The organism is Actinomadura chokoriensis (genome assembly GCF_041463665.1).
In the GTDB taxonomy this organism is placed as follows: domain Bacteria; phylum Actinomycetota; class Actinomycetes; order Streptosporangiales; family Streptosporangiaceae; genus Spirillospora; species Spirillospora chokoriensis_A.
In genome coordinates this window covers 1-55,099 of sequence record NZ_JAXCEJ010000027.1, presented here as the reverse complement: position 1 = coordinate 55,099, position 55,099 = coordinate 1, and the positions used below count along the sequence as shown (strand labels likewise).

Sequence of the window (55,099 nt, the reverse complement as noted above, 5' to 3'; positions counted from 1 at the left end):
CGAGGTACCGCGACGCCTCCTCGAACGTGCGCGGGTTCTGCCCGGCGAGGTCGAACAGCGACAGCTGCGTGCGGACACCTAGGCGCAGCGGCAGCGAGCCCAGTTCGGCGTCGGCGTCGGCGGCGAGCACCCGGTCCTGCCGGTGCCGGGCCAGCTCGGTCGCGACCAGCGCCGCCATCGTCGTCTTGCCCGCGCCGCCGCGCACGCTGGCGACCGCGATCTGCCGGGTGCTCGGCACCGGGTGCCGCATCAGTTCAAGGAACGCGGCCATCTCCCGCGCCTCGCGGGACCCGCCGCCGACGGCCTTGCGGACGTTGCGTCCCATACGGCGGCCCAGCGGATCGCCGTGCTGGTTCTTGCGGACCAAGTCCTCGGCGGGGACCGCCGCCGCCGCGTCCGCAGGCCCCTGCGCCACCGGCTGGACCGGTGATTGCGGTATCGCCTGCGGGTCGACGGGCCCTGTGGCGGCCGGGCTCGCGGCGCCCTGGTCGGCGCCCGGCTGGGCCGGGGCGTCCGCGGTGTCCACCCCGATGAGGGGGTTGACCGCCGCCGCCCAGTCGAAGTCGAAATGCGTCGGCGGCGCGACCGGTGGCGGCTGCTCCTCCTGGGGCTGCTCGGGCGGTGCGTCCGCCGGCTGCGGGACGGACTCGTGGACCATCGGGGGCGGAGGAGGCGGTGGTGGCGGCGGCTCGATGTCCTCGTGCGCCGGTTGCGAGAACGCGGGCGGAGGCGGAGGCGGCGGAATCTCGGCGCCCCCCTGCGACGGCGACTCCGCCTGAGGCGGGAACGAGGGCTGCGCCTGCGGCGCGAAGGGGGGCTGCGGGGGCGGCTCGACGGCCGCCTGAACCGGCGCCGGCGGCGGCTGAGTGGCCACCTGAACCGGTTCCGGCATCACGACGGGGGCCGCTGCGGGCTGCTGCTCCGGAATCGGCAGAGGCGGCGCTTCGGCGCCCCAGGCGGGCTGCCCGGTCACGGACGTCACCGCCTCCAGCACCTGCAGTCCCCGCTGCGAAACGCCGAGATCGCGCAGGACGGCCTGCTGCCAACTAGAGTCCGGCACCCAGCCCCCTTTCGTCGCACGACAGCCTACGAGGTCCGGAGCCGACCGTCGCCCGGACAGTCACGGAACGCACGGAACGCACGGAACGCGCCGGACCGCCGCGACTGCGCCACGCGCACCCGGCCGCATCCTCGCCGCACCTCCTTCGCTGCAGCTCCCTCGCCCGTCTCCCGCAATCACCAGGCCGCGGACAGGTACAGCTAGCGGGGCGGCGGCATGGGAGGACCGCCCTCTGGCGGGCGCTGGCCCGGCGGCACGGGCGGCTGCGGCTGGTACTGCGGCTGCCCGCCCTGGGGCGGACCCGGCGGATACTGGCCTCCCGGCGGCGGCTGCTGTCCGAACCCTGGAGGCGCGCCATAACCGGGACCAGGTCCCATCGGAGGCGGCGGCGATCCGCCACGCTTCCGCCGCGTGAAGAAGAACGCGAAGACGCACACCCCCAGCAGGACGACGACGATCGCGCCCCACACGATGAAGACGGACGAAGAGGAGTCGTCCTCCTTCGACGCCGCCGGAGCGCCCGACTTGGCGCCTTCCGGATGATGGGTCTTCATCCACCGGTCGAACTCGTCGAACACCGGATTCGCGCTGCTCTTCGGCGCCGTCCCCGCGAGCGGCCGGTAGGGGCGGATGATCCCGTACCCGGTCTTGTCGTCCTTCCCCTTCTCGTGCACGTCCATCGCCGAAGCGATGAGCTGCCGCACGACCTCGCGGTTCTTCATGTCCGGATGCTTGGCCCGGATGATGGCCACCGCCCCCGACACCAGCGCCGCGGCGGCGCTCGTACCACTGCCGTTATAGAGCTTCCCGTCCTTCAGGACGAGTTGCGTGTTGACGCCGGGAGCCGCCACCTTCACATACGGCTGCCGCTGGGTCTTCTCCCACGGGTTGAACTTCAGATCGACGGCGCCCACAGAAAGGACACCATCACAGTTGGCGGGCGCGTTGCTGGAATTCGCACCGTTCCCGTCGTTACCCGTACTGGCGACAATGACCGCGTCCTTGCCCAGCGCATAGGCAATGGATTCTTGCAAGTCATTCTGGCAAGGCCCAGGCAGCCCCTGCGAAAGGTTGATCACCTGGGCTCCGTGGTCCACCGCATAACGGATGCCCTTGGTGTAGGCGGGGATGCTCTGTGCCACCACAGGCAGGATCTTGGCGTCCGGCGCGACCCCGACCATTCCTGTTCCACGACCCTGAGCGGCGATCAGCGAGGCCATTCCGGTGCCGTGACCGGGCGGCGAGTTCACCTGATCGAGGTCTTGCCGACCGTCGCCGCTTCCGTCCTCCGTGTTCGTACCCGGAAGAACCGCCCCCTGCAATTCCGGCAGGCTCGCCTGGACGCCTGTGTCGATCACCGCGACCGTGACGCCCTTACCCGTGGACAACGGCCAGAGGTGGCTCTGCACACCCCAAGTTTTGAACCACCACTCCTGCGGCAGCGGCTGAGGCGCGGCAGCAGCCGAGCCGGGATGGGCGACTGCGCCCAGGACGAGCAGGGCCAACGTCGTACTGGCCACTCTCCTAGCTCGGTGCAGCATCAGCGCTCCTCAACAACGGTCACGGTTCCACAAGAAGATCGGCAGGCCAGGTGACTCCTGGCCTGCCGATGCTGTCACGTTGACCACCCGACGTCTCTGCGTCAGCCGATCACCGGCGGTGCGGTGTCGTCGTTGCCGCCCCAGACGTCCTCGTCCTCGGTCAGCCACGTGCTGCGCTCGTGCTCCTCGCCGTCGCCGCCTCCGCGGCCCCCGGCGCCCATGGGCATTCCCATGCCGCCCATGCCGCCCATGGCGTTCTTGCCCAGCGCACCGGCGCCCGCGCCGAAGCCGCCGGGACCAGCACCGAGACCGCCGCCCAGACCGCCCGGGCCAGCACCGAGACCGCCGCCGGCGCCACCGCCGCCGAGGCCGGGAGCCCCGCCCGGAAGTCCACCGCCGCCAAGGCCGGGACCACCGCCCGGGCCACCGCCCGGCGGGAGGCTGGCCAGGTCCGTGCCGGGGATGCCACTGCCGCTACCAGGCCCGCCAGGCAGATTCGACCCGCCCGGCCCGCTCGGTCCGTTCGGAATGTCGGGTCCGTTCGGACCGCCAGGGAGATTCGAACCGGGGCCGCCCGGCATGTTGCCGGGGCCGGTCGGGCTGTCAGGGCTCTTGGGCAGATCGCTTGGCCCGGTCGGGCTGCTCGGCAGGTCGCCGGGCTTCGGGGATCCGCTCGGCCCGCCACCTGGCATCTTGGGGGAACCGGGGGGCTTGCCCGTGTTGGTGGGCGGCGGGTCTGTGTCGAAAAGGTTCGGATTCGTCTGGGGCATGTTCTGGATGATGCCCTTGGGGAAGTTGTTATTGGATTCGACGGTGCCGTTGTTGATGTTGTTCATCGCGTCTTCGGCACCGTAGTTGTTCGCGATGAGGCCGCCGATCGCGGCCGGCGCGGTCGCCGGGTTGGCGGCGAGCGCCCGCTCACCCCAGTTGACCGCGTCCTTGACCCAGCTGTCCATGGCGCTGCCGCTGCCGTACGCCTGCTTCCAGCTCCGCTGCGCCTTGGCGTGCGTCGTCAGCGCCTTGCTGGTCGTGTCGGCCTTGGTCTGGATCTCCTGGGCCTGGCGGTAGGCCTTGTTCATCTGGTCCATGGCCTTCTCGGCGTCGTCGCCGCCCCAGGCCTCGACCATCCGCGTCGCCTGGTTGTAGAGCAGGCCTACGGAGTCGTCCATTCTCTTTGCGACATTGCCATAAGTCGTCGCAGCAGTGTCCACCTTTTCGGGGTGCATACTGTCGACGACCTTCTTGACCTTGTCAAAATGGTCTTCCCAGACCTTCAGCTTGTTGAAGAAACCGCCGGTGCCCTCGTCACCGCCCTGGATGTGATCGACTCTGATCTTCTGTTCTTGGCCCACTGGTGATCACTTCTCCCTTCGCGTCTCGATCAGATGGTCGATCAAATGGCGGTGTGCGGGGAACCGGCCGCCTTCACACCCAGCTCGGAAGCGTCATCGGCCTTCTTGTGGTTCTTGCCCGATGCCCGGATGGCCTCGATCACCTGCGCGTACGCGGTCAGGAACTGATCATACGTGCCGCCGATCTGGTCGCGCGCCGCCGTGACGGTGCTGTACAGACCGCGTCCTGCCTGGTAGTCGCCCATCGCGCTTTCGGGCGGCGTGCCGTCCTCGATCTTGTCGCCGTAGCGCTGCGACTTCAGGTCACGCAGATCCTTCTCAAGCTTCTTCACGATGTCGTCGAGCGTGTCGTGATTGATCTTGATCTCTTTGCCGCCGGTCGTGGGCAGGCTCTTCGGGTGACCCATGTGCGCTTACCTCCTGTCAGCCTCTTGCTCTTCGACTGTCCGGGACACAGGACGGCACATGTTTCCCCCGTCGGACCCGGTGCGGCGAAGCAGGCCCTGGCCGAGTGCACGGCCAGGGCCATCTCACCCCGGAACTGCAGGATGAGTCATCGTCGGACGTCCGGTCAGCCCCAGATGCCCTGGTTGCTCCGCTCGGCCTGCTGGTAGTTGTCGTGCGCGTCGCGGATGGCCAGGCCCAGCTGCGCCACGACGTTCTGCATGTCCTTGGCCGCGCCGTCCCACTGCTTCTGAAAGACCCAGTAGGCCTCCTGGGCGGAGCCCTCCCACTGGTTGAGCTTCGTCCGGAGCTTGCCCTCCAGGTCGTTCAGCTCGTCCATCAGGGCACGCGCGGCCTGGCTGAACTGGGCCTCACCCTCGCTGAGGCCACCGAAATTGGCTCTCGTGTAGCTCATGATTCTCCTTCTCCAGCCGTTGTCACCTAATGAGAATTCGGTCAGGTCGTGCCGTTGAGCAGGGACTGAACCTTGTTCACGGCCTGCTCCGACATCTCTTCCTTCGACTCGTAGGTGATCTTCGTCTGGACGAGGCTCTGGTGCATCCCCTCCAGGGCGCGAAGGACCTTGCCGAAGTCCTCGTTGAACCGGTTGAACACCGACTCGAAGGCCATGGAGGCGTTGCCCTCCCAGGCCGAGCGGACCTGCTGCTTGTGTCCCTCAAGCTGCGTCTGCAGCCCCTTGATGATGTTCGCGGATGCGTCGATGTCGTCCGCGGCCTGCTTCATTGCCGCTCTGTCGACGGCAGACTGCTGCCCCATCAGTCACCTCCAGTGACTCGTATAGTCCTGACCCGCGAGGGTGGTCCGGAACAGAGGCGCCGGGCCAACACCAACTGCCCCCGTTTTCGGCAGCGCTTTCAACCCTGTGGCCGTAGAAGGCGGGGGGTCGCACCGCAGAGTGCCTCCACCATAGGATCTTCCTCGCCGGGTGTCCATCCGTTCTTCCGCAGTCACAGACGCATTAGCGCCCATTCTGGTTTCATTGAATGTGAGATCATCCGCGGATCAGTTCACTGCCTGGGCATTCGCGGTCTGGGTGGCGGAGACCGCCGCCGGGTCGAGGACCGGGCCCTGCACGATCAGGTCGAGTACGCCGGCCGGCACCTTGGAGGCGTCCCCCGGCAGCGAGTAGCCGAGCTTCTCCGCCGTCTCCTTGTCCTTGATGGGGAACCGCTTCCCCTCGGCGACGAGGTAATAGGTGTTGACCTGGTCGGCCTGCCCCGGGCTCGGCACCCGGCCGGCCAGGGCCGCGCTGCCCGGCGGGAAGACGAGCTGGTCCGCGCCGCCCGCGCTCGCCGTATCCGGAGGCGCGGGCAGCGAGCCGTTGAGGGTCAGGGTGGCGTCCTCGTTGCCGCTCGGGTCGCTGTAGAGGGCGCACAGCGGGCTCGTCCCGTTGAAGGGGACGATCTCGGGGGCCTTGCCCTCCAGCTTCTGGTCCCGTATCTGCTGCGCGGACCGTCCGATCGCGTTGACCTGGCCCGCGTTGACCTCGATCGCCTGGACCCCGCCCGAACCGTAGGCCTTCCGGATCTCCGGGTCGGCGACCAGCAGGTCCCGCTGGATCGGGGTGATGGGCGCGAGCCCGTCGGCGAGAAGGACGAACGAGGAGGAGGCGCCGGACGCGGTGCTCAGGTTGAAGATCTGCCCGATCCGCGCGTTGCCGCCGCCCGGCCCCCGGACGGCCTGCCCGACGCCCTGGATCTTCGGCGCCGCGAAATCCGAGCCCTGGGTGACGGAGTTCAGCCACTTTCCGGCGATCGGAACGGAAGTCGCGCCGAGCGTCGTCAGCGCGTACTGCGGCAGCCGCATCCGGGAATTGCGCCACAGCAGCCAGTTCTGCCCGTCCGCCTGGACGGCCAGCGCCTGGCCGTCCTTCAGCGGGGTGCCGCCGACCTTGCGCCCGGCGGTGAGCGTGACGAGCGACCGGCGGCCGAGCGAGGTCCCCTCGACCGTCCGGACGCAGACCGCCCACGGGGCCTTCGTCAGGTCGCCGGGGTCGGGAAGCGTGTTCGGCGCCCCCGGAATGCCGATGGCGGGGCCGCGCTGGAAGTCCTTGAGGGACGACGCGGAGACCGTCTTGCGGCTCTTGGCGTCGGCGCCGGCGACCAGCCGCGCCGAGACGTAGTTGCCGACCGGGCAGAGCTTGCCGTTCTCGCACCACACGTAGCGGGCGCCGGTCTCCTTCTCCACGATCAGCATCCCGGCCTTCTCCAGGCCCGTGGCGCCGCCCGGCCGGATGATGCCGTAGATGCCGAACGCCGCCATGCACAGGATGCCGATCATGACGCCGCTGAACGCGGCGATGTTCATCCGCCGCATCGGCAGTTCGGGGTTGTCGGGCTCACCGGAGATGAGCGCGAGCGACGCGCGCTGGCTCATCAGGCGGTGGGCCTGCAGCAGGTCCTTGCGAGTCTGCATGCGGGGCTCCTAACCGGCGAGCCCGCGCATGTACGCGAACAGACCGCACGCTCCGAGGGCCAGCGGGATCAGCGCGATCAGCAGGAACATCTCCAGGATGTCCCCGGCGCGGCTCCAGAACGGCGACGGACGGTGGCCGGGCAGCCAGAGCCCGACGCCGACGAAGGTCCCCGTCACGACGACGAGCGGGAGCAGCGCCCCGCCCACCAGCGCCACCGGTGAGGCGTCCCATGCCTGCCCGACCAGCAGCGCGGCGATGCCGAGCATCCCCGGCACCAGCAGGTTCAGCCGCTGCGCCCGGCTCCGGAACAGCCGCGACCGCAGCAGCATCAGCACCGAGATGACCGCGGCGGTGGTCGGGCCGAGCCAGCCGTCGTCGAACGCGGACGGGACGAGCCCGACGAGCGCGATGACGCCCAGCCCGGCGGTGAACCCGGTGATGAACCGGTTGGCGCGGCCGGTGCGGGTCAGCACCTGCTGGCCGTCCACCATGATCGTGTCGCGGCGCAGGTCCTCGGCGCTCTGCGGGACCGGGGGGAGCGTCACCTTGGAGAACCGGAACGCGAGCGTGGGGGTGAGCGGAGTGAGCATCATCGCGACCACCACCGTGACCGCCGCGATCCCGCCCGCCGACAGGTCCTCGAACAGCAGCGCGACGGCGGAGCCGATCGCGCCGAGCAGCCCGCCGACGACCATCCCCCAGAAGACGGACGTGCCGCCCGCGACGCCGACGAGCAGGATCACGGTGGCCAGCACCAGGGTGCCGAAGCCCGCCAGCGCGTTCAGCGCGTCCAGGCCGGAGAAGGCGGTGTCGCGGGCGGGGGCGAGCAGGCCGGCGAGGAAAGCGTGCGGCAGCGCGGCGAAGCCGAGCACCGTGCCCGCCCGCTCGTCGGACGTGGCGCGCGACACCGACACCGCCGCGGCGATGTACAGCAGGCAGATGACGCCCGACGCCGCGGCCGGGACGATCCAGGACGGGCCGGCCAGCAGCACCACGAGGGCCGCGACCACCGATGCGCCGCCGCCGACCGACAGCGAGAACTGCCGCGTCCACTCCGGCCGCCAGCGGTCGCGCCGGTCATTGACCGCCGTCGCCACCACGTCCGCCACGTCGTCGAACGCCAGCTCGGGCAGCTGCGACATGCCGGGCCGCAGGTAGAGGACCTCACCGTCGCGGAGCCCGGCCTGCGCGGGCGTCATCCCGCCGTCGAAGGGCGCCTCGTCCAGCCGCTGCAGGACCCATCCGCCGTGGGCGAGACCGGCATCGGCCATCTGCGCGCCGGAGTAGTGCAGGATCGCCGGGAAGAACTGGGCGAACGGCACGTGAGCGGGGAGCGAGATATCGATGCGGCGCTTCGGGGCCACGACAGTGACCCTGCACAGCTCCGCCCCGGTGACTGAAGCCACTGTTCTTCCTCACCTGTAAGCATGGCTCCTGGGGAGCGTTGGGACACCGGCGAAACCATAACCGCGATAATCGTTATATCGCGCGCCTACGGGGTCGTTCCACCGTCGAGGACGGTACCAGCATCGGTCATCCGACAGGAGTGGACGAACGCTCAAGAGGTCGGGCCCTGCCCGGTGGGTTCCGGGCCTGGCGTGCCCCTCCGCGCGCCGGATCGCTGCCGGTAGGTGACGTAGCCGAGCAGCGCGGCCACGAGCAGGAAGAGGACGGGCGCATACGCGAGGCGCAAGGTGAGGGTCGCGGCATGCGAGGCGGATGCGCGTACCTCCACGATCTCGCCCACATCGCTCTTTCCAGCACCGGCGATCCCGCCGCGGTGCTCGGCGCCGCCCGGCAGCGTCCACGTCCCCGAGCAGGTGAGCGGCCCCTTGCCGGGGTCGTGGCAGCGCTCCACTTTCGCCTTCGCCGGCGTCCCGGTCGTGTACCACCACAGCGGGCGCATCAGGTAGACGATACTGACCGCTAGCGCCACGCACAGGACGCCGATCAGGAGCCTTTCTCGCAGGGCGCTCTGCCGCCACCCCGAATTCCATCTCGACAAGGTCTCTCCAAGGCCGGTCGGGAGCGGCGTGGCCGACGGGATCGTCCTCCAGGGACCGGGTCCCCCTCGGCAGCATGGGACGCAGAGGATAGGCGTTTCTCATGGTCGCGGCATCGTGCCGGTCGTCCGATTCGCCATAGCCTGCTGTCCTGAAAGCCAGGGCGAGTGCAATATCCGTATGATGTCGGGCTGCGACACCTGACGGCCAGAGGGGAGCCCGGTCCAGTGAGCACGGTACTGGTGCGGCGCAAGGAACGCCGGAAGCCGCCGGAGATGCCCCGGGGCGAGGTCCTGCTCGAATCACCCCCCGAACTGCCGGAAATCACCAACGACGGGTTCCGCAGCGTGCTCACGTACCTGCCGATGGCGGCGGGTTCGGGCGCGATGGCGTTCATGTTCCTCAATCCCAACTCCAACCCGCTGCAGATGGTCGCGGGCGGGATGATGGGCCTGTCGATGTTCGGCATGATGTTCAGCCAGGTCGGCCAGAAGTCCGGTGAGCGCAAGACCAAGCTGAACAGCGAGCGGCGCGACTACCTGCGCTACCTCGGGCAGGTCCGGTCGAAGGTGCGCAAGGCCGCCTCCCAGCAGCGGGAGGCGCTGGAGTGGTACAACCCGGACCCCGCGCGCCTGTGGTCGATCGCGATGAGCTCGCGGCTGTGGGAGCGGCGCCCCGAGGACGGCGACTTCGGCCAGGTGCGGGTCGGCGCCGGGCCGCAGCGGCTCGCCGTCCAGCTGATCGCGCCGGAGACCAAGCCCGTCGAGGACCTGGAGCCGATGAGCGCGGGCGCGCTGCGGCGGTTCGTCCGGACGCACTCGACCGTCCCCGCACTGCCGGTCGCGATCAACCTCCGGTCGTTCTCGCGGGTCTTCCTGTCCGGTGACGTGGAGGCGGGGCGGGCCATGCTCCGCGCCATGATCATGCAGATCGCGGCGTTCCACTCCCCCGACGACGTCCAGGTCAGCATCTGCACGTCCCAGGAGCAGCTCCCCCACTGGGACTGGACGAAGTGGCTGCCGCACGCGCTGCACCCCACCGAGCACGACGCCGCCGGGCAGGTCCGCCGGATCGCGCCGACGATGTCCGAGCTGGAGATCCTGCTCGGCCAGGAGGTCAAGGACCGTTCCCGGTTCGTGGCGGGCCGCCCGTCCAGCGAGCTGCCGCTGCACGTGGTCATCGTCGACGGCGGCATGGCGTCCTACGACTCGCAGCTCGCCGCCGACGGCATCGAGGGCGTCTGCGTCATCGACCTCGGCCAGACCGTCGGGCACACCACCGAGGGCGGGACGCTGCGGCTGAACGTCGCCGCCGACCGCGTCCACATGCTGAAGAAGGACCGGACCGGCAAGGACGTCCCGTCCTCGATCGGCGCCCCGGACAAGGTGAGCATCCCGCAGGCCGAGAGCCTCGCGCGGCAGCTGTCGCCGTTCCGGAGCAGCGCCAGCGACACCACCGATGACGAGGACGTCCTTTCGGGCAACATGACGCTGACGTCCCTCCTCGGCGTCGAGAACCCGTACGAGGTGGACCCCGCGCGGGTGTGGCGGCCGCGCGCCCAGCGCAACCGGTTCCGCGTGCCGATCGGGCTGGACTCCGACGGCCGCCCCATCGAACTCGACATCAAGGAGTCGGCGCAGGGCGGCATGGGGCCGCACGGCCTGTGCATCGGCGCGACCGGTTCCGGTAAGTCGGAGCTGCTGCGCACGCTGGTGCTGGGCCTCGCCATGACGCACGCGCCCGACATCCTCAACTTCGTCCTCGTCGACTTCAAGGGCGGCGCCACGTTCCTCGGGATGGACGGCCTGGAGCACGTCTCCGCCATCATCACCAACCTCGAGGACGAGCTTCCCCTGGTCGACCGCATGTACGACGCGCTGCACGGCGAGATGGTGCGGCGGCAGGAGTACCTGCGGTCCATGGGCAACTACGCCTCGCTGCGCGACTACGAGAAGGCCCGGCTGGACGGCGCCGACCTGCCGCCGATGCCGACGCTGTTCCTCGTCCTGGACGAGTTCTCCGAACTGCTGTCCGCCAAGCCCGACTTCGCCGAGCTGTTCGTCATGATCGGACGGCTGGGCCGGTCCCTCGGCGTCCACCTGCTCCTGGCCTCGCAGCGCCTGGAGGAGGGAAAGCTGCGCGGCCTGGACACGCACCTGTCGTACCGCATCGGCCTGCGGACGTTCTCCGCGATGGAGTCCCGGGTCGTCCTCGGCGTTCCCGACGCCTACGAGCTGCCCCCGGCGCCGGGCAACGGGTACCTGAAGTTCGCGACCGAGCCGATGGTGCGGTTCAAGGCCGCGTACGTGTCCGGCCCGGTCGACGAGCAGGCCAGCAAGCAGGACGGCGGCCGCCAGACCAGCCAGGTCGCCGCCCAGATCGTCCCGTACCTGCCGGGCTACATGCGGCCGCAGGTCATCGAGCAGTCGGACGCGCCCGAGCCGCAGCCCGAGGAGAACAAGAACAAGGAGGCGCTGTTCGACGTGGTGGTCCGGCAGCTCGCCGGCCACGGCGGGAAGGCGCACCAGATCTGGCTGCCGCCACTGGACGACCCGCCCGCGCTGAACGAGATGCTGCCGCCGCTGCAGGTGACGCAGGAGTACGGGCTCACGACGGCCGGCTGGGACGGCCGCGGCAAGCTGTACGCCATGGCCGGCATCGTGGACAAGCCGTTCCACCAGCGCCGCGACCCGTACTGGCTGGAGCTGTCCGGCGGCGCCGGCCACGTCGGCATCGCCGGCGGCCCGCAGAGCGGCAAGTCGACCACGATCCGGACGCTGATGGCGTCCCTCGCCCTCACCCACTCCCCCGCCGAGGTGCAGTTCTACTGCCTGGACTTCGGTGGCGGCGCGCTCGCCGCGCTGGGCGAACTGCCGCACGTCGGCGGCATCGCCACCCGCCTGGACGCCGACCGCGTCCGCCGGACGGTCGCCGAGGTCAGCGGGCTGCTGGAGCAGCGGGAGCGGGAGTTCGCCGAGCGCGGCATCGACGGCATCGCGACCTACCGGCGGATGCGCGCCTCCGGCGAAAACCCCGGCGACGGCTACGGCGACGTTTTCCTCGTCGTCGACAACTGGCTCACGCTCCGCCAGGACTACGAGGCCATCCAGGACACCATCACCCAGCTCGCCGCCCGCGGCCTCGGGTACGGGATCCACGTCATCGCCTCGTCCAACAAGTGGACCGAGTTCCGCAGCAACGTCCGCGACCTGTTCGGCACCAAGCTGGAGCTGCGGCTCGGCGACCCGTACGAGTCGGAGATCGACCGCAAGCTCGCCGACAACGTCCCCGAGGGACGTCCCGGCCGCGGCCTGTCCCGCGACGGCTTCCACTTCCTCACCGCCATCCCGCGGATCGACGGCGGCGGCGCCGACGAGTCCATGAACGACGGCGTCCTGAAGATGGTGCAGGCCGTCAACCAGTCGTGGACCGGCCCGCGCGCCCCGCAGGTCCGCATGCTCCCGGACGTCCTGCCCGTGTCGCAGCTCCCGACCCCGGCCGAGACCGGCATGCGCATCCCGATCGGCATCGACGAGGAGTCCCTCTCCCCCGTCTACCTCGACTTCACCCAGGACCCGCACTTCCTGGTCCTCGGCGACGCCGAATGCGGCAAGTCGAACCTGCTGCGGCACATCGCCACCGGCATCACCAGCCGCTACACCCCCGAGCAGGCCCGCATCATCTTCATCGACTACGGCCGCTCGCTGCTGGACGTCGCCAACACCGAGCACCAGATCGGCTTCGGCGCCTCCGCGCCGGCGGCGACCTCACTGGTCAACGACATCCGCGGCGCGATGATGCAGCGCCTCCCACCGGCGGACCTGACGCCCGACCAGCTCCGCTCCCGCTCCTGGTGGACGGGCTCCGACCTGTTCCTCATCATCGACGACTACGAGATGGTCGCCACGTCCGACAACCCGCTGCGCCCCCTCGTCGAACTGCTCCCGCAGGCCCGCGACATCGGCCTGCACATCATCCTCGCCCGCGCCATGGGCGGCGCCGGACGCGGCATGTTCGACCCGGCCATCACCCGCATCAAGGAGATGGCGTCCCCGGGCCTGCTGATGTCCGGCAACAAGGACGAGGGCATCCTGCTCGGCAACATCAAGCCCCACAAGCTCCCCCCGGGCCGCGGCTACCACATCGACCGCCGCACCGGCACCCGCCTCATCCAAACCGCCTACCGCGACGACCCCGACCAGTAAAGCCCCATCATGACCGGACCGACGTCTCGCACCCAGTGGGACCGCGCACGTCCATTAGAGCAGGCTCCCCCGCCACCGGGCTCCCGCGTGGGCCTGACAGGCGGCGCCCACACCCGAGGGGCCGTCCTGCAACTCTTCGAGATCGAACAGCAGGACCGCGTCGGCCTCCGCCGACCAGCGGGGGTACAGCAGATACGACTTCCCGATGCGGGGCTCGCCCCGCAGGGTCGCCGCGAGCACCGGAACGGCCCGGCGCTCCCCCGGCTTGCGCCGGACGTCGACCGTGTCGATCTCGTCCCAAGCGAGGGCGGTCCGCCTTCCGGCCATCGCCACCCGAACCCCCTCCGGCCCTATTTCCAGCCAGCACGGGTTGACCGCGACGCGGGCATACTGGAAAGCTCCAAAGCCGAAAACGAGGGCCAGCAGGATCGCCCCCACCCACAGGCCCTCGAATCCGTAACGGCCGGCCATGACCGGAATTGCCACAAGAGCCGCGACCGCCAGGACACCGGATGTGACCGCCGCCTGCGCCGGCCGCCGCCTGCGCCCCTGAAACCTCACCAATTCGATCACGCCGCCTTCCATCACCGTCAGAACCACCCGAGAGCATAGCAAGACAGGCAACTCGCTCCCCGCGAACCGCATATGACCCGAGTCTGAGAGGATCTGTCGATGGCGCCTGAACTTCGCGCAGAAGCCGAAGAGATCGCAAAGAACGCCGGCGAACTCAAGTCCGAGCCCTACAGCTACATGAAACTCGCCCATGAGTACACCGAAAGGGCCTGCGACCTCCATCCAGTCGCTTTCGGCGTCATCTGCTCGATGCTGCTTTCCAGCGAATACGAGTCCTCGCGTAGCGCGCTGTCCAACAGCATCAAGGAGGGCGTCAAGCAGTTGGAGATCGCGGCGGGCGGACTCGTGAAGGTGGCCAACACCATCGCCAAGGCCGAAGTCGCGAACAGCGCCGACACCAAGGCGGCGCGGGACCCGGGTTTTAAGTACACCGAGCCCGAGAGCAAGAGCGGTCTCTCGATGGCCGAAGGCATGGCCCTCTTCGGAGGCGTCTCTCTCGCCGCCGAGAACCTGGCCATCGCCGTCATCTGCGGCGCCTCGTCGGCGCTCGCGCCGACCGCCATCGCGTCGATAGCCCTGTGGGCCATGTTCACTCCCGACGACCCCGCCTTGTCCAAGGCGGTCGGAGGCTGGCAAGCCGTGGGGGAGCAGATCTCCGGGGTCACCGGAGGGACGTGGGAGGGCATCGGCAAGTCACTCGACAAGAACTGGGAGGGCGACTCCAAGTCCGCCTTCGATTCCTGGGCAGAGATCTTCCAGGCCGAGGTGGAGCAGACGAAGGCCGCGGCGGAGCAAAACAAAACGGCGCTTGAAGAGATCATTAAGTCGCTTCACAATCTGCAGAACTCCATGTTCATCTTCGCGATGGGCTGCCTCATCGCCATCATCGCCTTCGCGGTCGGGGAGAAGATGCCGTACGTGGGACCGATCTTCGCCGTCCTCAAACAGATTCAGGGCCTCATCCTGAGCGGTGGGACCGCCACCACGATCGCCGCCGTGATCGGCGTCGTCGTCGCCGGTCTCGGACCACTGCGGGAGATGTTCGACGTCGTCGGCTCGAACTTCGCCACGCTCGCCGTCAACAAGGGCGGCGGCGGGACATCCTTTAAGGAAGTCAACATCAACTGGGCCACGCCCAACGTTCCCGTCCCGTCCTAGGACGAGAGCGGCACAGGCCACTACACATCAAGAAAGCAAAGGCGGGGCGCAATATGGCAGGTACCGGAAACTCCGAGCTGGACCGTGAGGTCAATCGGATGAACGACCGCCTCCAGCAGGCGATATCGCTGGTATCCCAACTTTCGGAGTTGAGGGGGGAGGCGGAGAGCAAGGACGGCTACGTGCACGTCACCCTCTCCTCAAACGGCATGCTGTCCGGTCTCACCATAAACCCGCGTGCCATGAAACAGGGGTCCGAGGCCCTCTCCGAGCAAATCATCGAGACAGTGAAGACCGCCCAGGAGAACCTGGCCAAGGAAACACAAGAGCTGATGTCGCCGCTGCTGGGTGACGTCAATCAGTATCGCGAGATGCTGAGCAACGGCTCACTGCAGGACGCGGCGTCCGCCCTGTCCACCGCTCCCGCGGATGCCGCTCGGTCGGAAGACCCGCTCCGGACGGTCTCCCAGCAGTTCGACCGCGTCCGGCAGATCATGGGAATGGACCGCCAGTAGCCGGATGCATGGCCTCTCGGACCGCTTGTCGAAAGAGCAGATCTAGCGAGCAATACCTGGTCAAGGCCCTCCCAGGCCCTCGGGCTGTGGCCTGTGGGGGGCTTTGGCTCGTTTCAGTGTGGCGTGCGTGCACTTTTCAGTCCTGAGTCTCGGGCTGCCGGAGCCAAACCCCTTCTGGGCCTGCTCACGGCACCTCCCGGTGATCAGATTGTGCCGCGCTCCCTGTCGCCATCCGGATCGTCCGGCGGGTCCGCAGCCGCGGAGGTTAGGTGTGCCGTCCTTAGGCGGGCCAGTGCGCTCCTTGCCCCGGGGGCGTCTCCTGCCGGGCCGGCGGCGATGGCTTCGTACAGCGCGTCCAGTTGGTTGTGGGGCAGCGGCTGTCCCTTGGACGTCAACATGCGGGCTTGCAGGAGCGCCCTTCCACCGCCACGGACGACGAGGTAGGGGACGCCCCGCGCGTTTTCCTGGACATCGATCGTGGTCGCTTTCGCCAGGTCGGAGCGATGAACGCGGAACGGCTTCTGGACGCACAGCGTCGTCCCTTCCAGCCACACGCGGTAGCGGAAGATGCTGAGGACCGCCACCAGGCACAACGAAAGGCAGAGGAAAGACCAGAGGCACAGGAGCAACACGACGGTCGCCACGGGCATCCCTACCGCGCCGTCCGAGACGAGGACATTCACAAGGAAGCCCTCCATGATCACGAAGCTCGCCGTCATACCGGCTGCCGCGGCCTTCAAACTCGCCGAAACACCTACATCGAGCTCCACGAGACTCCCAGTTCCAGTGAACTCCTTCGCGGAAGGAGCAGGCGATCGGGGCCCGGCCATCGCGGCACGCGGGCGGAACACTCAAGGAACGCACATCAGGGCTGCTGCAGCCTACACGTGAGCCACGCGCGGCTGCGTTCACCTGCGGCATGTTGTTGTTATAAGCGGACCGGAAGCAACAACACGCCGCAGGTTAACGCGGTAGCGGCCCGCATTGCGCGGACGTTTCGCGCGGGCGGCGGCGGGGTCAGGGGCGGCGGACGACCATGGCGGCGACGCCCACGGCGGCGGCTATGACCTCGTGACCGTGTTGGAGAAGCCCGCGAGGGTGCCGTCCTTGGAGAGGGCGCCGACCGAGATCACGCCTGGGTAGCTCGCCGGGTACGCCTTCTGCGGGGTCTGCTTGGTCTGGTCGGTGAGGTTGCCGGCCACCGAGACGATCACCACGTCGCGCTGCTGCGCGTAGTGGACGGCCTGCCGCAGGTCGGGCAGGTCCGGCGACTGGGACGAGATGTTGATGACCTTCGCGCCGAGGTCGACCGCCTTCTTGATCGCCTGAGCGGCCCAGCCGGACTGGTTCCCGCTGGCCTTCACGGCCATCTTGATCGAGATGATCTCGGCCTCGGGCGCGACGCCGACGAACGGGACGCCCCGGTCGCGCATGTCCGCGGCGCCGATGACCCCGGCGACCGCGGTGCCGTGGCCGACGCAGTCGGTCAGGCCGCTCCTCGTCACGTCATAGGCCCTGACGTGCCCCCTGAGCTGCGGGTGGCTGGTGTCCACGCCGCTGTCGACGACGGCGACCTTGACGCCCTTGCCGCGCGTGTGCTCCCAGACGTCGGTGAAGTTCAGCCGCTCCTGCGGCCAGAGCTGCTTGGGAAGCTCCTTCGCCGGGCTGCCGTAGACGAGTTCCTGCTCGCAGCCCGCCGCCGCCTTGAAGGGCGCCTTGACGGCCGCTCTCGCCGGCGCCTCCTGGAGCGGAGGGGCGAGGACGGCGCCCACCGCGATGACCGACGCGAGAGCGAGTGTCGACGAACGCCGGACCACCGTTCCTCCAGAGCCCGAATCGCGGCATGAGCACCACGCACCCTACCGGGATCCGCCGGGCCGGACATGTGGCGTTTAGCATCTGGCGGACGCCGTCCACGGCACCGGTCCGTCACCAGCCGTGTCGTGCCCCCAGCGGACAGGAGCAATGACGCCCGAGTTCAGCCCCGGACCGGAGTTCTAGCGCTTCCAGCGCGATCTGCAGGAGCAGATGGCCGACTTCACCACGGTGCGGAGTCCGTCCTGGACGCCGTGAGCCGCGGTGAGGCCACAGGCGGCCGCATTGTCGCCGAGTACCCGGCGGAGAGCGGCGTGACCAAGCTAGGGATCGCCCCCGCGCGCGCGGTGCGGCTGCCGACCGCGGAGCTCGCCGCTACGAGGGGTTTGAGTTCGATGTGGCGACTGCCGGCCTCGTCGCTTCATAGGTCGGGCACCGCGGATAGTCTGGCACGCGCACTGGTCGAACCAGGTCGGGATACCTTCCGCGGCACCCGGGAAAGCCGCCTAACGGAACTTCCGCCAACGCAGCCAGGACAGGGCCAGCGATACCACGGTGACCGGAAGAACGATGATCAGCATCAGCACTTCGGCAAGGCGGACGATCAGAAAGATTTTCGTGGAGTCGTCAGAGACCATGCCCACAACCACGAGAGCGATGCTGACGACGGAAATCACGCCGAAGAGGAACGCATCCCGCCGCAGTTCCCTTCGCGCTGTTTCCGAGTCCCTGTAGCGAGGGGTGTAGCGCAGCACCTCGGCACCTATCCCTTGGGAAGTTCGCTCGGCTCGTCCCAGGTGATCTGCTTGGTGTCGATGAACTCTCCACCCTGAGGGTTGACGTGCAGGTTGGCCCAGTCATAGCTGCCCTGGACAATCATGGCGGAGCCCCCGGCCATGACGGCGCCCGCGACGGTGAGCGTCTGAATCACCAGGCTCGCCGTACCGGCTCCAAGGAGCAGTCCCTGAATCTGCGTGAGCACCTTGAAGGCCGGTCCGACGACGGGAAGGAACGACGCGACGTAGAACGCGATGATCACTACCAGGGACGCGATGGCGAACCCGAAGGCGATGAGCTGCATGGTCAGGATCGCCTGGGTGACCGTGTTCAGCGTCTCCTGATTCTTCGCCGCACCTTCCTGAAGCTTCTTGGCGGCGGTCTCGAACTTGGCGACCCACGCGTCGTAGGCGTCCTTTGAGGTTCCGCTCCAGCTCTTCTCGTCCTTGAAGGTGTCCTTTGTGTCCCCGTCGATGCTCACCTTCTCGAGGTGACCGGCGGCGGCCGACCATGCGTTGACGGCCTTGATGAGCGCCTCGTCATCAGGCTTGGTCAGCAGCCAGATCGCGGTGGCGATGATGGCCGTGGGCGCCATCGCCCTCGCGGAGGTCAGGGCGGTCAGCGTCGCGTAGTACCGGGGGTTCAGGGCCGGGAGTATGGGGAGGGACTGCATCCGGATGGCCAGCCCGCCGAGACCGCCGGCCCCCATGGCTACGTTCTGGAAGCCGGAGAGTCCGGAGAGGGAACCGGAGGGAGTCTGGTAGGAGTTCGCCGAGCTCGGAAACTTCTGGACGGAACTCTTCTCATCCGCGCCGGCGAAGTTCTTGGCGACGGCGAGAAGGCCGTCAGCGGCCTTCTGCGCGATCTCCGAGGCCTGCTCGGTCGTGCTCATCGTGTTCCTGGCAACCTCTCCGGATCTGGGTTCGGGCATCGGACTCGCGATGAGTATCGTCCTATTTTCTCTCTGGCCCGTGTCGCTTTTCGGGACCCTGTTCGCCTGCCTAAGCTGGTTCGTCCAGGTCCGGCTGGGCGGCGTCGGCTCCGTCGCACGGATGGATTCGGCGGGAATCCATGTCAAGGGCGGTCAGGCGATCGCGTGGCCGGAGGTGGAATCGCTTTTCACTCGCCGCACGGCGGGCGGGGACCTGCTGCTCTGCATCAGGCCGACCGAGACGACGGAGTTCATCGCACGTGCACCGAACGAACGGCAGGATGAGATGCGCTCGAATCTCGCCGCGTACGAGGCACCGATCTTCATCAACCTCAGCGCGTTCTGGCAGGGGTCGGCTGAGGACCTGTCCGCCCGGATCGAAGCTCTCACCTCCGGCCGCCACCGACCTGCGGACCATGGACCTGGGCGACGAGGCGGTTAGACGTCTGCAGGGCCTCTACAAGATGACCGCCCGCATCGAGGAGATGAAGAATCTACTCGACGGGGCCCCGTGCACCCTCTCCCTCTACGGTGAGAAGTTGTGCGAGCGCATCGAGCCGTAGCCCTTAGGAGTCGGAATGTCGAGCAATCAGATCCCGCAACTGAACGTCCTGCCGGAGACGCGGGATCTCGCCTTGCGCCTGGTCGCCGACGGCAAGATTCTCAAAGCGGTCGGCCTGCTTCACCGCGCCACCGGTGCCCAGCGCAAAGACGCCAAGGCGTACGTTGAGGCGCTGAGAGCCGAGGTCCTCGCCCAGCGCGTGCCCGTCGAACTCGAAGGCAAGGCCATCGCGCTCGTGGCCGAGGGCAAGCCGGTCGACGCCACCAAGCTCATCGTCCTCAACACCGACCTGAACCTGAAGGACGGCCATCGATACATGGACGCGTTGAGGTCGGGCCGGCTCGCCCCGCGGCGCCCGGAAGGGCATTGACCGCCTGACGGGCCGGCTCCTGGACTTCAGCCCCGCTCGCGCCACCACTGACCAACTCGAATTATCCGCAGATGGTAGGCCGCCTCCACGTCGCTGCCCATATGACCCGGCGGGTCCGCGGCGGCCCGTTAGCGTGCCGTTCTCAGGCGGGCCAGCGCATTTCTTGCCTCTAGGGCGTCCCCTGCCGGGCCGGCGGTGATGGCTTCGACCAGCGCGTCCAGTTGGTTCTGAGGCAAGGGGCGGCCTTTGGCCGTCAACATGCGGGCTTGCACGAGCGCTCTTCCACCGCCGCGGACGACGAGATAGGGAACACCACGGGCGTTGTCCTGGACATCGACCGTGGCCGCTTTCGCCAGGTCGGAACGGTGAACGCTGAAGGCCTTCTGGACGCACAGCGTCGTCCCCTCCAGCCAGACGCGGTAGCGGACGATGCTGAGGACCGCCACCAGGCACAACGAAAGGCAGAGGAAGGACCAAAGACACAGGATCCCACGGCACGCGCGAACGGACGGCCCGTCAGGGGCGGCGGCGGGAGGCGGGGATGACCATGGCGGCGACGCCCACGGCGGCGGCTATGGCCAGGGCCGCGGCGGCTATGGCCAGGGCCATGTTGCGGCCGAAGCGGTCCTCGGGGGCGGGCTGGTCGATGGAGACTCGCTGGACGCCGGCCGCAGGGGCGGCGGCCGCGCCGCCGCCCGTGCCGACGGTGGTGACGGCGCGGAGCGGGTTCACGACGCCGGAGCCGGTGCCCTGGGCCTGGGCGCCGTCCGCGGTCGTCTCGATGCGGTGCTTGACCTGCTGGTAGTTCAGCTTCGGGTTGAAGGCGCGGATCAGCGCCGCGGTGCCCGCGACGTAGGGGGCCGCGAGGCTGGTGCCGTCGTCGAGCTTGTAGGAGTTGCGCGGCCAGGTGCTGACGACGGACTGGCCGGGTGCGGTCACGGTGACCGGCGTGACGGTGTTGGAGAAGCCCGCCAGAGTGCCGTCCTTGGACAAGGCGCCGACCGAGATCACGCCTGGGTAGCTCGCCGGGTACGCCTTCTGCGGGGTCTGCTTGGTCTGGTCGGTGAGGTTGCCGGCCACCGAGACGATCACCACGTCGCGCTGCTGCGCGTAGTGGACGGCCTGCCGCAGGTCGGGCAGGTCCGGCGACTGGGACGAGATGTTGATGACCTTCGCGCCGAGGTCGACCGCCTTCTTGATCGCCTGAGCGGCCCAGCCGGACTGGTTCCCGCTGGCCTTCACGGCCATCTTGATCGAGATGATCTCGGCCTCGGGCGCGACGCCGACGAACGGGACGCCCCGGTCGCGCATGTCCGCGGCGCCGATGACCCCGGCGACCGCGGTGCCGTGGCCGACGCAGTCGGTCAGGCCGCTCCTCGTCACGTCATAGGCCCTGACGTGCCCCCTGAGCTGCGGGTGGCTGGTGTCCACGCCGCTGTCGACGACGGCGACCTTGACGCCCTTGCCGCGCGTGTGCTCCCAGACGTCGGTGAAGTTCAGCCGCTCCTGCGGCCAGAGCTGCTTGGGAAGCTCCTTCGCCGGGCTGCCGTAGACGAGTTCCTGCTCGCAGCCCGCCGCCGCCTTGAAGGGCGCCTTGACGGCCGCTCTCGCCGGCGCCTCCTGGAGCGGAGGGGCGAGGACGGCGCCCACCGCGATGACCGACGCGAGAGCGAGTGTCGACGAACGCCGGACCACCGTTCCTCCAGAGCCCGAATCGCGGCATGAGCACCATGCACCCTACCGGGATCCGCCGGGCCGGACATGTCGGCGTATTACCATTCGGCGATGCAGTCGACGGCGCCAAGTCCTCCGGGCTTCCAGCAGCGGACGGCGGCCCGGCGGTGGGTCGTGCCGGTGGCGGTTCTGGGCGTGGTCGCGGTCCTGGTGCCGGTGGTGTGGGTCGCGGGCGGGTTCAAGGCGACGCCCAAGCAGCCGGTCAGGAAGGCGGGAGAGTCGCTCGACCTCGGTTTGTTCGCCGTCACTGTCCGCGACGTGCGGATCGGGCTGGTCGACGAGACGTTCGGCAGCGGCAAGAAGCGCTTCCTCATCCTGCGGATGCGGGTCCTCAACAAGGGCAAGGAGACCAAGTCGCTGAGCATCGGAGGGCTGTCGGACGGCGTCGTCGCGCTCACCAGGGCCGGCACATGGGTCAAGCCCGAGCAGGTCGACGGGGTCGCGGGCGGGACGAGGACGGACGCGGCGCAGCCGGGCCTGCCGGTCGAGGCGTCCGCGATGTGGGCGATGGGCCCGGCGGACAAGCCGACGCGGCTGACCGTGGGCCTGCGCAAGTGGAACTACGAGCACGGCTTCACCGACAGCACCTTCAACTGGATCGTCGACCAGAAGAGCGACGAGTTCGCGGGCCGCCTCACCTTGCCGGTGAGCGCGTCGTGAACGCGCGGCAGGTGCTCCTGCGGGGCTCCGCCGGGATCGGCGGGACGGTCCTGCTGGCGGGCGCGATGTGGCTGCACTCCCTCCGGCCCGAGGTCCGGGCGGAGGCGCTGGAGCCGATCCGGACCGGCGGCTCGGTCGGCGAGAAGGTCGCCACCCGCGACTTCACCGTGCGGGTGGACGGGGTCGACCTGGCACGTTCGCTGGAACGGGGCTTCTCGCTCGCCACCGCGCCCGCGGTCGGGACGGACGGCGTGTATCTGATCGTCCGGCTCAGCGCGACGGCCGAGCACGAGCCGCTGCAGCTCGAGACGGCCGAGTTGGAGACGCCGGGCGGTTATACCTTCCGGGACGATCCGCGCACCGTGGACGTCTCGGTCAGCCAGCCGACGTTCCAGCCGATGATCTGGACGTCCACGAAGGTGCTGTTCGAGCTGCCGAAGAACCGGGTGGAGGGTGCGCACCTCGTCGTGGGCACCGGCGGGCTGCTGCCGCAGCTTTCCTCTGCCGCCGACATCGACCTCGGTCTGACCGAGGAACGGACGGCGAAGCTCATGCGGGGCGCCACCGACCGGTACGACGTCAGGGCGGGGACCCCGTGACGGCCTCCGACACCCGCCCCGACGGGATCCCGCTGCCCGGACGACCCGGCATACGTCCCCGCGACCGGCGGATCGTGCAGGCGATCGCGCTCGTGTGCGCGATGGCGGCGATGCTCGTCGTGCCGTGGGCGGACGAGACCCGCATGGTCCGCAAGTCCCTGAAGCCGCCGGAGAAGGTGACGACCGTCCCCGAAGGCCGGATCGGCGAGCTGGTCGGCGCGAAGTGGAAGATCATCGACCGACGGACGGCCGTGCCGCTCGGCGGCGGCACGCAAGGCGGCGCGCAGGACGCCGGGCAGGGCGACGTGGTCGAACTGCGGCTGGAACTCGCCGTCCGCCCCTCGGACGACGCAAGCGCCAAGGCGGTCGGCTCCTACGGCCTGAGCTACCGCCTGCTGGACGACGACGGCCACGAATGGTCGGCGACCGGAGCCCCGAGCACCCAGCCAAAGGCGGGCGTCGCGATGGGCATCACCGTCAAGGGGACGGTGCCCCGGGCCAAGGCGGACGCGCTGGAGCTGCAGATACAGGCGCCGAAGGAGACGCGGAAGCAGGGGGCCCCACTGGTTTCGCTGCGTTTCGTGCGCTGACCCGCGCCATCACCAGGTTGAACGCCGCCGCCAGCAGGCAAACGCGCAGGATCTCGAAGACGAGCCCCGTCCCGTAGCCGATGGCGGGCAGCCACTGCATCCACCACGTCACCTCGTGCGGGCCGATCAGCTCGTACACCAGCCGGCGGGACACGTCCTCGCCCACGTGCAGGCCCGCGAACAGCACGGCGAACGTGGCGAACGGCATCATCCCGGACCGGCGGACGAGCCGCAGCCCGTACCAGGCGGGCAGCCACATCTCCCGGAGCCCGCGGGTGAGCAGTTCCCGCGGGCTGTTGACCCGGTCGATCGCGCCGGCCCGCGCCAGCCGCCGCGCCGCCCGGCCGCCGCCGAGGACGACCTGCTCGTCCGCCGCGTCCAGCCCGAGGATCACCCCGGCGATCACCAGCCAGATCAGCGCGCCGAGCACCGCGTCCTTGAACGGCGGCCACAGCTCGAAGGCGGGACCCGCGACGCCGGTCACCCAGCTCCACACCTCCCGCTCGGTGAGCCAGCCGACGCCGAGGCCGCGCAGATGGTCGATGGTGAAGATGCCGAACAGCGCGAAGTTGATCTCCAGGAACGCGACGAGCGCGCCGATGGCGCGGGGCAGCCGCGCCTCCAGCCGCCACTCCGCCAGCACCTTCAGCACGAACAGGCCCGCGGTGAGGCCGATCGCGAGGCCGACGTGCTTCTCCAGCGACAGCAGCATGCCGGCGCCCTGGATCTGCCCTTCGAGGCCGCCCTCGGCGAACCCGCGGCTCGCCGCCGCCGACGCGAACTCGCGGGCGTCCTCGCTCTGCAGCCCCCACGCCAGGTAGAAGATGACGAAGGGGAGGGCGGCGCGGCCGATCGCGCCGATCACCGGCTCCTCGTTGCCGACCGCCCACGGCGTCAGGTCGCCGTCCGCCTCACGGGCGTGCACCACGTCCAGGCCCTCCCGGACGCTGTGCACCATCAGCACCGTGACCGTCAGGGTGACCACCACGAGCAGGCCGATGGTGACGATCGGCGCGACGGACGCGGCCGTGCCCTTCATCATGCCGAGCCGGTAACCGCCGTACATGGCGCCGTAGCGGAGCAGTTCCCCCACGGTGAACCACAGGGACAGCGGCAGGACGAACCGCCCCGCGAGCTTCAGCGTGGCCCACGGGAGGATCAGCGGCGAACGCGCGGACGGCCAGGCCATGGCGCCCGATCGTAGAGGATTTGTCGGTTTCCAGAGCGGCGGCGGACGCTGGACTCCGACGATTCCGCCGGGTTTCCGTGACCGGGCGACGACACGACGAACCCCGCCGTCCCGGATGGGCGGGACGGCGGGGTTCGGCGGTCGGGCTCGCGTCGGCTCGCCCGGCTCAGAAACGCTCGGGTCAGATCGCGACCTGCAGGCCGGCGACCTCGCCGGTCTTCGCGGTGACGGTGTTGTCGACGCTCACGCCGCCGGCCGCGAGGACGCGCACGGTCCAGTCGCCGTCGGCGGCGAAGAACCGGAACACGCCCTCGTCGCCCGTGACCACCTCGGCGGTGAACTCGCCGGACGAGTCGAGCAGGCGGGCGTAGGCGCTGGACACCGGGGCGCCGTCACGGGTGACGGTGCCCTGGATGACGGCCTCGTTGGTCAGGTCGACGGTCGCAGGCAGGTGCGCCGTCTGCTCGGGCGCTGCGCAGCCCTGGGTCATTGCTCCTCCAGCTCTCGGAAGTCTGCGGGACTAGGTGCGGACGCGGGCTTACTTGGGGGCGCCGAGCTCGATCGGCACGCCGATCAGCGAGCCGTACTCGGTCCAGGAACCGTCGTAGTTCTTCACGTTCTGGATGCCGAGCAGCTCGCGCAGCGCGAACCAGGTGTGCGAGGAGCGCTCGCCGATGCGGCAGTAGGCGATGGTGTCCTTGTTCAGGTCGACGCCGGCCTCGGTGTAGAGCTCGCGGAGCTCCTCGTCGGACTTGAACGTGCCGTCGTCGTTGGCCGCCTTCGACCACGGGATGCTGCGCGCGGTCGGGATGTGCCCGGCCCGCTGCGACTGCTCCTGCGGCAGGTGCGCCGGGGCGAGCAGCTTGCCGCTGAACTCGTCGGGCGAGCGGACGTCCACCAGGTTCTGCTTGCCGATCGCCTCGACGACCTCGTCGCGGTAGGCGCGGATCGAGAGGTCCTGGTCCTTGGCCTTGTAGTCGGTCGCCGGACGGGACGGGACGTCGGTGACGAGCTCGCGGGAGTCCAGCTCCCACTTCTTGCGGCCGCCGTCGAGCAGCTTCACCTTGTCGTGGCCGTACAGCTTGAAGTACCAGTACGCGTACGCCGCGAACCAGTTGTTGTTGCCGCCGTAAAGGATCACCAGGTCGTCGTTGGCGATGCCCTTGGCGGACAGCAGCTGCTCGAACCCGGTCTTGTCCACGAAGTCGCGGCGGACCGGGTCCTGCAGCTCGGTCTTCCAGTCGATCTTCACGGCGCCACGGATGTGGCCCTTGTCGTAGGCGGACACGTCCTCGTCGACCTCGACGAGAACCAGGCCGGGCGCGTCCAGGTTGGACTCAACCCAGTCGGTGTCCACCAGGACGTCTGAGCGGCTCATGCGGGAACCTCCCTCTCGGAGCGATCTTTCGCGGTGAAACGTCGGATGAGCAGATACATCTCGCAGCCGAGGCAGAACCCGAACACCGCGTTCAGGAACGCCGCCGCCAGCGCGAAGGCGGTGGCACCGATACCGAGCCAGGTGATCCCCGTCGCGTATCCGGCGACCCCGACCAGGGCGAACGCGAGGCCGACACCCTGCGCGAAGCGGGGCGCGGCGGCGTCCTCCAGTTCCCTGGGCGGAGCGAGCCGGGGACGGATCAGCACTTTGAACGCCAGACCGTACGGGGCGTACCGGAGGCCGAGGAAGGTCGCGAAACCGAACACGACGGCCTGAGCGGCGAGCAATGCCCAGCTTCCGGTCACCAGCACCGCGACGAGGACGGCTGTCGTGACCGCCGCACCGAAGCGCGGCCCACGCGGATCAACCTGCATCGGGGTGCTCCTGGACGGAGTGGAAGCGTGCGTACGAGCTGGAAATAGGGAGTGCTCGGGGGCGGACGGGCTCGATGCCTCAGGCCGTGCGACAGAGCGAGGCGGCCACGCGGCAGAAGTCCACCGCGCGGCGCTTCGTGAGCATCTGCTCTGTCCAGTAACGCACGGACTCGATGTTAAGCGGCAAACCACGCGCTGTCACATCCGTCTCGCCTTGCGAGACAGTGACAATCGCCTTATCGCAGGTCGTGGCTGCACGCATCAGGGGATGACCTCGCCGAGAGCCGCGATGACGTCGGGCTTGCGGGGTGCTCCGGTGGCGCGGCGGACGACGCGCCCCGCGCCGTCCAGGACGAGGACGGTCGGGGTCCGCACGACGTTCAGCCGGCGGACGAGGTCCAGGTGCGCCTCGGCGTCGAGCTCGACGTGCGCGACACCGTCCACCATCCCGCTCACCTCGCCGAGGACGCGGCGGGTGGCGCGGCACGGCGCGCAGAAGGCGCTGGAGAACTGCAGGAGCGTGGCCTTCTCGCCGAGTTCGGCGCCCAGCTCGTCCGGCCGGATGGTCTCGGCCATCTCGCCGCCCTCCCCTCGCCGGGCGCGCAGCACCCCGTCACGGTGCCGCCGGACGAGGCCGAACGCGGTGGCCGCGACGAGGACCGCGGCGGCGATCAATGCTCCAGTCATCGTCATCAGCAACCCGCCGGGGCGGCGAATTCTTCCGCATCGCCGCCGGTCTTCCGCATCGCCGCCGGGAGGCGCCGTCCGATCAGGTCGGGATGGTGAGGAGCGGGCGCCCGTCGAGCCCGACCACCTCGAACGAGAACAGCTGGCCGCGCGGGAACATCGTCGACCCGCGGTACTCGCCGTAGCCCTCGTCGTAGGGGACGTACCAGCTGCCGAGCGCGTCCCGGCGGCCGTCCCGCGCGATCACGAGCAGCCGGCAGTGCGACCCCTTCGGCACCCCGGCCAGATGGAGTTCGACCTCGGTCCCCCACTCCTGCCTGCGGAGGACCACGTAACCCTCGATGTTGCTCGCGGGGTTCTCGGCGCTGATCCGCTCGGCGGTCACCGCAGGCGACGGCGTCGCGGACGACGACGGGTCCGCGGCGGTGCCGCCCGAGCCGATCGGGCGCACGAAACCGCCGAACAGGCCGCCGATGACGAGCAGCAGGCACGCGGCGGCGGCGAGCGGGGCCCACCCCCCGGCGCCCCGCCCGCCGCCCGGCCGCCCGAGCCGGCCGAACCATCCCCTCCGTCGTTCGGCCGCCCTCACGAGCAGCCCGTCGAGCAGTTCGGGCGGCGGCCCCGAGACGAGGTCGAACTGCTCCCGCTCGACCCGCCCGAGCATCGCGGGCAGGCCGGCCAGCCCGGCGAGTTCGTCCCGGCAGGCGGGACAGCGCTCCAGGTGGCCCTCCAGCCGGCTCCGCTCGCCGGGGTCGAGCGCGCCGAGCACGTACACGCCGAGCGACGTGCGCACGGCCGCGCAGTCGTTCTCCGTGCGGTCGTTCCCCGTGCGGTCGTTCCCCGTGCGGTCGTTCCCCGTGCGGTCGGTCATGGCGCCAACCCCCGCTCCTCCAATGCGAGTTTGAGCGCCCGCAATGCGTAGAAGGTGCGGGACTTCACCGTGCCGGGCGGTATGCCGAGCGTCTGCGACGTCTCCGCCACCGACCGGCCCTTGTAGTAGGTCTCGACCAGGACGGCCCGGTGGGGCGGGCTCAGCCCGGCCAGCGCCTCCGCCACCGTCCAGGACTCCAGGGCCCGGTCGATGTCGTCGGAACCGTCCGCCGTCATCATGACGTGCTCGTCGATGCCAATCTCCGGCGGCCGGGCGCGCCTGGCGCGGTGGGCGTCCACGACCAGGTTCCGCGCGACCGTGAACAGCCACGGCCGCACCGGACGCCCCACCAGCGCCTCCGGATGCTTCCACGCACGCAGGAGCGTCTCCTGCACCACATCCTCGGCCTGGTTCCGGTCCCCGCCGGTCAACCGCAGGACGTACCCGAGGAGGGGACCTCCGTGCTCGCTGTACAGGGCGCGAAGCAAACCCTCATCCGCGGTCGGACCCACACCACTGACACGTACGCCTCCGCGGACCGGTTCACCGCGTCTCGGGCTATTTCTGCACCTGCTGGAGGTCGTTCAGCCGGACGTTCTCGGCGGTCGCGGCGACGCGCAGCCCGTCCGGCGTCGGCTGGATCCGGCTGATCCGCGACCCGACGGGCAGGTCGGTGACCGGAACGACCCAGGTCAGCTGGCGCTTCACCAGCGCCAGCGGGATCTGCGTGGCGCCGTCCGAGCCCACCGAGACGGGCGTGATCGCGATGCCCTTCGCGGTCGGCTCGACCTCCACGACCGCGGTGCCGGTGACGGGGAAGCCGAGGATGCTGCCGGTCAGATCCACCGAGAGGTCGTCACCCTTGGGCCCGATCCGGGTGACCTCCTTCGGCGCCTCCTTCTTGATCACGTCATAGGGGACGACGGCGGACGCGGTCGCGGTCCGCGCGGTGACGTCCGCGGCGCTGCCCTTGGAGACCTCCGACAGCGGCGCCTTCACGCCCCGCATGTCCACCTTGACGCCGGTCACGGTGACGCCCTGCTCCGTCCAGTCCCCGATGCCGACCTCGATGTGCTTGTACTCGCCGCCGGCCGCCTGGGTCAGGAACGGGAAGCCGTGGATGGAGACGTCCGGCTGCTGCCGCAGGTTGTACTGCGCGGCCACCTGCTCGCCGATCTTGTCCTCGGCGATCCGGACCCCGAGCCGGTCCGCGGCGACCACCACCACGGCGACGAATATCAGCAGGACCAGCAGTACCTTGCGCATGTCTCTCCTTAGGGCTTGGCATGCGACGGCCACACTTTATGCGCATTCGTCCCATGCCGAGTCGCGTTGGAGAATGACCTTGTCCCATCCGGTCTCAGCCGCCCGCGAAGGGCGGAAGCACCTCCACGACGCCGCCCTCCGGCAACGCGACGGACTCGTGCGGCCGGGTCCCGACCGGGTCCCCGTCGACCAGGAACGAACTCCGCCGGACGACCCGGGCGAACTCCTCGCCCCGCCCCGCGAGCGCCGCGGTGAGCGCCTCCGCCAGCGTCCCCGCCGCGTACGGCTCCTCGTGCGTCCCCGCCGCCGCCTTGGCCGCCGCCCAGTACCGCATCGTCCCGTTGGCCATGCGTCCAGTATTCATCGCCGCAGCCCGTGGGTCGGACGTGATCACGGCGGCGGAGGAGACCGGCGGAGACGGTTCCGTTATGCTCTGTGATGAGGGATCCGGGCGACGAGGCCATGGAGTTCATCGAAAGACCCCTTCATGGCCACCTCGTCTTCGAGTGGGGCGGCCGCTGTCGGGGCTGGAGATGAGCCGCCTGGGTCCTACGTCTTTGGACGGGAGGCGGCACTTGAGCAGTCTGCTCTTGCTGACCAACGCACTGGAGCCCTCCGACGAGGTCCTGCCCGCGCTCGGGCTTCTGCTGCACTCCGTGCGCGTCGCCCCGGCCGAGGCGTCCGCCCTCATCGACGCGCCGCCGACCGAGATCCTGCTGGTGGACGCCCGCCGCGACCTCGTCCAGGCCAAGAGCCTGTGCCGCCTGCTGCGCACCACCGGCCTCGACTGCCCGCTGCTGGCCATCGTGACCGAAGGCGGCCTCGCCGCCCTCAGCCCCGAATGGGGGCTTGACGACGTGCTGCTGCAGACCGCCGGCCCCGCCGAGGTCGAGGCCCGGCTCCGCCTCGCCACCGGACGCGCCGCGGCGGCGGGCGAGGAGGACGAGGTCCCGGGCGAGATCCGCAGCGGCGACCTGACCATCGACGAGGCCACCTACACCGCCCGCCTCCGGGGCCGGGTCCTCGACCTGACCTTCAAGGAGTTCGAGCTGCTGAAGTACCTGGCCCAGCACCCGGGCCGGGTCTTCACCCGCGCCCAGCTCCTCCAGGAGGTCTGGGGCTACGACTACTTCGGCGGCACCCGCACCGTGGACGTCCACGTCCGCCGCCTGCGCGCCAAGCTGGGCGCCGAGTACGAGTCGCTGATCGGCACCGTCCGCAACGTCGGCTACCGCTTCGTCCCCGACCACCGTCCCGGCGACGCCGAGGAGAAGACCCCGGCTCGCACGTAGACCCCCAGCACGCACGCAGGCCCCCAGCACGCACGCAGGCCCCCAGCACGCACGCAGGCCCCCAGCACGCACGTAGGCCCCCGGGCCGCGCGCAGGAGCCCCGCACGCAGGACACCGGCGCGCAGGCCCCTGGCCCGCGCGCGGGCGGCTCTCAGCCGAAGCGCCCGGTGATGTAGTCCTCGGTGGCCTTCTGCTCCGGGTTCGCGAAGATCTTGGACGTGTCGTCGATCTCGATGAGCCTGCCCGGCTTGCCGGTCCCGGCGATGTTGAAGAACGCCGTCCGGTCGCTGACGCGCGCGGCCTGCTGCATGTTGTGGGTGACGATCACGATCGTGTACCGGGTCTTCAGCTTGTCGATCAGGTCCTCGATGGCGAGCGTGGAGATCGGGTCGAGCGCGGAGCACGGCTCGTCCATCAGCAGGACCTGCGGCTGGACGGCGATCGCGCGGGCGATGCAGAGCCGCTGCTGCTGGCCGCCGGACAGGCCCGCACCGGGCTTGCCGAGGCGGTCCTTGACCTCGGCCCACAGGTTGGCGCCGCGCAGGGACTCCTCGACGACCTCGTCCAGGCGGGACTTGCGGCGGACGCCGTTCAGCTTGAGGCCGGCCGCCACGTTGTCGTAGATCGACATGGTGGGGAACGGGTTGGGGCGCTGAAACACCATGCCGACGACGCGGCGCACCGCGACGGGGTCGACGGACGGGTCGTACAGGTCCTCGTCGTCCAGCATGACCTTGCCCTCGACGCGGGCGCCCGGGATGACCTCGTGCATCCGGTTCAGCGTGCGCAGGAACGTGGACTTGCCGCAGCCCGACGGCCCGATGAACGCCGTCACCGAGCGCGGCTCGATCGTCATCGAGATGTCCTCGATGGCGTGGACGCCGCCGTAGTAGGCGTGCAGCCCGGAGACGTCGATCCGCTTGGCCATGGATCTTCCTTTCTGACGGTCAGCGGCTCGTGGCCGCGGTGCGCCGGGCGACGAGGCGGGCGACCAGGTTGAGCAGCATGATGATCCCGATCAGCACGAGCGCGCCCGTCCAGGCCCGGTCGATCGAGTTCTGGCTGGGGTCGGCGGCCTGCTCCCAGATGAAGGTGGGCAGGGACGCCTGCGGCCCGCCGAACGGGTCGTTGTTGATCGCCTTGGTGAAGAAGATCGTCAGCAGCAGCGGCGCCGTCTCGCCCATCACGCGGGCGACGGCGAGCATCACGCCGGTCACGATCCCGGTCATCGCGGTGGGCAGGACGACGAAGCAGACCGTCCGCCAGCGCGGCACGCCGAGCGCGTAGGACGCCTCGCGCAGGTCGTTCGGGACGAGCTTCAGCATCTCCTCCGCGGACCGCACCACGGTCGGGATCATCAGGATCGTCAGGGCCAGCGCCCCGGCGAACCCGGAGAACTCGAACCCGAAGGTGAGCAGCCACAGCGCCAGCACGAACAGGCCCGCGACGATGGACGGGATGCCCGTCATCACGTCCACGGTGAAGCCGATCACCTTGCCGAGCCGCCCGTTGCCGGCGTACTCGACCAGGTAGATCGCGGTGAGGATGGAGAGCGGGACGGCGATCACGGTGGTGATGACGACCTGTTCCAGGGTGCCGACGATGGCGTGGTAGGCGCCGCCGCCGGGGTCGCTGCCGCTGACCGCGTTCATCGAGAACTGGAAGAACGTCGGGTCGAGCCGCTTGGCGCCGTTGACGACGACCGTCCACAGCACCGACACCAGCGGGATGACGGCGAGCGCGAACGCCAGATAGACCAGCCCTTGGACGAGCCGGTCCTTGATCTTGCGGGCGGGCGACACCGAGGTCAGGCTCCCGCCCTTTCCGGGCGTGCGGGTGGTCACGCGAACTCCTTCCGGCGCGCGACGACCGCGCGGGCGGCCATGTTGACGACCAGGGTGATCACGAACAGCACGAGGCCGGAGGCGATCAGCGCGCCGCGCCCGGTGACGGACGCCTCGGCGAAGCTGTTGGCGATGTTCGCGGCGAACGTCGCGCCGCCGTTCTCCAGGATGTGCCAGTTGATGCCGGGCACGAACGTCAGCACCATCGCGACGGCGATCGTCTCGCCCATCGCGCGGCCGAGGCCCAGCATCGAGGCGCCGATCATGCCGGACCGCCCGTAGGGCAGCACCGACATCCGGATCATCTCCCAGCGGGTGGCGCCGATCGCCAGCGCCGCCTCCACGTTGGCGCGCGGCACCTGGAGGAACACCTCCCGGGAGATGGACGAGATGATCGGCAGGATCATGATCGCCAGCACCACCGAGGCTGTGAAGATCGAGTTCTTGCCGGGGCTGTCGCCGCCGAACAGCGGGATCCAGCCGAGCGTCGCGTTGAGCGCCTTGCTGATCCCCTCCATGTGCCGCGACAGGAACGCGAGGCCCCAGAGCCCGTACACGATGCTGGGGACGGCGGCGAGCAGGTCGACGACGTAGCCGAGCCCGGACGCGAGCCGCCGCGGCGAGTAGAACGAGATGAACAGCGCGATCCCGATCGCGACCGGCGTCGCGATGAGCATCGCGAGCAGCGACGAGATCACCGTGCCGAAGGCGAGCTGCGCGATGCCGAACTTCGGCGGCGTCGCGTTCGGGTTCCACTCCTCGCCGGTGATGAAGTTCGCCTCGTTGTCGCGCAGCGCCGGGATCGCCTTCCAGACGAGGAAGGCGGCGATCGCGGCGACGATGGCCAGCACGGTGATGCCCGAGCCCCGGGCCGCTCCGGCGAAGATGCGGTCGCCGGCGCGTCCGGTGCCCCTCGGGCCGGTGGCGCCGTCCCGGGTCGCGGAGCGCACCCCGACGCGGGTCTCGGTGGTCATGGGGGAACCTCCTTCGATCACGCCGGTACCCACGTCGGCCCCGCCGCCGAGGTCGTCGGCGGCGGGGCTTCGGGTGCCGTCGTCCGGTGTCAGGACAGGGCCTTCACGGACGTCTGGACCTTGGTGAGCACGTTCTCCGGCAGCGGCGCGTAGCCGTGCTCGGTGAGGATCTTCTGACCGTCCGCGCTGGCGGTGTAGGTGAGGAAGGACTTGACGAACCCGGCCTGCTCGGCGGGCAGCCCCTTCTCGCACGCGATCTCGTAGGTGACCAGCACGATCGGGTAGGCGCCCGCCTCCTTGGTCGAGTAGTCGATCTTCAGCGCGACGTCGTTGCCGGTGCCGACGACCTGCGCGCCCGCGACGGCCTTGGACGCGCTGTCCGGTGACAGCTCGGCGTACTCGCCGGCGCCGTTCTTCACCTTCGCGGTCTGGAGCTTGTTGTTGGTCGCGTACGACATCTCCACGTAGGAGATCGCGCCCTCGGTGCTCTTGACCTGGCTGGTGACGCCGTCGGACTTGGCGGCGCCCTGGCCGGTGGAGTTCGGCCACTTCTTGGCCTTCTCCCACGTCCAGATCTTCGGGACGACCGTGTGCAGGTAGTTCGTGAAGTTGTCGGTGGTGCCGGACTCGTCCGAGCGGTACACCGGCTTGATGTCGGACGAGGGGAGCTTGGCGCCCCCGTTCTCCGCGGCGAGCGCCGGATCGTTCCACTTCGTGATCTTGCCCGAGAAGATCTTGCCGATGGTCTCCGGCGACAGCTTCACCCCGTCCACGCCCGGCACGTTGTAGACGACGGCGACGGGGCCGACGACCATCGGCAGGTTCAGCGCGCTGCTCCCCTTGCAGCGCTGCTGCGCGGCGGTGGCCTCTTCGGGCTTGAGCGCCGAGTCGGAGCCGGCGAACGACACCTGACCGCCGGTGAACGCCTGGATGCCGGCGCCGGAGCCGCTCGGGTTGTAGTTCAGGTTGGCGCCCGCGCACTTGCTCGCGTAGACCTTCGTCCACTCCTCGATGGCGTTCTTCTGCGCGCTCGACCCGGCCGCGTTGACGCTGGCCTTCGCGCAGTCGATGTCGCCGGCCGGGGCGCCGCTCGAACTCGCGGTCGTGTTGTCGTCGCTCCCGCAGGCGGACAGGGCCAGCGCGCCCGCGACGACCACGCCGCCCAGGGCGGCGAGTCGAGAACCGTTCTTCACCGGAGGGTCTCCTCTGAGTTTCGTTGGCCGGGTCTGCCCGCGCCGTCCGGGTCCGCGCCGCTGTGATCCGGCACGTGGACGGTGGGTTCGCCGTCGAATGCGACGCTAGGCAGGCGAGGTGACCAGCCGCCCCGATCCAGGTGAACGAAAGATGAACGGAGACAAGCAGGGTTGCGAAGAATGCCCCGATTTGGCATGGACGCCGGGTTAACAGCGCAGCTCAGGCAACCAAAAACCCGGTCGAGACATGCTCAACCGGGTTTGGGCCGCGGGAGGCGCCAGGCGGGGCGTTACAGGGTGGTCAGGGGGCGCCAGGCGGGACGTCAGGCGTACATGACGTCGACGGCGTACCTGGTGAAGCCCAGGTTCTCGTATAGCCGGACGGCCGCGACATTCGATTCGTCCACGTAAAGCATGATCTGCTCCATGCCGACGTCGCGCAGGTGATGCAGGCCCCGCAGCGTGAGGGCGCGCCCCAGCCCGAGCCCCTGCGCGTCGGGGTCGACCCCCACGACGTAGACCTCGCCGATCTTGCCGGGGTGGACCTTCGTCCAGTGGAACCCGGCGAGCCGCCCGTCGCGCTCGGCGAGGAAGAAGCCGGCGGGGTCGAACCAGTCCTCGGCCTCGCGCTCGCGGACGTCGTCCATCGTCCAGGCGCCCTGCTCGGGGTGGTCGGCGAAAGCGCGGGCGTTGACCTCCAGCCACGCCCGCTCGTCCCGTCCGGGCTCGAAGGAGCGGACGGTCACGCCGTCGGCGACGCGGGGCTCCGGCAGCGGATCGGACGCCGGGCGCCGCATCTGGAACAGCGCGCGGACCCGCGCCATCCCCTCCGAGGCCGCCAGCGCGGCGGCCGCCGGAAGGTCGCCGTGCGCCCACACCCGCAGCGGGGCCTCGGCCCGCAGCGCCCGCAGCAGGGCGCGCCCGTGCCCCCGGCGCCGATGTTCCGGATGGACGACCAGCTCCCCCGCCGCCGGCTCGTCCGCGGTCGCCGGGTCGAAGTGCGCGTAGGCCACGATCTGCCCGCCGTCGGAGATCGCCGGGCCGGACCGCCCGCCGCGCAGCGCCAGCACGGCGTGCTCGGACAGGGGGCCCACCCCGTCGGCCCGCGCCGCCGCCTCCGCCAGCGCCAGGGCCTGCGTGGTCTCGGCGTCTCCCAGCGTCCCGCGCGCCCGCAGCTCACTCACGCCCGCAACCCTATGCGGCCGGACCGGCCGGATGATCGTCCGGGGTCCTGATCGATTCGTCACAGAAACGTCATCGCGCCGCCGGGATGCTATGCCGGGCGACCGAGAGGTTCGTCCAGACCTGGACGGACCGCGTCTCCACCCTCGCAGACAAGCCATCGGCAAGAGAAGAGGTCACGCGCCGAAGAAGTGGACGATGTAGTAGACCGCCGCGGCCACCGCGGCGGCGGCGGGCATCGTGAGGACCCAGGCCATGAGGATGTTGCCGGCGACGCCCCAGCGGACGGCGGACAGGCGCTTGGTGGCGCCCGCGCCCATGATCGCGGAAGTGATCGTGTGGGTGGTGGAGATTGGAGCGTGCCAGATGAACGCGGTGGTGTAGAGGACGACGGAGGCCGTCGCTTCGGCGGCGAAGCCCTTCGGCGGATCGACCTCGATGACCTTGCGGCCGAGGGTGCGCATGATGCGCCAGCCGCCCGCGTACGTCCCGGCCGACAGCGCGCCCGCGCACGAGATGACCACCCACCAGGGCACGCTGCTGCCGTCCGCGTGGTTGGTGGTGACGAGCGCGAGGACGATGATGCCCATCGTCTTCTGGGCGTCCTGGAGGCCGTGCCCGAGCGCGAGGGACGCCGCGGACATGGTCTGCGCGATGCGGAACCGGCGGCCGACCCGGGACGGGTTGGCGCGCCGGAAGATCCACAGGATCGCCACCATCGCGAGGTAGGCGAGGCCGAACCCGACGACCGGCGACGCCACCATCGGGACCGCGACCTTGTCGACCACGGTGGCCCAGTTCACCGACGACATCGACGCCAGCCCGGCGCCGACGACACCGCCGATGAGGGCGTGCGAGGACGACGACGGCAGCCCGAAGTACCAGGTGATGAGGTTCCAGGTGATCGCCCCGAGCACGCCGGCGGCGACCACGGTGAGCCCGTGCAGGCCGGACGGCGGGGTGATGACGTCGCTGACGGTCTTGGCGACGCCGACGCCGAGCAGCGCGCCGATCATGTTCATGGCGGCGGCCATGCCGAGCGCGACCCGCGGTGTCAGGGCGCGGGTCGACACCGCCGTGGCGATCGCGTTGGCCGCGTCGTGGAAGCCGTTGGTGTAGTCGAAGACGAGCGCCACGACGATGACCAGGATGAGGACGGCCATCTGCGCGTCGGCCCGGAGCCCGAGCGCGCCGCCCGCCATGACCAGCACGATGCCGGCCAGCAGGAGCAGCCATGCCCGGCCGGTGACCCGGCGCGTGGCCTGCTCGCCAAGGGAGGCGGCATCGTCCTCCGCGGACGGGTCCCGGGTGAGGGCGGCGCCGGGATCCTTGGCCGGGCTCATGATTCCTTGACCGAGATGGTCTCGACCGTGTTGGCCACATGCTCGAACGCGTCGGCCGCGTCCTCCAGCCGGTCGATGACCTGCTTCATCTTCAGCACCGTCAGCGTGTCGTACTCGCCGCTGAACAGCTTCGCCAGAAGCTTCCGGTAGATCTGGTCGCCCTGGTTCTCGAGCCGGTTGATCTCGATCCAGTACTCGTTGAGCTCCTTCATCGAGCGCAGCCGCGGCATGGCCTCGGCGGTCAGCTCGGCGGCGCGCTCCAGGACCTCCACCATGTGGACGACGCCCTTGGGGAACTCTTCGATCTCGTACAGGACGACGAGGTCAGCCGCCTCCTCCATCTCGTCCATCACGTCGTCGATGGACGAGGCCAGCCGGTAGATGTCCTCGCGGTCGAAGGGCGTGATGAACGTTTCGTTCAACCGTCGCATGATCGCGTGGGTGCATTCGTCGCCCGCGTGCTCGCAGGCGCGCATCTTCTCCGCGATCGCCGCCCGGTCGGCGCCGTCGCTGATGAGTTCCACGAGCAGCCTGGCGCCGGTGACCAGGTTGTTCGCCGAGTCGGCGAACATGTCGTAGAAGCTGTCCTCACGCGGCGTGAGACGCAAGCGCACTTCGTTCTCCTGATGTGCCGGAACAGTCCGCAGAGGATCGTAGGCGCTACCCGCCGTAAAAAGAACCTTTGCCCCAGCTTCGGCTGGTGTCACCCATCCTCTCACCTACAAGACTGCCCTAGATCACCAGGTGCATACCCCTCGCGGGCGCCCCTATCTGGAGGAACGCCCGCCGGTTCGGCGCTGCGGGACGGCCACCTGCGGGGGCCTCCGGCAAACCCTGGTGATATTGGTTACATCACCAGGGCGAACTCCCGGCAAACAGGGCTGAAACGACGAACCGGGGACGCCCTGATCGGCGTCCCCGGAACCTGCGAGCCTGCGGACTATGTGCAGTCCTGCGACGTCAGCTCGCGACGACCGGCTTCGTCGGACGCTACCCCGAGCACCATGTCGATTTCCGCGACGGTCAGCGGCCGCTCCGCCGCCGCCACCGCACTGAGCATCTCGGCATAGAGTTCGATCTCGTCCAGCGCAACACGGTCGTGGACGCGCAGATCGAGATTCTGGCGCACCGCGTCCACCTCCGTTCGTTCCCCACACCCAGGTCCGAGGCTACGCGTCCGGCCCCGACGGGCACATGACCCAAGAGGGCCATTCGCGGGCCACCTTGACGACTGGTCTTCCCGGGTGGTGCCCATCTGATGCCCCCGGCGGGCGCGGGGGCTCAGCCGCCGCCGGGACGGAAGTCGCCGAGGAGCTGCTCCAGCGGCGTTTCGGGCAGGTCACGGGCCGTCAGCCGGGCCACGGTGGCGGCGTTGACGTCGGCGCCCGCCAGCCGGGCCGCCTGCCGCGCGACCGTCTGCTCGAACAGCGCGCGGACGGTGCGGGCATAGGCGAACCGGGGGTCCTCGCGCATCGTCGCCAGCCGGGACAGCAGCTCGACGCGCAGTTCCTCGTCCAGCATGTAGAGGTCGCGTTCGGCGTAGCTCTGGAAGAGCCGCACCATGTCGCGGTCGCCCATCCCGGTGAACTCCATGATCCGGCCGAACTCGGCGCGGAACGCGGGATTGCCCGCGAGGAAGCCCTCCATCTCCGCCGCCGGGCTCGAACAGACCACGACGAACCGGGCGCCGCTCTGGTTCATCCGGCGGAGCAGCTCGTCCACGACCGCGGGGGTCCGGTCGAGGCGGAACGCCTCCTGGACGAGCAGCACCCCGCCGAGCGCCTGGTCGACCATGCCGGCGACGCGGTTGCGCGTGTCGGCCTGGTCGCGTCCCGCCAGGTGGACGGGACGGCACGCCACCACATGCCCGGACCGCAGCAGCCCGAGCGCCGCGTAGATCCCGCCCACGAGCCCCGCCACGGTCGTCTTGCCGGTGCCGGGCGGGCCGGTGAAGACCAGATGGCCGGGGTTCTCGCCGGACACCCCGAACCGGGCCCGGTCGGCGGCGAGCGCCGCCTCGTCGGCCAGCTCCCGCACCGCCGACTTGACGTCCTCCAGCCCGGTGAGCTGGTCGAGCTGGCGCAGGTAGCCGTCGATGTCGCCGGGCGGGCGCAGCGCCGGCTCGATGCCCTCCGCGACGCCCGCGAGGTCGTCGGGGGTGAGGACGAGCCGGTCGTGGGACGCCCCGGCGCGCTCCATGTTCCGCTGGGCCGCCTGGTCCAGGTAGGCCTCGACGAGGCGGGCGTTGACGAGGTCGCCCGGCCCCCGGAGCCGCTCCAGGTCGGCCCGGACGGTCTCCAGCGCGGCCGCGCCGATCGTCACGCGCCGCTCGTCCGCGAGCAGGTGCAGCAGCGTCATGCGGTTGTCGAGGTCGCTGAAGTCGGGCAGCCGGTGGACGCGGAACGCCTGCACGAGCTTCGGGTGCTCCTGCAGGAGGCGCCGGTACGCGCGCGGCTCGCACGTCGCGATCACGGGCGTCGTGTTCACCGGGTCGCGGCGGGCGCGGCGCACCGCCCCGACGACGGCGCCCGGGTCGGCCGCGTCGCCGATCGCGACGTCCAGCCGCTCGAACAGGATCACCGGGCCGGGCTGGGCGAGGAGCTGCCCGATCCGCTCCGGCGGCGCGTTCCGGACGTCCGCGGCGTCGTGCGCCCGGATCGACCCGTCGCCGAGGCCCGCGTTAGCGAGCGTCAGCGCGATCATCCGGGACAGCCGGCGCTGCCCCGAATGCGGTTCGCCGACCAGCAGTACGCCGGGGACGCCCGACCCGATCGTGCTGCGCGCGCCGTCCACCCGCGTCGCCTCGATCTCGTCGCCGGCCGGTGCGTTCCACTCCTCGGCCTGCGCACGGACGTCGCCGAGCAGGACGGACGCGTCGTGCTCGCCGTAGACGAACCCGAACCCGAACCGCTCCAGGACGCGGCGGGTGCTGCGGTCGCTCGGCGGCGGGATCTCGTCGACGGGACGTTCCGGGGACGGCGTGTCGTCCAGGAAGTCGAAGTCGCCGGCCATCGTCTTGGACATGACCTTCGTCCCCGGGCCGCCTCCCAGGACGGGCGGCGGGGGCGGGGCGGCGGCGTCCTCAAGGTCCTCCGGGCCGAGGATGCGCGTGCCGGGCGGCCGGTTCTGCGCCGGAGGCCGCCCGGCCGGCGAGCGCCCGGCCGGCGGCTGGCCTTCGACGCGGGTGGACGGCGCGTCGAACGTCGTCCGGTGCGGCTCGGGCGGCCCGGCCGGGCTCGGCGCGACGGGCTCGGGCGGGGCAGCCGGGCCCGCCGACCCCGGGGGGACGCCCTGGGCCGGGGGCGCGCCCGCCGGCTGGTAGCCCAGCTGCGTGTACGGCGGCGCGAAGTTCTCGTTCTGCGTCTCCTCCTCGGGCGGGGAGAAGCCGCCGCGCTGCGGCTCGGCCTGCTGAGCGGGCGCATGGCTCGCCTGTACCGGCTCCGGCGGGGGCGCCGCAGGGCTCTGCATCGGCGCGGCCTGCGCCGGGTCCTGCATGGGCGCAGGGCTCTGCATGGCTGCCGGATTCTGCACGGGCGCGGGGCTCTGCATGGGCGCGGGGCTCTGCATCGGCGCGGGGCTCTGCATCGGCGCGGGCTGCGCGGCGCCGGGGCGCTGGAAACCGAGTTCGGTGTAGGGGGGCGCGGCGCTCGCCTGGTCGTCCTCTCCGGAGGACCCGCTGATCAGCGGGTCCGGCGGAGCGAACGCGGCCTGCTGGCCGGGCCCAGGCATCTGGTTCTGCACCGGCGCGGCGGCGGGTCCGGGCGCGTTCTCCCACCCCGGCTGCGCCGGCGGCTGGACGAACGGGCGGTCGGGCTCGGACGGTGTCCCCTGCTGCTGCGGCGGCGTCCCGGGGGCGAGGCCGGGCTGGCTCTGCATGTGGAACGGGGCTGGCTGCGCGGGCGCGGGGTTCGGCGGCGGCGTGGCGGTCGGGGCGGCCGCGGTGGCGCGGGCCCGGTTGCGTCCGATGATCCCGGCGATGATGGCGGTCGGGACGGGGAAGCCGCGGGGACGCGCGGGCATCCCGCCGAGCCGGCACCACGCCAGATCGACCTCGTACATCGCGGCCAGCAGCGACTCCGCGCCCACCCCAGAGCCCGCCGCCGATCGCAGCGGTTCCGGGAGGCGCATGTCCTCGGGCCAGAGGCGGCGCAGCGGATGCCCCTTCTGCTCCGCCACCGCCTGCACCGTGTAACGGATCTCCGGGTCCAGCCAGGGGACGATGGTGCCCACCATGTCCTTGCGGACGACGTTCAGGTCGGCGGCGAGCAGGGCGGCGGCCACCAGGCGGGGTTCCAGGTAGGCGGGTTCGGCCGGGTCCCCGGACAACTCCCCTATCAGCTCACTCAGCGTGTAGAAGGCGTGCCTGAAGTTGTCCCCTGGCGAGCTCTCGTTCCGCAGCGAGGGAACCAGGTTCGGTGGGCAACGCGTGAGCCACTGCTGGACGATCGCCTGATCCCCGTACGGCAACGCCCCGTAGTCGACGGTCGGGTTGGCGAGCGTGGTGCCCAGGATGGCGAGCAGTGCGTCCGCCCGTATCTGGAACCGGACGTCGTCGCGGAGCGCGCTTGCCACGGCCCACATCGTCCGCAGGATGACGACCGCCGCGTCCACCCGGCTGGCGCGCAGGCGCTCGGCGTAGAGCGCGACGAGCGATTCGAGGGTGGGCGGGGTGAGCCAGCGCGGGCCGTCCACGTCCGGGAGGGGCCTGGCGCGGTAGGGCTTCCAGAGGTCGAGCATCTGCGCGTCCAGCCGCGCGTCGTAGGCGGGGGCGGCCGAGCACCACAGCATCACGCCCCAGGCGGCGGCGACGGTGGACGGCGTCTCGCCGGTGAAGTCGGGCCACCAGTGCGGGTAGTCGGGCGCGGGAAGCGTGGCGGCGGACTCCAGGGTCGACCGGACGCGCGACGTCAGCTCCGTCGCGAACCCGTGCCCGACGAACGGCAGCCCCGACGGCGGGTCGTAGGCGAAGTCGGGCCCGGCCGGGACCACGTGCGGCGGCAGGTTCGGGACCTGGCCCGCACCCTGCTGCGCGGGCCTCGCCGCCATCCGGACGGCGGGCGTGCGGGGCGGCGGGCACAGGTACCACTGCCCGTCGGACGGGTGCAGCCGGTACCAGCGGGCCCACGCGCCGAAAAGCCACCACGTCCCGTCCGGCAGGACGAGCATCCGGCCGCCGATGGCGTGGTGGCGCTGCTGCGGAGGCGCGGACGGCCACCACGCGGCGGCCACCATCGCCCGCGTGTCGCGCTCCGCCTCCGTGAACGGGTCCTGCGTGTACGGATCCCGCCCCCGCCGCGGGCCCGGCGGCGGAGCGCTGCCGTAGCCCGGTCCCCACACCACGATGGTCATCGTAGTCAGCAGAAAACGCCCGAGGCGTCCGTGACCGGCGCAGAAGCCGCGTCACCCCAGGTCAGCGGTGCCCTAAACCGACCTGGGCGTCAGTCACGGGCGTCAGTCCCACTCGGCGGCGCGGTGCCGCCGGGCCTTCTCCACGTACACCGCGGGCGTGTGCTCCAGGACGAGCCGGTCGTTGTCGTTCAGCTCCCGGACGATCTTGCCCGGCGTCCCGGCGACGAGCACCCCGGCCGGGATCTTCTTGCCGGGCGGCACCAGCGCACCGGCGGCGACGAGCGTCCCCGCCCCGATGCGGGCGCCGTTCAGCACGATCGCGCCGATGCCGATGAGCGAGCCGGTCTCGACGTGCGCGCCGTGGACCATCGCCTTGTGGCCGAGGCTGACGCGGTCCTCCAGGATCGCGGGCATCCCCGGGTCGCAGTGCAGGCAGGACAGGTCCTGGATGTTGCACTCGTCGCCGACGACGATCTCCTCGTCCTCGCCGCGCAGCACCGAGCCGTACCAGACGCTGGCCGCGCGGCCCAGCGTCACCCGGCCGACGACGACCGCGCCGGGCGCGATCCACGCCTCCGGATCGATCTTCGGCCGGTCCTCGCCCAACGCTCCCAGGTAGCTCATGGCGCCGATGGTAGGACGCGTCCCGTCCCGCCGCCGAGGCCGCCCCCGTCCCCCGTTCGGTCGGCGCCCCGCCCTGGCGCGGTCGGCGCCCCCGTCCCGGCGGGTCCGGTTCCGGTCCGCGACACGGCCCCGCGAAGGGCGCGGATCCAGCCCGGTTCAGATAGTTTGTCGAGCCCATCCAGATGAAGAAACGGCAGCAAGAACCGCGTTCCGGTTGCGCGAATGGGGTGGACCGGACAAGAGTCGTCCTGACGTTTCCATGTGGGCCCGCTCAGGCGGGTGAGGCTTATCGCAACCGACCCTGACGGGGCGACGCCCCCGCCAACGACCCCCCAAGGCACCATGAGCAACGAAGCCGAGATCCTGCCCAACCTCCTCCAAGAAGAGTCCTTCGAGATCGTCATGCGCGGCTACAACCGCCGCCAGGTCGACGACTACATCGCCCGCGCCCAGCAGAAGCACCGCGAACTGGAGGCGCGGCTCGCCCGCGCCCAGGACGACGGCGAGCGCCTCCGCCGCGAGATGGCCGAGGTCAGGGAGGCGCGCAAGCCCACCGGCGACGACCTGAGCGACCGGCTCCGGCAGATCATCAACCTCGCCGAGGACGAGGCCCAGGACAAGGTCGCCGAGGCCGAGGCCAAGGGCGCGGAGATCCGCAAGGACGCCGAGCACGAGTCCAAGCGCATCATCGACGAGGCCCGCGCGCACGCCGACAAGAACCTCTCCCAGGCGCAGGAGAAGGCCGACCACGTGCTCGCCTCGGCCAAGAAGGAGTCCGAGAGCGTACTCTCGTCGGCCAAGCAGGAGGCCGAGCAGACGGTGACGAGCGCGCGGCTGGAGGCCGAGCGCACGCTCACCGCGTCCGAGCGGCGCGCCAGCGTGATCAACGACGGCGCCACGCAGCGGCTCACCGCGCTCACCAAGAACCACACCCAGGCCCTGCAGCGCCTCACCGAGATCAGCGACACGCTGCACCGGCTGCTCACCGCCGAGAACGAGGCGGGGCCGCTGGAGAAGATGGTCGAGGACGCCGTCCGGCAGAGCGCCCCGCGCAAGCAGGCCCCGCCCGCGCAGCCCGCGCCCGTCCAGCCCGCGCCGGCCGCCGTGAAGCCGATACCGGCCGCGGCCCCCAAGCCGCCCCAGGCCCCCGCGCCCAAGCCGGCTCCGGTCGTCGCCGCCCCGGGCGCCGCCCCGCCCGCCGCGCCGTCGATGAGGAAGCCCGAGCCCCCGTCCCCCGTCGAGCCCCCGGCGCCGCCCGCGCCGCCGCAGGCCAAGCCCGTCCGCCCGGCCGAGGACACCGACCCGGGCCAGTCCCCGAGCCAGTCCCCGGGCCAGCCCCCGGTCCCGCCGCAGCAGCCCCGCGGCCCGATCGAGCTGTAACCTCCCGGGCCTTGGGGCCCGTCAACGAGCCGTTCGGCGATCTCCCGGGTGCGGAGAGTCCTCCAGCCTCCTGGCCCCCATCCTCTGGAACGTCAGGCGGGGCGTTCCGCCCTTCGCGGCCGGAACGCCCCGCTTCGCGCCGTCTATAGGATTTCGCGGGTGAAGAAACGGAGACATTCGCGGGGCGGCAACGTCCGCCCTGTCAGGTTTCTGGGTGACCCGGTCCTGCGCACGGAGTGCGACCCGGTCCGGACGTTCGACGCCTCCCTGGAACGCCTCGTCGACGACATGTTCGTCACCATGTACGAGGAGGACGGCGCCGGGCTGGCCGCGAACCAGATCGGCGTCGGCCTGCGGCTGTTCGTCTACGACTGCGAGGACGACAGGGGACGCCGGCACATCGGCCACGTCGCCAACCCGACGCTCGTGGCCGCCGACGGCGAGCAGCTGGTCGAGTCGGAGGGCTGCCTGTCCGTCCCCGGCCTGCGGTTCGAGACCCCCCGCCACGCGCACGCCGTCGTCGAGGGCGTGGACCTGAAGGGCAAGCCCGTCCGCGTGGAGGGCACCGGGTACTTCGCGCGCTGCCTCCAGCACGAATGCGGCCACCTCGACGGACGCGTGTACATCGACGTCCTGTCAGGCGACGCCCGGCGCGCGGCGATGCGCGCGATCCGCGCACTCCAGCAGTAGAAGTAGCCTGGCCGTACTCACGGGATCGCACTCACCGGATCCTCAACGGATTCTCTGGGGGCGTTCAGGAGGCGTTCAGGTTCGGCTGCGACCCTCTGCGGTGAGGTGGAGGGGGACTAGGCAATTGTCTGAACGGACGGGGAACGCGAACGGCAGAGGCAGGGCGGCGACGGCGGAGGCGACCCTCCTCGTCGTCGAGGACGAGCCCAACATCCTGGAGCTCCTCGCCGGCAGCCTGCGCTTCACCGGGTTCGAGGTGGTCACGGCCACCAACGGGGCGGACGCGGTGCGGTCGGCGCGGCGGCACCGCCCCGATCTGATCGTCCTGGACGTGATGCTGCCCGACATCGACGGGTTCGACGTCGCGCGGCGGCTGCGGTCCGGCGGCGACCACACCCCGGTGCTGTTCCTGACGGCGCGGGACGCCGTCCAGGACCGGATCAAGGGGCTGACCATCGGCGGCGACGACTACGTCACCAAGCCGTTCAGCCTGGAGGAGGTCATCGCCCGCATCCGGGCGGTGCTGCGCCGGTTCCGCGGCGGCGTGACCGAGCCCCCGCCGCGCCTGGTGTTCGCGGACGTGGAGCTGGACGAGGAGAGCCACGAGGTGTGGCGCGGCGGACGCGCGATCCAGCTGTCGCCTACCGAGTTCAAGCTGCTGCGCTACTTCATGGCCAACGCGGGACGGGTCGTGTCGAAGGCGCAGATCCTCGACCACGTGTGGAACTACGACTTCCGCGGCGACGCGGGCATCGTCGAGTCGTACGTGTCCGCGCTGCGCCGCAAGGTCGACAACGCCGAACCGCGGCTCATCCACACGCTGCGCGGTGTGGGCTACGTCCTGCGCGAGCCGTCGAGATCGGGCTGATGGACACGCGTGTCCCGGCGTCCGAGCACGCCGGTCGGGGCATGCCGGAACGGGGGGACGTCCCCGCCGGCCCGCCGTCCCGTCCGCCGCGCCGCACCCCGGCGCGGTTCCTCGCGCGGACGTCGCTGCGCGTCAAGCTGCTCGCCGGGATGCTCGTGCTGGTCACGCTCGGGATGACGGTGATGAGCGCGGCGGGCGCGTCGGTGCTGCGCCAGTACCTGGTCGGACGGGCCGACGACCAGCTGCGCGGCTCGGTCGGCCGGGCGGTCGAGCAGGTCACCCCGCAGTTGCAGAGCGGCGCGGGCAGCATCGAGGTACGGATCCCGAGCGAGATGTACGGGCAGGTCCGCACGAACGACGGCCACGCCCTGGCGCAGAACCCGGCGTGGGGCGAGACCGGCCACCCGCGGCTGCCCACGGATCTGAGCGGGCACATAGACCGCCCGTTCACGGTGAGCGGGACCGCGGGCTCGCAGTGGCGGATCCTGGCCGAGCAGATCCCCGGCGGCGTCCTCGTCCTCGCGTTCAGCCTGGGCGAGGTGGACCGCACCGTCCAGCGGCTGGTGGTGATCGACGCGATCGTGGGCGTGCTGGTGCTCGCCATCCTGGTCGTGCTCGGGGTGTGGGTCGTCCGGGCCAGCCTGCGCCCGCTCGCCGCCGTCGAGGAGACCGCGGGCGCGATCGCGGCCGGTGACCTGTCCCGGCGCGTCCCGGAGGGCGATCCGCGGACCGAGATGGGACGGCTCGGCCGGTCGCTGAACACGATGCTGGGGCAGATCGAGGCGGCGTTCGGGGCGCGGGCGGAGTCGGAGGCGGCGGCGCGGCGCTCGGAGGAGACCGCGCTGCGGTCGCAGGAGCGGATGCGGCGGTTCGTCGCGGACGCCAGCCACGAGCTGCGCACCCCGCTGACCGCGATCCGCGGCTTCGCCGAGTTCTACCGGCAGGGCGCGGCCCGCAGCCCCGCGGAGCTGGACCGGCTGATCGGCCGGATCGAGGACACCGCGTCCCGGATGGGGCTGCTCGTCGAGGACCTGCTGCTGCTCGCCCGGCTGGACCGGCAGCGTCCGATCGAGCGGCGCCCGGTGGACCTGCTCGCCGTGGCCGCCGACTCTGTCCAGGAGGCGAGAGTCCTCGCACCTGACCGCAAGATAGACCTTTCGGTCGAGGGAGGGCTGGCGTACCAGGTGCGGGGGGACGAGCCGCGGCTGCGGCAGGTGCTCGGGAACCTGCTGAGCAACGCGATCGCGCACACCCCGGAGCGGACGCCGATCAGCGTGCGGCTCGCCCCCGGCACGCTGCGCGGCTCCCCGGCGGCGGCCGTCGCCGTCGCGGACCAGGGCCCCGGCCTGTCCCCCGAGCAGGCAGAACGGGTCTTCGAGCGGTTCTACCGCGCGGACGAGGCCCGGTCCCGCGACTACGGCGGCGCCGGCCTCGGCCTCGCCATCGTCGCCGCGCTCGTCGCCGCCCACGACGGCATCGTGGAGGCCGACTCCACGCCGGGCGAGGGCGCCACGTTCCGGGTCGTCCTCCCGCTGGACGACGGGTAGACGCCCAGCGGAGACGTAGGCCGCATTCAGGAAACGTTCAGGTACGTGCGCTTAGGTGGCCCGACAGGGCGCGACCCGGTCTCGACGGGGAACGGGAGTCCGCGCCCTGGCCAGCTTCACTCCCGGCACCGCCCCGGGACACCGCGGCCGAGGGGACGAGCCGCCGCCCGCCCCTTCGGTCGCGGTTTTTCATGCCATAGCGGCTTTCAGCACACTTTCAGGTTGGATCCAGGCACCCTGCAGTCCCGTCGCGCACTCTCGATGGTGAGTGGACGACAGGGGGATCCGCATGAACACCGACCGGCCGCAGCAGCCGCCTTGGGAACCGCAAAGACCGGACTCCGCCCCGCACGAGGCGGTGTACGGGGCCTCGCACGAGGCCCCGGACGGAGCCCCGCACGAGGCCACGCAGGGAGCCGTGTCCGGGGCGCCACATGGGGACGCGTACGGGGCCCCGCACGAGGCCGTGTACGGGGGCGCACATGGGGACGCGTACGAGGCGCCTGGGCAGTGGTCCTGGCAGGGTGTTCCGCCGCCCGGGCAACCCGTCCGTCCGAGCCTGTTCGGCACGGCGCGGCGGAAGCTCGCGGCGGTCGGGGCCGCCGCGGCGCTGGCTCTGGGGGCGGGCGGCGCGGGCGCGGCGATGACGCTGGCACTGGCGAACGGAAGCACCGTCTACGCGAGCCCGACGGCGGTTTCCGGGGTCGCGGCGGGCGGCACCACCGCGCAGGTGGCGGCCGCCGTCCAGCCGAGCGTGGTGTCGATCCAGGCGCAGACGTCGTCCGGCGCGGCCACCGGGTCCGGGGTGATCCTGCGCTCGGACGGGGTGGTCCTCACCAACGCGCACGTGGTGTCGGGGGCGCAGCAGGTCACGGTGAAGTTCAGCGACGGCAAGACCGCGGCGGCGGAGGTCCTCGGGGCCGTCACGGGCGACGACATCGCCGTGATCAAGGCGCGGGGCGTGTCCGGCCTCAAGCCCGCCACGCTCGGCGACAGCGGCCGGCTCGCCGTGGGCGACCAGGTCCTCGCGGTCGGGAGCCCGCTCGGGCTGGACGGCTCGGTCACGTCCGGCATCGTCAGCGCGCTGGGTCGCCAGATCCAGGAGGGCGGGTCCGAGCAGCAGCTTCCGCCGGGCCTGCGCGGGCAGCTGTCCGAGCGGCAGCAGACCGTGATCAAGAACGCCATCCAGACCGACGCCGCCATCAACCCCGGAAACTCCGGCGGCGCCCTGGTGAACTCCGCGGGCCAGGTGATCGGCATCAACACCGCCATCGCCACGTCCGGCGGCGGCGACGGCAATATCGGCGTCGGCTTCGCGATCCCGATCGACTCCGCCAAGAAGACCGCCGACAAGATCGTCAGTGCCGCCTCGGGCTGACCCGGGATCGCCGTCCGGCCAGGCTCCGGGGGGAGCGGGCGGACGGGCGGCGGACCGGTCAGAGGGTCCTCCCGGCCGGGCCGGGCTTGGGAGGACCGGCAAGGGAGGACGGCCGCGTGACCCGCCTGCGGGGTCACGCGGCCGTTCAGCTCCGCACCCTGATCGCCTGCCCGCGATTCACCTTCGACAGCATCTTCCGCGTCGAGCGCAGGTAGACGTCCCGCGGCAGTGTCCGGATCCGCACCGGCAAGCGCGGATACACCGTCCCCAGCAGCGCCACGAGCAGCCGGAACCGCACCTCCCGGGCCCTGCTCCACTTCCAGCCGTACTGCACGCGGATCGGCTCCGGCATCAGCCCGGCGGTGAGCAGCCGGATCATCATCAGGCCGGGCGCGCCCAACGGCCCGCCCGGCAGCCTCGGGTGCAGCACCTGCTCGGCGACCGCCCGCGACACGTCGTTGACCCGCAGGCTGTTGAGCATGCCCGCGTAGTACTCGCGGAAGTCCCGGTACGTCTCGGGCATCCGCCCCTCCGGGCAGCCCAGGATGGTCGCGTAGATCTTGGTCTGCTGGTAGAACTCCTCAAGCTCGGCCTGGCTGAACTTCCGCCGGAACAGCACCTGGTAGAACTGCGTCGCCACCGCGAACAGCGTGGCCGCCACCCACACCTGCAACTCGGGGTCGTTCGCCTCGTAGTCCGGCCCGGTAATGGAGTCGTGTCCCTTGGTGACGAGGGCGCTGAGGGTTTCGGCCTCCTCCTTCGTCCCGAACTGCACGACGTAGAGCCAGCCCATCGTGTTGCGCAGCCGCCGCGCCGGATCGTCCGCCGTATAGCTGTGGTCGTACACGCCCTGCGCCACCTTGGGATGCGCCGTCTGCAGCAGCGACGCCGCCCCGCCGGCGGCGATGAGCGCGCCCTCCTGCGTGATGACTCGGATCAGGTCGCCGTCCTTGAAGATTCCCTCAGTCATGACGATCAGTGTAAGTAAGTACTTGCAGTTGCCGCTACCGGTAGGTAATCAGGGCGACAAGATCACACGTCCTTTGCGACAATGAGGGCATGCCCGCCCAGATCCACGTCCGCGGCTCGGTCTCCATCCCGGAGTCCGAGCTCAGCTGGCGTTTCTCCCGTTCCTCGGGCCCGGGCGGACAGCACGTCAACACCAGCGCCACCGCCGCCGAACTCTCCTTCGACGTCGCGAACTCCCCGTCCCTCCCCGACCACCTCCGCGCCCGCGCCCTCGACCGCCTGGCCGGACGCCTCGTCCGCGGCGTCCTCACGATCCGCGCGGAGGAGTACCGCTCCCAGCAGCGCAACCGCGACGCCGCCCGAACCCGCCTGGCCACCCTCCTCGCCGACGCGACGGCCCCGCCCCCCAAGAAGCGCGTCCCGAAGAAGATCCCCCGGGGCATCAACGAGCGCCGCCTGGAGAACAAGAAGCGCCGCTCCGCCGTAAAACGTCAACGCTCCTCCCGCTGGGACTGACCACATGCGGAAGCCGGCCGGTAGAGCCGGACGAACCGCCACCCGTCCACCTCAAGCTCGGCCGCGAGCGCCTCCAGGTACCGCACCGCCACCTCGGGCCGCCGCCGCGTCCGCCACCCCAGGACGCTTTGCTGGATCGCCCCGATCACCACCGCCGGCCCTTCCTCAAGAGCTGCCGATCGACGGCCAGGTCAGTACGGCGAGGACGTACCCGAAGCCCGCGGCGCTCGCACTGCCGAGCAGCACCGTCCCGAAGACCTCGGCAAGCACGTCCCGTGACAGCGTCATCGGACGTCCGCCTTGAGCGCCGCGCACACCCACTTGCCACGCGGAGGCGTCGGATCGACCCAACAGCGGGCGGCCAGATTCTCCACGATCGAGAGCCCCCACCCGCCGTTGTCGTCGAAGCGATCCGGGCACAGGTCGAGCGTCTCCAGCGACAACTCGACATGGCGCGTGACGGGCCGCGCGTCGCACCCGTCCCACACCGCCAGGACGACCTCACCGGCCCCGCGCCCGACATACACCTTGATCACCTCCGCAGCCCGGGACGCCTCCACCGCGTTCGCCGCCAACTTCCCCATGACGAGCACGGCGTCCGAAACAAGAAGCGGCAGCCCCCACGCGCGCAGTGCACCGGAGACCTGGTCCTGGGCCAATCCCGCAACGGCTGGCGAAGCCACAAATTGCCGGGACACTCCCGTTTTCTCCTCCATCAACACTATGACCTCGCCTTTCTCGAACGTGGTGTGAACGAGGTCACACACTTCCCCAACGCTTGGCCTTTGTCGTGCATACGCTGCGCGCTAGAGACATCAGGAAACAAAGGAGGTGGCAATGGGGCGGAAACGATCAGCTGACGAACTACCGAAGCCGCAGACGAACATGTGGGACTTCGTCGCCTACTACGTGCGGTTCCAACGCACGCAGCGAGGGATGTCCGGCGAAGCGCTCGGCCGGGTCATCAACGTCAGCAAGGCCCAGGTGTCCCGCATCGAAACGGGCGTCCAGCGGCTGGACGCGCAGCAGGCGATCGCGCTCGACAAGCTCTGGCACACCGGCAGGCTCTTCTACCTGCTCGTCTGGTACGCCTCGATCGGCCACGACCCCGCGTGGTTCGCACAGCACCTCAAGATCGAACAGCGATCGGCAATGCTGAGAATCTACGAGGCGAACGTCATCCCAGGGCTGCTCCAAACGCCGGAATACGCCGAAGCGCTGCTGCGCTCGAGCATCGAGGCGGATCCCGACCAGATACTCGCCGACCGTCTCCAGCGGCAGGACCTGCTCCTACGGGACCCTCCCCCGCATCTCACGGTCCTGCTCTCCCAAAACGCACTGGACTGGCCAGTCGGCTCTCCCGAAATCATGTACGGACAACTCGGCCGCCTTCTCGAAGGGGCGCAGCGGGACAACCTCATACTGAGGGCGCCTCCGAGGACGTGGGCGACCGGGGCACACGCCGGACTCGGCGGTTCCTTCAAACTCATGAGCGGCGACGACTTCGGGGAGGTCGCCTACACCGAATCACCAGGAGCAGGACGTTTGGTGTCATCTCCACCCGACGTGAGAACGTACGGGATACGGTTCGAGCGGATCAGCGCGAAGGCACTCGACGAGGGCGCGTCCTTCGAGCTGATCCAGAAGATCATGGAGGAGATGCGATGATGCGTTCGGCATGGCGGAAGTCCAGCCACAGCGGCCCCGAGCAGGGCGATTGCGTCGAAGTCGCCGACCTGTCCTCCGGCGTGGGCATACGGGACAGCAAGCACCCCGATCACGGCCACCTCACCCTCACCCCCAAAGCGTTCGCCGCCCTCCTGGCCTGCGCCAAGCGAGACGAACTCAACCTCTGAACCCGCCCCCGCGAGCCCCGGCCACAACCGCCGGGGCTCTGCCACGTCCATCCGAAGCACGGCGCTCAACTCCACATACGATCGCGTGATTCAAGCTGTTCACGGGCACTCGTATAGGAGAAGGCCGCATGTGAGATCTTGTGCGGCAACCGCTTGGCGATCACCGGAGCGTCCACAATGACCACCTGGCGCAAGTCCAGCCACAGCGGCACCGGAGATCAGAGTGTGTGCGTCGAGGTAGCCGGCGTCAGCCCAGGCGTGGGGATACGGGACAGCAAGAACCCCGGCGTCAGGCACCTCATCCTGGCCCCCCAAGCGTTCGCCGCCTTGCTGGCCCGCGCCAAGCGAGACGAACTCGACCTCTGAACCTGCTCCCGCGAGCCCCGGCCAGAACCACCGGGGCTCTGCTACGTCCAGGCCAAAATCAAGCGCAACATCCTCGTGGTCTTGATCGCCGAGGCCATACCGTCCTCGGCTGACGTGGATGTGGAGGTGTGCGTGGTCTGGCGTGCGTCGGCTTGTTCCATGGCTGCCACCCCTGCATCGTTGGCGACTCCAAGGAGTGATGTAGTGTTGGCTGCGCCAATGTTGGATGGGCCAACGAGAGGGATGTCATGTCCACGGATACGCTGATCAGCGACCGTATCGGGATCGCCGACCTGTTCACCCGCTTCGCACAGCTGCTCGACGAGGCACGATGGGACGATGCGGGCACCGTCTTCACCGACGATGTGGCGGTGCACTCGCCGCGCGGCGGCGAACTCCGCGGGCTCGACAAGGTCGTCGACTTCATGCGGCAGGGCGAGGTCGAGGGGCAGCGCACCCAGCACATGACCACCGACCTGCTGGTGGACGTCGACGGCGACCGGGCGGCAGCCTCGTCGAACTCGCTCGTGTACTACTACCGCGACGGCCAGGCGCCCCACTTCACCGGCGGCCTGCGGCAACACTGCACCGCAGCACGGACGCCGGCGGGCTGGCGACTCTGCGAGGTGCGGATCATGCCCGCCTGGACGCGCGAGAACTAGCCCAAGGCTCAGCGGGCGCGTTGACTTGCGGCATGTTGTTGTTATGAGCGTCGCGGAAGCAACAACACGCCGCAAGTGAACGAAGCGGCGACCCGGCCAGGCGTGGCCAAAGTATGCGGGCGGGGCTGGTGGGCCGGGAGGATGGGGGCCGGTTTCTCCCGATATGGAGGGTTTCTCATGGCCGATGGCGTACCGGCGGACATCGACACGAGCGTGCCGCATTCCGCGCGGATCTGGAATTACTGGCTGGGCGGCAAGGACAATTATCCCGTCGACCGGGAGGTCGGCGCGCAGGTCGCGGAGGTGTTCCCGGGGATCGTGCTCGCAGCGCGGACGTCCCGAATGTTCCTCGGACGGGCCGTCCGGTTTCTTGCGGCCGAGGCGGGCGTGCGGCAATTCCTCGATGTCGGGACCGGGCTGCCGACCGTGGACAACACCCACGAGGTCGCGCAGCGCGCGGCGCCGGACGCGAGGATCGTCTATGTCGACAACGATCCGCTCGTGCTCGCGCATGCGCACGCCCTGCTCACGTCGACGGCCGAGGGGGCGACCTGCTACATCGAGGCAGATCTCCATGACCCCGGCGCGATCCTCGCGCGGGCGAGCGAGCATCTGGACTTCGGGCGGCCGGCCGCGCTGATCCTCAACGGGATCATGGGGCACGTCGCCGACGACGAAGAGGCGCGGGGCATCATCGGCGGCCTGCTCGACGCGCTCCCGCCCGGCAGTTACCTGTCGCTGTCGGACGGGACGGACACCGATCCGGCCTCGGTGGAGGCGCACCGCCAGTACAACGAGTCCGGCGCGATCCCCTACAACCTGCGGTCCCCCGAGCGGATCGCCGCGTTCTTCAAGGGGCTGGAAGCCGTCCCGCCCGGCCTGGTGACGTTCACCGAGTGGCGGCCGGAGCCGTCGCCGTGGGACGAGGAGAAGGTGCCCGGCCTCTGCGGCGTCGCCCGCAAACCCTGACACGCCGCGACGCGGACGCCCGGGTACGGCCATGGACGGCGTCTTCGACGCCTCGAGAACAGAGGATCGGATTATCCTTTCATGAATTTCGACTTTCACCTCGAGCTGGACGCGTTGGCTCGAAGATTGAGCAGCATCCCTCGCTGGAACTGTTCTCGTTCGAGGTAGGACCGGCTCTTTCGGAGAAAGAGATAGAGGAAGCCGAGGCCAGCTTCGGAACGCGACTGCCGGCACCGCTGCGCCAGCTCTACCGGACACTCGGCAGCGCAACCCTCCAATGGTGCTTTACGGCAGGACTCGACGCGCAAAGGCGCCGGCTCATCTCCGAGCACCACCCGGATCTGATCCCTGACCACAGCCTCTTCGACGGCTCCATCGGCATCGCCTCGCTGGAGGACATGCTCTTCAACGACGAGTTCACACCACCGCAGGTGGAAAGCGGAGAGACTGTCGACTTCGCCGGCGTCGACGACGACACCGACGAGTTGTCCCGCATGGTGCGGCACTTCGACGCCATGGATGACTGGTTCGCGATGTCGTTCATCGTCCAGCCGGAACGCGCGGACCGGAAGATGATGCTCTTTGGTGATCACTGGATTGAACATGATCACTCACGGGTGACCTACCTGGAGAATTATCTCAGGTACGTCATCGCCACCTGGGGCCTGGTGGAAGCTCGCCGCGGATTGTTCGAGGAGTATCGCGGCGACCCGCTCGAGCCGCTGCGCTACTCCCCCGAGATCGCCGCCGCCCACATCCCGACGACCTTGACAGCCACACAGCCCCCCGTGCGTTGAGTTGCGGCGAGTCGTTGTTATCAGCGGGGGCGATGTCAAGCGGCTGTTGCAACGAGGTACTCGTTGAGTGTTTGGGCTGGGGTTTTCCAGTTCAGGGTGTGGCGGGGGCGTCCGTTGAGCTGGCGGGCGATCTCGTCGAGGTCGTGCTG

General features: G+C 70.1%; 62 protein-coding genes and 1 pseudogene (1 of these 63 cut by a window edge). 21 read left to right on the top strand and 42 right to left on the bottom strand.

What is annotated here, in order from left to right; translation table 11 throughout:
* The 9 genes from SM418_RS31730 to SM418_RS31690 form a co-directional block, all read right to left on the bottom strand.
* Positions 1-1,060: the 5' portion of a MinD/ParA family ATP-binding protein gene (locus tag SM418_RS31730; RefSeq protein WP_371945027.1), read on the bottom strand. 518 nt of this gene lie to the left of the window's left edge; 1,060 of the gene's 1,578 nt are visible here — the first part of the coding sequence; the start codon lies at positions 1,058-1,060; its stop codon lies off the left edge, out of view.
* A 200-nt stretch (positions 1,061-1,260) separates the two neighbouring features.
* Positions 1,261-2,601 (bottom strand): S8 family serine peptidase, encoded by a 1,341-nt coding sequence (locus tag SM418_RS31725; protein WP_371945025.1) that lies wholly within the window; start codon positions 2,599-2,601, stop codon positions 1,261-1,263.
* 101 nt (positions 2,602-2,702) lie between these two features.
* The gene (locus SM418_RS31720; RefSeq protein ID WP_371945023.1) at positions 2,703-3,953 is read right to left on the bottom strand and encodes a WXG100 family type VII secretion target; all 1,251 of its coding nucleotides are present in this window, start codon (positions 3,951-3,953) and stop codon (positions 2,703-2,705) included.
* A 41-nt stretch (positions 3,954-3,994) separates the two neighbouring features.
* A complete protein-coding gene (locus SM418_RS31715) occupies positions 3,995-4,360 on the bottom strand; it encodes a hypothetical protein (protein ID WP_371945022.1) in 366 nt (121 codons plus the stop codon).
* Positions 4,361-4,524: 164 nt separating this feature from the next.
* Positions 4,525-4,812: a WXG100 family type VII secretion target gene (locus SM418_RS31710; protein WP_371945021.1), complete on the bottom strand. Its 288-nt coding sequence runs from the start codon at positions 4,810-4,812 to the stop codon at positions 4,525-4,527.
* Positions 4,813-4,853: 41 nt separating this feature from the next.
* The gene (locus SM418_RS31705) at positions 4,854-5,174 is read right to left on the bottom strand and encodes a WXG100 family type VII secretion target (RefSeq protein WP_346044929.1); all 321 of its coding nucleotides are present in this window, start codon (positions 5,172-5,174) and stop codon (positions 4,854-4,856) included.
* Positions 5,175-5,420: 246 nt separating this feature from the next.
* Positions 5,421-6,833 (bottom strand): type VII secretion protein EccB, encoded by a 1,413-nt coding sequence (eccB, locus tag SM418_RS31700; RefSeq protein WP_371945018.1) that lies wholly within the window; start codon positions 6,831-6,833, stop codon positions 5,421-5,423.
* Between the two features lie 9 nt (positions 6,834-6,842).
* Positions 6,843-8,240, bottom strand: a complete 1,398-nt coding sequence (gene eccD, locus SM418_RS31695; RefSeq protein WP_371945016.1) for a type VII secretion integral membrane protein EccD — start codon at positions 8,238-8,240, stop codon at positions 6,843-6,845.
* A gap of 152 nt (positions 8,241-8,392) precedes the next feature.
* On the bottom strand, positions 8,393-8,740 hold the full coding sequence (locus SM418_RS31690; RefSeq protein WP_371945015.1) for a hypothetical protein: 348 nt from the start codon (positions 8,738-8,740) through the stop codon (positions 8,393-8,395).
* 324 nt (positions 8,741-9,064) lie between these two features.
* On the opposite strand from SM418_RS31690, the gene eccCa reads away from it, so the two are divergent.
* Positions 9,065-13,042 carry a type VII secretion protein EccCa gene (gene eccCa, locus SM418_RS31685; protein WP_371945014.1) on the top strand — a complete coding sequence of 1,326 codons (3,978 nt, stop codon included), beginning with the start codon at positions 9,065-9,067 and terminating at the stop codon, positions 13,040-13,042.
* Between the two features lie 54 nt (positions 13,043-13,096).
* Here eccCa and SM418_RS31680 read toward each other — a convergent pair whose 3' ends face one another.
* Entirely contained in the window at positions 13,097-13,513 is a 417-nt protein-coding gene (locus SM418_RS31680; RefSeq protein ID WP_371945013.1) for a hypothetical protein, read from the bottom strand.
* A gap of 201 nt (positions 13,514-13,714) precedes the next feature.
* On the opposite strand from SM418_RS31680, the gene SM418_RS31675 reads away from it, so the two are divergent.
* A complete protein-coding gene (locus SM418_RS31675; RefSeq protein ID WP_371945012.1) occupies positions 13,715-14,773 on the top strand; it encodes a hypothetical protein in 1,059 nt (352 codons plus the stop codon).
* Positions 14,774-14,871: 98 nt separating this feature from the next.
* A complete protein-coding gene (locus SM418_RS31670) occupies positions 14,872-15,288 on the top strand; it encodes a YbaB/EbfC family nucleoid-associated protein (protein WP_371945011.1) in 417 nt (138 codons plus the stop codon).
* A gap of 203 nt (positions 15,289-15,491) precedes the next feature.
* Here the strand turns inward: SM418_RS31670 and SM418_RS31665 are convergent, their stop codons facing one another.
* The 4 genes from SM418_RS31665 to SM418_RS31650 all read right to left on the bottom strand — a co-directional run bounded on the left by SM418_RS31665 (position 15,492) and on the right by SM418_RS31650 (position 18,772).
* Positions 15,492-16,058 carry a hypothetical protein gene (locus tag SM418_RS31665; protein ID WP_371945010.1) on the bottom strand — a complete coding sequence of 189 codons (567 nt, stop codon included), beginning with the start codon at positions 16,056-16,058 and terminating at the stop codon, positions 15,492-15,494.
* A gap of 291 nt (positions 16,059-16,349) precedes the next feature.
* Positions 16,350-17,105, bottom strand: a complete 756-nt coding sequence (locus SM418_RS31660) for a S8 family serine peptidase (RefSeq protein ID WP_371945008.1) — start codon at positions 17,103-17,105, stop codon at positions 16,350-16,352.
* A 504-nt stretch (positions 17,106-17,609) separates the two neighbouring features.
* On the bottom strand, positions 17,610-17,858 hold the full coding sequence (locus tag SM418_RS31655; protein WP_371945007.1) for a hypothetical protein: 249 nt from the start codon (positions 17,856-17,858) through the stop codon (positions 17,610-17,612).
* An 8-nt stretch (positions 17,859-17,866) separates the two neighbouring features.
* The gene (locus SM418_RS31650; protein WP_371945006.1) at positions 17,867-18,772 is read right to left on the bottom strand and encodes a hypothetical protein; all 906 of its coding nucleotides are present in this window, start codon (positions 18,770-18,772) and stop codon (positions 17,867-17,869) included.
* Between SM418_RS31650 and SM418_RS31645 the strand changes: the two genes are divergently transcribed.
* Together SM418_RS31645 and SM418_RS31640 are read left to right on the top strand one after the other, a co-directional pair.
* Positions 18,765-19,253 (top strand): hypothetical protein, encoded by a 489-nt coding sequence (locus SM418_RS31645; RefSeq protein WP_371945005.1) that lies wholly within the window; start codon positions 18,765-18,767, stop codon positions 19,251-19,253. The two genes, SM418_RS31650 and SM418_RS31645, sit on opposite strands and share 8 nt — an antisense overlap.
* A 136-nt stretch (positions 19,254-19,389) precedes the next feature.
* Positions 19,390-19,743, top strand: coding sequence for a hypothetical protein (locus SM418_RS31640; RefSeq protein WP_371945004.1), 354 nt, complete (start codon positions 19,390-19,392; stop codon positions 19,741-19,743).
* Positions 19,744-19,871: 128 nt separating this feature from the next.
* On the opposite strand, the gene SM418_RS31635 is transcribed toward SM418_RS31640, so the two are convergent.
* Both SM418_RS31635 and SM418_RS31630 read right to left on the bottom strand, forming a co-directional pair.
* On the bottom strand, positions 19,872-20,189 hold the full coding sequence (locus SM418_RS31635; RefSeq protein WP_371945003.1) for a hypothetical protein: 318 nt from the start codon (positions 20,187-20,189) through the stop codon (positions 19,872-19,874).
* 70 nt (positions 20,190-20,259) lie between these two features.
* Positions 20,260-21,438: a S8 family peptidase gene (locus SM418_RS31630; RefSeq protein WP_371945002.1), complete on the bottom strand. Its 1,179-nt coding sequence runs from the start codon at positions 21,436-21,438 to the stop codon at positions 20,260-20,262.
* A 90-nt stretch (positions 21,439-21,528) separates the two neighbouring features.
* On the opposite strand from SM418_RS31630, the gene SM418_RS31625 reads away from it, so the two are divergent.
* From SM418_RS31625 to SM418_RS31615, 3 genes are read left to right on the top strand one after another with little or no spacing between them, the layout of a single operon-like run.
* Positions 21,529-22,137, top strand: a complete 609-nt coding sequence (locus tag SM418_RS31625; protein ID WP_371945001.1) for a hypothetical protein — start codon at positions 21,529-21,531, stop codon at positions 22,135-22,137.
* Complete coding sequence (locus tag SM418_RS31620; protein WP_371944999.1) at positions 22,134-22,736, top strand: hypothetical protein; 603 nt, start codon at positions 22,134-22,136, stop codon at positions 22,734-22,736. The genes SM418_RS31625 and SM418_RS31620 overlap by 4 nt, the downstream gene beginning before the upstream one ends.
* Complete coding sequence (locus tag SM418_RS31615; RefSeq protein WP_371944998.1) at positions 22,733-23,326, top strand: hypothetical protein; 594 nt, start codon at positions 22,733-22,735, stop codon at positions 23,324-23,326. The genes SM418_RS31620 and SM418_RS31615 overlap by 4 nt, the downstream gene beginning before the upstream one ends.
* Here the strand turns inward: SM418_RS31615 and SM418_RS31610 are convergent.
* From SM418_RS31610 to SM418_RS31565, 10 genes are all read right to left on the bottom strand, one after another.
* Positions 23,214-24,515, bottom strand: a complete 1,302-nt coding sequence (locus SM418_RS31610; protein WP_371944997.1) for a hypothetical protein — start codon at positions 24,513-24,515, stop codon at positions 23,214-23,216. The two genes, SM418_RS31615 and SM418_RS31610, sit on opposite strands and share 113 nt — an antisense overlap.
* 181 nt (positions 24,516-24,696) lie before the next feature.
* Positions 24,697-25,005, bottom strand: a complete 309-nt coding sequence (locus tag SM418_RS31605; protein ID WP_347636376.1) for a DUF1416 domain-containing protein — start codon at positions 25,003-25,005, stop codon at positions 24,697-24,699.
* 48 nt (positions 25,006-25,053) lie between these two features.
* Positions 25,054-25,893, bottom strand: coding sequence for a sulfurtransferase (locus SM418_RS31600; protein ID WP_371944996.1), 840 nt, complete (start codon positions 25,891-25,893; stop codon positions 25,054-25,056).
* Entirely contained in the window at positions 25,890-26,327 is a 438-nt protein-coding gene (locus SM418_RS31595; protein WP_371944995.1) for a DUF4395 domain-containing protein, read from the bottom strand. Before SM418_RS31595 ends, SM418_RS31600 begins: the two co-directional genes overlap by 4 nt.
* A gap of 79 nt (positions 26,328-26,406) precedes the next feature.
* On the bottom strand, positions 26,407-26,472 hold the full coding sequence (locus SM418_RS31590; protein WP_360761443.1) for a putative leader peptide: 66 nt from the start codon (positions 26,470-26,472) through the stop codon (positions 26,407-26,409).
* Between the two features lie 116 nt (positions 26,473-26,588).
* Positions 26,589-26,903 carry a TlpA family protein disulfide reductase gene (locus SM418_RS31585; RefSeq protein WP_371945081.1) on the bottom strand — a complete coding sequence of 105 codons (315 nt, stop codon included), beginning with the start codon at positions 26,901-26,903 and terminating at the stop codon, positions 26,589-26,591.
* A gap of 193 nt (positions 26,904-27,096) precedes the next feature.
* Positions 27,097-27,885, bottom strand: coding sequence for an anti-sigma factor family protein (locus SM418_RS31580; protein WP_371944994.1), 789 nt, complete (start codon positions 27,883-27,885; stop codon positions 27,097-27,099).
* Positions 27,882-28,397 carry a sigma-70 family RNA polymerase sigma factor gene (locus tag SM418_RS31575; protein ID WP_443098411.1) on the bottom strand — a complete coding sequence of 172 codons (516 nt, stop codon included), beginning with the start codon at positions 28,395-28,397 and terminating at the stop codon, positions 27,882-27,884. Before SM418_RS31575 ends, SM418_RS31580 begins: the two co-directional genes overlap by 4 nt.
* A 46-nt stretch (positions 28,398-28,443) precedes the next feature.
* Positions 28,444-29,151 (bottom strand): LmeA family phospholipid-binding protein, encoded by a 708-nt coding sequence (locus tag SM418_RS31570; RefSeq protein ID WP_371944992.1) that lies wholly within the window; start codon positions 29,149-29,151, stop codon positions 28,444-28,446.
* A 94-nt stretch (positions 29,152-29,245) separates the two neighbouring features.
* The gene (locus SM418_RS31565) at positions 29,246-29,500 is read right to left on the bottom strand and encodes a MoaD/ThiS family protein (protein ID WP_371944990.1); all 255 of its coding nucleotides are present in this window, start codon (positions 29,498-29,500) and stop codon (positions 29,246-29,248) included.
* Between the two features lie 226 nt (positions 29,501-29,726).
* Between SM418_RS31565 and SM418_RS31560 the strand changes: the two genes are divergently transcribed.
* Entirely contained in the window at positions 29,727-30,443 is a 717-nt protein-coding gene (locus SM418_RS31560) for a winged helix-turn-helix transcriptional regulator (protein WP_371944988.1), read from the top strand.
* Positions 30,444-30,594: 151 nt separating this feature from the next.
* On the opposite strand, the gene pstB is transcribed toward SM418_RS31560, so the two are convergent.
* The 10 genes from pstB to SM418_RS31510 form a co-directional block, all read right to left on the bottom strand.
* Positions 30,595-31,371, bottom strand: coding sequence for a phosphate ABC transporter ATP-binding protein PstB (gene pstB / locus SM418_RS31555; protein ID WP_371944986.1), 777 nt, complete (start codon positions 31,369-31,371; stop codon positions 30,595-30,597).
* A 19-nt stretch (positions 31,372-31,390) separates the two neighbouring features.
* Positions 31,391-32,287, bottom strand: a complete 897-nt coding sequence (gene pstA / locus SM418_RS31550) for a phosphate ABC transporter permease PstA (protein WP_371944984.1) — start codon at positions 32,285-32,287, stop codon at positions 31,391-31,393.
* The gene (gene pstC / locus SM418_RS31545) at positions 32,284-33,261 is read right to left on the bottom strand and encodes a phosphate ABC transporter permease subunit PstC (RefSeq protein WP_371944983.1); all 978 of its coding nucleotides are present in this window, start codon (positions 33,259-33,261) and stop codon (positions 32,284-32,286) included. The genes pstA and pstC overlap by 4 nt, the downstream gene beginning before the upstream one ends.
* 89 nt (positions 33,262-33,350) lie before the next feature.
* Positions 33,351-34,454, bottom strand: a complete 1,104-nt coding sequence (gene pstS, locus SM418_RS31540; RefSeq protein WP_371944981.1) for a phosphate ABC transporter substrate-binding protein PstS — start codon at positions 34,452-34,454, stop codon at positions 33,351-33,353.
* Positions 34,455-34,777: 323 nt separating this feature from the next.
* Entirely contained in the window at positions 34,778-35,638 is an 861-nt protein-coding gene (gene mshD / locus SM418_RS31535; protein WP_371944980.1) for a mycothiol synthase, read from the bottom strand.
* 174 nt (positions 35,639-35,812) lie between these two features.
* Complete coding sequence (locus SM418_RS31530; protein ID WP_443098410.1) at positions 35,813-36,979, bottom strand: inorganic phosphate transporter; 1,167 nt, start codon at positions 36,977-36,979, stop codon at positions 35,813-35,815.
* Positions 36,976-37,593, bottom strand: a complete 618-nt coding sequence (locus tag SM418_RS31525) for a DUF47 domain-containing protein (RefSeq protein WP_371944979.1) — start codon at positions 37,591-37,593, stop codon at positions 36,976-36,978. The genes SM418_RS31530 and SM418_RS31525 overlap by 4 nt, the downstream gene beginning before the upstream one ends.
* A 326-nt stretch (positions 37,594-37,919) precedes the next feature.
* On the bottom strand, positions 37,920-38,117 hold the full coding sequence (locus SM418_RS31520; RefSeq protein ID WP_371944978.1) for a hypothetical protein: 198 nt from the start codon (positions 38,115-38,117) through the stop codon (positions 37,920-37,922).
* A gap of 143 nt (positions 38,118-38,260) precedes the next feature.
* A complete protein-coding gene (locus SM418_RS31515; protein WP_371944977.1) occupies positions 38,261-42,328 on the bottom strand; it encodes an EccA family type VII secretion system protein in 4,068 nt (1,355 codons plus the stop codon).
* A 102-nt stretch (positions 42,329-42,430) separates the two neighbouring features.
* Entirely contained in the window at positions 42,431-42,952 is a 522-nt protein-coding gene (locus SM418_RS31510) for a gamma carbonic anhydrase family protein (protein ID WP_371944975.1), read from the bottom strand.
* Between the two features lie 342 nt (positions 42,953-43,294).
* Here SM418_RS31510 and SM418_RS31505 point away from each other — a divergent pair, with 342 nt between their 5' ends.
* The 5 genes from SM418_RS31505 to SM418_RS31485 all read left to right on the top strand — a co-directional run bounded on the left by SM418_RS31505 (position 43,295) and on the right by SM418_RS31485 (position 48,815).
* The gene (locus tag SM418_RS31505; protein WP_371944974.1) at positions 43,295-44,332 is read left to right on the top strand and encodes a DivIVA domain-containing protein; all 1,038 of its coding nucleotides are present in this window, start codon (positions 43,295-43,297) and stop codon (positions 44,330-44,332) included.
* Positions 44,333-44,491: 159 nt separating this feature from the next.
* Positions 44,492-45,022, top strand: coding sequence for a peptide deformylase (gene def, locus SM418_RS31500; RefSeq protein WP_371944972.1), 531 nt, complete (start codon positions 44,492-44,494; stop codon positions 45,020-45,022).
* A 124-nt stretch (positions 45,023-45,146) separates the two neighbouring features.
* Positions 45,147-45,890: a response regulator transcription factor gene (locus tag SM418_RS31495; protein WP_371944971.1), complete on the top strand. Its 744-nt coding sequence runs from the start codon at positions 45,147-45,149 to the stop codon at positions 45,888-45,890.
* The gene (locus SM418_RS31490; protein ID WP_371944970.1) at positions 45,890-47,437 is read left to right on the top strand and encodes a sensor histidine kinase; all 1,548 of its coding nucleotides are present in this window, start codon (positions 45,890-45,892) and stop codon (positions 47,435-47,437) included. Before SM418_RS31495 ends, SM418_RS31490 begins: the two co-directional genes overlap by 1 nt.
* A 289-nt stretch (positions 47,438-47,726) precedes the next feature.
* A complete protein-coding gene (locus SM418_RS31485; RefSeq protein ID WP_371944969.1) occupies positions 47,727-48,815 on the top strand; it encodes a S1C family serine protease in 1,089 nt (362 codons plus the stop codon).
* Between the two features lie 145 nt (positions 48,816-48,960).
* Here the strand turns inward: SM418_RS31485 and SM418_RS31480 are convergent, their stop codons facing one another.
* Positions 48,961-49,785, bottom strand: a complete 825-nt coding sequence (locus SM418_RS31480) for an oxygenase MpaB family protein (protein ID WP_371944968.1) — start codon at positions 49,783-49,785, stop codon at positions 48,961-48,963.
* Between the two features lie 89 nt (positions 49,786-49,874).
* Here SM418_RS31480 and arfB point away from each other — a divergent pair, with 89 nt between their 5' ends.
* A complete protein-coding gene (arfB, locus tag SM418_RS31475) occupies positions 49,875-50,300 on the top strand; it encodes an alternative ribosome rescue aminoacyl-tRNA hydrolase ArfB (protein WP_371944967.1) in 426 nt (141 codons plus the stop codon).
* Here arfB and SM418_RS31470 read toward each other — a convergent pair.
* Genes SM418_RS31470 through SM418_RS31460 form a run of 3 tightly spaced genes read right to left on the bottom strand, consistent with a single transcriptional unit; the run spans position 50,276 to position 51,067 of the window.
* Positions 50,276-50,452, bottom strand: a complete 177-nt coding sequence (locus tag SM418_RS31470; protein WP_371944966.1) for a hypothetical protein — start codon at positions 50,450-50,452, stop codon at positions 50,276-50,278. The genes arfB and SM418_RS31470 overlap by 25 nt on opposite strands.
* Positions 50,453-50,465: 13 nt before the next feature.
* Positions 50,466-50,588: a hypothetical protein gene (locus SM418_RS31465; protein WP_371944965.1), complete on the bottom strand. Its 123-nt coding sequence runs from the start codon at positions 50,586-50,588 to the stop codon at positions 50,466-50,468.
* Positions 50,585-51,067 carry an ATP-binding protein gene (locus SM418_RS31460; protein WP_371944964.1) on the bottom strand — a complete coding sequence of 161 codons (483 nt, stop codon included), beginning with the start codon at positions 51,065-51,067 and terminating at the stop codon, positions 50,585-50,587. The genes SM418_RS31465 and SM418_RS31460 overlap by 4 nt, the downstream gene beginning before the upstream one ends.
* Positions 51,068-51,137: 70 nt before the next feature.
* On the opposite strand from SM418_RS31460, the gene SM418_RS31455 reads away from it, so the two are divergent.
* Together SM418_RS31455 and SM418_RS31450 are read left to right on the top strand one after the other, a co-directional pair.
* Positions 51,138-51,968 (top strand): helix-turn-helix domain-containing protein, encoded by an 831-nt coding sequence (locus SM418_RS31455; RefSeq protein WP_371944963.1) that lies wholly within the window; start codon positions 51,138-51,140, stop codon positions 51,966-51,968.
* Positions 51,965-52,156 carry a DUF397 domain-containing protein gene (locus SM418_RS31450; RefSeq protein WP_371944962.1) on the top strand — a complete coding sequence of 64 codons (192 nt, stop codon included), beginning with the start codon at positions 51,965-51,967 and terminating at the stop codon, positions 52,154-52,156. Before SM418_RS31455 ends, SM418_RS31450 begins: the two co-directional genes overlap by 4 nt.
* Positions 52,157-52,221: 65 nt before the next feature.
* Here SM418_RS31450 and SM418_RS31445 read toward each other — a convergent pair whose 3' ends face one another.
* A complete protein-coding gene (locus tag SM418_RS31445; protein WP_371944961.1) occupies positions 52,222-52,368 on the bottom strand; it encodes a hypothetical protein in 147 nt (48 codons plus the stop codon).
* A gap of 13 nt (positions 52,369-52,381) precedes the next feature.
* Between SM418_RS31445 and SM418_RS31440 the strand changes: the two genes are divergently transcribed.
* From SM418_RS31440 to SM418_RS31425, 4 genes are all read left to right on the top strand, one after another.
* Positions 52,382-52,522, top strand: a complete 141-nt coding sequence (locus SM418_RS31440) for a DUF397 domain-containing protein (RefSeq protein WP_371944960.1) — start codon at positions 52,382-52,384, stop codon at positions 52,520-52,522.
* A gap of 248 nt (positions 52,523-52,770) precedes the next feature.
* Positions 52,771-53,184: a nuclear transport factor 2 family protein gene (locus tag SM418_RS31435; RefSeq protein ID WP_371944958.1), complete on the top strand. Its 414-nt coding sequence runs from the start codon at positions 52,771-52,773 to the stop codon at positions 53,182-53,184.
* Positions 53,185-53,361: 177 nt separating this feature from the next.
* Positions 53,362-54,153 carry an SAM-dependent methyltransferase gene (locus SM418_RS31430; RefSeq protein ID WP_371944956.1) on the top strand — a complete coding sequence of 264 codons (792 nt, stop codon included), beginning with the start codon at positions 53,362-53,364 and terminating at the stop codon, positions 54,151-54,153.
* The gene (locus SM418_RS31425; protein WP_371944955.1) at positions 54,102-54,950 is read left to right on the top strand and encodes an SMI1/KNR4 family protein; all 849 of its coding nucleotides are present in this window, start codon (positions 54,102-54,104) and stop codon (positions 54,948-54,950) included. The genes SM418_RS31430 and SM418_RS31425 overlap by 52 nt, the downstream gene beginning before the upstream one ends.
* A gap of 35 nt (positions 54,951-54,985) precedes the next feature.
* On the opposite strand, the pseudogene SM418_RS38010 reads toward SM418_RS31425, so the two are convergent.
* Positions 54,986-55,099: pseudogene (locus SM418_RS38010) on the bottom strand (IS30 family transposase); the annotation flags it as partial.

Bases quoted from the DNA above. Each gene is read 5' to 3' on its own strand.
- SM418_RS31725 (WP_371945025.1), bottom strand. From the start codon at position 2,601: ATGCTGCACCGAGCTAGGAGAGTGGCCAGTACGACGTTGGCCCTGCTC.
- SM418_RS31715 (WP_371945022.1), bottom strand. From the start codon at position 4,360: ATGGGTCACCCGAAGAGCCTGCCCACGACCGGCGGCAAAGAGATCAAG.
- SM418_RS31710 (WP_371945021.1), bottom strand. From the start codon at position 4,812: ATGAGCTACACGAGAGCCAATTTCGGTGGCCTCAGCGAGGGTGAGGCC.
- SM418_RS31705 (WP_346044929.1), bottom strand. From the start codon at position 5,174: ATGGGGCAGCAGTCTGCCGTCGACAGAGCGGCAATGAAGCAGGCCGCG.
- eccB (WP_371945018.1), bottom strand. From the start codon at position 6,833: ATGCAGACTCGCAAGGACCTGCTGCAGGCCCACCGCCTGATGAGCCAG.
- SM418_RS31690 (WP_371945015.1), bottom strand. From the start codon at position 8,740: ATGCGCCCGCTGTGGTGGTACACGACCGGGACGCCGGCGAAGGCGAAA.
- SM418_RS31680 (WP_371945013.1), bottom strand. From the start codon at position 13,513: ATGGCCGGCCGTTACGGATTCGAGGGCCTGTGGGTGGGGGCGATCCTG.
- SM418_RS31675 (WP_371945012.1), top strand. From the start codon at position 13,715: ATGGCGCCTGAACTTCGCGCAGAAGCCGAAGAGATCGCAAAGAACGCC.
- SM418_RS31670 (WP_371945011.1), top strand. From the start codon at position 14,872: ATGAACGACCGCCTCCAGCAGGCGATATCGCTGGTATCCCAACTTTCG.
- SM418_RS31650 (WP_371945006.1), bottom strand. From the start codon at position 18,772: ATGAGCACGACCGAGCAGGCCTCGGAGATCGCGCAGAAGGCCGCTGAC.
- SM418_RS31640 (WP_371945004.1), top strand. From the start codon at position 19,390: ATGTCGAGCAATCAGATCCCGCAACTGAACGTCCTGCCGGAGACGCGG.
- SM418_RS31625 (WP_371945001.1), top strand. From the start codon at position 21,529: ATGCAGTCGACGGCGCCAAGTCCTCCGGGCTTCCAGCAGCGGACGGCG.
- SM418_RS31610 (WP_371944997.1), bottom strand. From the start codon at position 24,515: ATGGCCTGGCCGTCCGCGCGTTCGCCGCTGATCCTCCCGTGGGCCACG.
- SM418_RS31605 (WP_347636376.1), bottom strand. From the start codon at position 25,005: ATGACCCAGGGCTGCGCAGCGCCCGAGCAGACGGCGCACCTGCCTGCG.
- SM418_RS31600 (WP_371944996.1), bottom strand. From the start codon at position 25,893: ATGAGCCGCTCAGACGTCCTGGTGGACACCGACTGGGTTGAGTCCAAC.
- SM418_RS31595 (WP_371944995.1), bottom strand. From the start codon at position 26,327: ATGCAGGTTGATCCGCGTGGGCCGCGCTTCGGTGCGGCGGTCACGACA.
- SM418_RS31585 (WP_371945081.1), bottom strand. From the start codon at position 26,903: ATGGCCGAGACCATCCGGCCGGACGAGCTGGGCGCCGAACTCGGCGAG.
- SM418_RS31580 (WP_371944994.1), bottom strand. From the start codon at position 27,885: ATGACCGACCGCACGGGGAACGACCGCACGGGGAACGACCGCACGGGG.
- SM418_RS31570 (WP_371944992.1), bottom strand. From the start codon at position 29,151: ATGCGCAAGGTACTGCTGGTCCTGCTGATATTCGTCGCCGTGGTGGTG.
- SM418_RS31565 (WP_371944990.1), bottom strand. From the start codon at position 29,500: ATGGCCAACGGGACGATGCGGTACTGGGCGGCGGCCAAGGCGGCGGCG.
- pstB (WP_371944986.1), bottom strand. From the start codon at position 31,371: ATGGCCAAGCGGATCGACGTCTCCGGGCTGCACGCCTACTACGGCGGC.
- pstC (WP_371944983.1), bottom strand. From the start codon at position 33,261: ATGACCACCGAGACCCGCGTCGGGGTGCGCTCCGCGACCCGGGACGGC.
- SM418_RS31530 (WP_443098410.1), bottom strand. From the start codon at position 36,979: ATGAGCCCGGCCAAGGATCCCGGCGCCGCCCTCACCCGGGACCCGTCC.
- SM418_RS31515 (WP_371944977.1), bottom strand. From the start codon at position 42,328: ATGACCATCGTGGTGTGGGGACCGGGCTACGGCAGCGCTCCGCCGCCG.
- SM418_RS31510 (WP_371944975.1), bottom strand. From the start codon at position 42,952: ATGAGCTACCTGGGAGCGTTGGGCGAGGACCGGCCGAAGATCGATCCG.
- SM418_RS31505 (WP_371944974.1), top strand. From the start codon at position 43,295: ATGAGCAACGAAGCCGAGATCCTGCCCAACCTCCTCCAAGAAGAGTCC.
- SM418_RS31490 (WP_371944970.1), top strand. From the start codon at position 45,890: ATGGACACGCGTGTCCCGGCGTCCGAGCACGCCGGTCGGGGCATGCCG.
- SM418_RS31485 (WP_371944969.1), top strand. From the start codon at position 47,727: ATGAACACCGACCGGCCGCAGCAGCCGCCTTGGGAACCGCAAAGACCG.
- SM418_RS31480 (WP_371944968.1), bottom strand. From the start codon at position 49,785: ATGACTGAGGGAATCTTCAAGGACGGCGACCTGATCCGAGTCATCACG.
- arfB (WP_371944967.1), top strand. From the start codon at position 49,875: ATGCCCGCCCAGATCCACGTCCGCGGCTCGGTCTCCATCCCGGAGTCC.
- SM418_RS31465 (WP_371944965.1), bottom strand. From the start codon at position 50,588: ATGACGCTGTCACGGGACGTGCTTGCCGAGGTCTTCGGGACGGTGCTG.
- SM418_RS31455 (WP_371944963.1), top strand. From the start codon at position 51,138: ATGGGGCGGAAACGATCAGCTGACGAACTACCGAAGCCGCAGACGAAC.
- SM418_RS31450 (WP_371944962.1), top strand. From the start codon at position 51,965: ATGATGCGTTCGGCATGGCGGAAGTCCAGCCACAGCGGCCCCGAGCAG.
- SM418_RS31435 (WP_371944958.1), top strand. From the start codon at position 52,771: ATGTCCACGGATACGCTGATCAGCGACCGTATCGGGATCGCCGACCTG.
- SM418_RS31430 (WP_371944956.1), top strand. From the start codon at position 53,362: ATGGCCGATGGCGTACCGGCGGACATCGACACGAGCGTGCCGCATTCC.